This window comes from Lujinxingia litoralis (genome assembly GCF_003260125.1).
Classification (GTDB): Bacteria; Myxococcota_A; Bradymonadia; order Bradymonadales; family Bradymonadaceae; genus Lujinxingia; species Lujinxingia litoralis.
This window is the reverse complement of the sequence record NZ_QHKO01000004.1, coordinates 115,344-173,014: the sequence shown is the minus strand read 5'-3', so window position 1 is coordinate 173,014 and position 57,671 is coordinate 115,344. Positions and strand designations below refer to the sequence as shown.

The following is a 57,671-nucleotide window of genomic DNA, read 5'->3' as shown; positions in this document are numbered from 1 at the left end:
GGCGATGCATCGCGTTGATGACCGGGGACTGTGCTTTGCAGACGCCGCACCAGGTCGCCCAGAAGTAGACCAGGGTGCGTTCGGCGTTGAGCTCATTGAGGCTGAGCTCGCTGCCGTCGGCCAGGTTCACCAGGGTGACCGGAGGCGCCGGCGTGTTGCGCGCGATGAGATTACGGGTCTGGTAGGCGCTGATCCCCCAGAAGAGGGTGGCTAGCAGGAGCAGATCGATGCCCCAGCGCCCCCACCAGGTCGCGCGGATCTTTTGCCAGCGGGTGGGAGGCGATGGGGCATCGGGTGTGGAGGTATCTTTCACGTGTTATCCGCAGCGCCCTGCGATGCATTTGGCGATGCCCGGGCAGGCAGCGTCTTCACCGCAGGGAATGACATTTCGATTCCAGCGCAGGAAGGGGGCGATGACACGCTGGTCGGTCTCCGGGCTGTTGTTCCCGTAGAACATCAGACTGTTATAAGCGGTGTCGAAGTCAAAACCTTCCGCGATGCTGCGAGGAATGGAGCGCTCGAAGACCCCGTCGAGATCGGTGACGTCCACGCGGACCGAGCTGGCGTAGGGATTGCCGACCAGGCGCAGTCCGCTGGTCAGGTCGCGGGTGGCGTGGGCGATGTCGCGGAAGGTCTCGGTGACATCGGGCTGGCAGACCGAGCCGTAGCTGCCGCCGGTTTCGGTGACCACGTGGTGGATGCCGTGGGCGACGCTTCCCTGGTCGGCGGAGTCGCAGGACTGCCCCGGGACCCTGTAGAGTCCGTAGACGATGGCGCCGACATCGGGGCGGGCCAGCCAGCCAAGCCAGGGGTCCAGGAAGTTCTCCATGTCGGTGCGGGTGGAGGAGCTGATGCTATCCGACATGCCCGGGACCATGTGGCCGACGAGTTCTTCGCGTTCGTCGGTCACGGTAACCAGAATAACCTGGGCGTTGGGGCGGATCTTGTCGACGGCGTTTTCGGCGCGGGGCAGTGAGCGGTCAATTGCCGCCATGCCCATCGTCAGGGTGTATTCATGGGACGAAGAGGAGACGTCGTTGAGGCGATCGGCGATGGTTTGGGGATCGCGGGTGAATCCGCCGCCCACCAGTTTGCCGTTGTTGTCCCCGCCGCCGCCGATGCCGCCGACGCCGGAGGGGCTGCGGCAAGGGCCGCCCAGATCCATTTCGCCGGGGAAGGGGATGGGGACGGGGGGCAGCTGACTTTCGTCAGGGCCGGGCCACAGCGATCGAAAGTCATAGCTGAGTTCTTCGTCGTCCTGGATACCTTCGCAGTCCACACCGGTCACCCCGATACGCCAGTCGACGCCGGCTTCATTAAGCAGGGTGGTGAACTCGTTGGCAAAGCCGCTCAGGGCCGCTTGGACGGAGCTCATGGAGCCGGAGGCATCCATCGAGATGATGATGTCAACTTCGGTGGTATCGCGCAGGGTCAGCGAGACGCATTGATCGCTCATGGTCTCCCCGGCCATGGCCAGGGCAGTGCCGCCGGCGAGGTCTTCGACGGCGAAACGAGCGCCGTGATCGGGCTGGTCGTAGCGAGTGGCGGTGGTGAAGGCGCCGACGATGATCACCTGTTGATCACTGCGCATCACCGTTTTGTAGCTCAGGTGCAGGTCGCTGCCATCCGCCGTGGCGGTTTCGGTGAGTTCGTAGGTCAGGTCGGTTTGACTCACGCCAAAGATCGCGGCGACCAGCGCGTCGCGGGCCTCTCCCGGGGTGGCTTGCGTGTTGACGCGCACGTGGTTGAGTACCGAGGCGTTGTACCCGTCGTGGGTGCGGTAGGTGCGGCCGTTGCCCTGGCGTTGGGCATCTTCCACACCCGGAAGTCCGTTGAGGGTATCGCTGAGCCAGTAGGCCATATCGGTGGCCGTGGAGTAGCCCGCGCGGGGGTTGATCGAGACGATAAAGCCGGCGTAGCCCTTGTCCTGATCTTCGAACATGTGGGCGTGAGGGCTGCGATCAAAGAAGGTGAGCGGGGAGACCTCCGCGCCCGGGTCCATGGCCAGCAGGTAGTCACCGGCGCGGTGGAGGAGGAACTGCGGTGCGCTGATCGAGCCGACGTCTTCCGGATCACAGCTGTGGTAGGTCGCGGTGGCCGGGTCCTGGGGCTCGAAAGGATCGTAGGAGCCGTCGGCCGGGGGAATCCAGGGGGCGGGCTCTTCGGAGTCGCAGTCCTGGAAGAAGGGGCAGTCCGGGTCGTAGTCGGGCTCTTCGGTGTCGGGGGTGCCGCCGTCGGGAGTGTCAGGGTTATCGGGGTTATCGCTACCGGGCACGCAGGAGCCATCGATCGGATTGTAGCGTTCCCCCTCGCCACATTGTCGGGCCACACATTCGCCGGTGACCGGATTCTGGATGAGGCCCGGGTCGCATTGACCGTCGACAACATCATCGCCGCAGGCTGCCACAAAGAGCAGTCCGCCCAAAAGCAGGAGGGAGCGTTTCACCATGATCGTTCCATTGCAGTAGCGCATAAGGCGCGCGTCATACGCCTGAAGAGTGGGTATACTCGAAGAGGAGCGAGTATAGCCATGTAGGCGCAGAGATTACAAGTTTCGCGATCATGAGTGTGTTGGTCCTTAGGTTTGAACTGAGCCCGTTGGAGATCCATAAGCCGAGCGCGATGCTCGGGAGGACGTTATGGCGAAGTTCAATCGCAGGGTGTGGACGATGGCGGCGGTGATGCTGGTGCTGGCGCTTTGGGTTGTGTCTGCGCCGGGCGCGCAGGAGGATGCGCCAAAGTTGCCGACGGTGGACGAGGTTAACAGCCATCTGGACCGGCTCTATCGCTCTAAAAGCGCGGAGTCGGAGATGACGATGACGATCAAGCGCGAAGGTCAGGAGCGCCGGCTGAGCGTGCGGGGTTTCAGCGAGGGAGAGGATAAGGGGTTGTTTGTGATCACGGCGCCGGCCCGGGAGGCCGGCACCGCCACGCTGCGCGCCGACGAGGGGTTGTGGAACTACGCCCCGCGCGCCGATCGGCTGATGCGGGTGCCCTCCGGGATGCTCTCGGAGGATTGGATGGGGAGCCATCTGACCAACGACGATTTGGTCCGGGAGTCACGTTACGAGGATGACTTTGATGTGGAGCTTTCCTGGGGCGAGCGCGATGGCGAGCGGGTGTTGGAGGCGTCCATGGTGCCCAAAGAAGGCGTGCCGGTGACGTACTCGCGCATCCTCTACACGCTGGATGCCGAGGAGTGGACGCCGATGGAGGCCGTCTACTTCGATGGCGAGGAGGCGGTGCGCACGATCACCTTCAGCGAGGTCAAGGAGGTCGATGGTCGCCCGATTCCGCATCGTGTGGAGGTGGTGCCGGCCGATGCGCCCGAGGAGTTTACGCGGATGGAGTATGAGGACCTGCGCTTTGATGTGCCCATTGATGATGCGATTTTCACGCAGCAGGGGATGCGCAAGGAAGCGCGTAAGTTGGAAGAGCGCAGCTAAGCCCCAGATACACCTCACCCCCGCAGCGCATCGAGCGCTTTGGGGGTGGCGTGTGTGTTAAGTGATTGTGTTTATTGCGTATCTGTTGCTTTTTCGTTCAGGGCGCGAGAGGCAATGCGGGCCATGCCGGGATCATCACCCAGGGCGATGGCGCTGAGGCGAGCCTCGATTTGAGGGCCATGGCCGTAGGCCAGGGCCCGGACGGCGTCGCGGCGGACCGAGGCGTCGGCATCGCTGAGACGGGCCTCAATGGCGGCAAGGACTTCGGCATCTCCCCCTTTGAGGAAGCGCGCGCCGAGGACCAACAGCGCCATGCCGCGTAGATCTTCGGCGGCATCGGTGGTCAGTGTCAAAAGGGCCGTGCGTACCGCCGGGGTCTCGAAGTTGGAGAGCATCGAGGTGGCCCGCCAGCGGCGGTAGACGCTTTCCTCGGTGTCGCGGGCGACGTTGAGGAGGCGTTGCTCGGCGTCGGGCCATTTTGCAAAGAGTTCGGGCGTGGGCAAGGCGTCAATGGTGTTGAGGAAGTCCTCAAAGTCAGCGTCGACCTCGTGCGGGTGCTGGTGTTGAGCCAGGGCCGGAGAGGCCATGCCCAGAAGCAGGGCTGAGGCGATGAGAAGCTGAATCAGGATGCTGCGCATAGGTGTCTCCAGAAGATGCGGGAGGAACAGGCCGGTGGACGAGACGCGTCTCAGGGTTTCACCCAGGGGTTGTTGCGAATCACAATGCCCTGCCAGGGGGAGAGGGTGTCGCCACCGCCGGTGGCGTGCATCAGGAAGCTCTCGTCGTTGTTCGGGGTGTCGGGCAGCGGGTCATGCATCTGCGGGCCCCCGAAGAGGTTCTGTTCCGAGGTGTGGAAGAGTCCCAGGTAATGTCCCAGCTCGTGAGCGAAGACGTGGGAGATGGGTGGGCCGCCGGGGATTTCGTTGGTGGTCACGGCCACGCCGCTGGCGACGGTGCCCTTGACGTGGACCGGGCCCGGGATGCCTCCGGCGATGCCCAGTACGCCGCCGCCCATGCCATCAAAAGGGCTGCGCAGTCGGTCGACCATAAAGAGGCTTGGTCCGTCGAGGGGGGCGCGCTCGGAGTTGGCCAGGAGGCGAGCCAGCTCACCATCGGTGGCGGTCACATCGCTGACGTCCTGGAACTCTTCCTCCACATCGAGGTAGGCAATTTCGCCGATCTCAATATCAATTTGCGCGTAGATCTCGCGTACCTCATCGAGCATCTGCTGGAAGTCGGCGTCTCCCGGGGCGCTGGCGGCAGTCCAGCCGTTGGAGCCGCTGAAGAAGATGTTCAGATCGAGGGTGCCGCTCTCGGGAACTTCGCCGCCGACGACTTTGGCGTGGACGCTGACCCGGGCGCTACCGCTGATGGGATTGGGCTGGCTGAATGCATTCGCAGCGCGTCCGGCGTCGATCGTAAAGATGTGTCGGCCGGGCTCCACGTGGGAGTCCGGGCTGTTGGGGGCGAGTGCGGCGAAGGCGCCAATATGGGAGGCGATGCGGTTGTTGCAGTCGGTGCAGATCTGTTCGGCGGTGTTCCAGCCCGAGCGCACAATGGGGAAGGAGTCCGGTCCCAGCCAGCTGCCCAGCGTCAGGGTGTCGCGGTTATGTCCTTCGACGGTGATGGCCAGTGAGAGCACATTCTCGGGCACGTTCACGCAGAGTTCCTGGCTCCGACCCTCGGGGTGTTCGACGGCGAAGCTATCGACCAGCGTGATGGTGCCAATCTCACCATCGGGCACCGCGGCCAGCGCGTCGGCATCGATGGGCAACTCGATGTAGCCATCGCAGACCGGGTCGGGTTCTTCGATGACAAAGATCGGTTCTTCGGGCTGGGTATTATTGTTGCATGCCAGAAGCATCGTGGAGCACAGGCCCGTCAGGGCCAGCCCGGCGTAACGAGAGAGCAAGGAAGGGTGTGACATGAACAAACCGGAGGGATCGAGGGCTGTGGAAGTCTCCCGAGGCGCGTGGCCGGGAGACCTGAGCTGTGCCAGAGCAGCAGAGCTGTGGTTGATGACGCGGGAGCATAGTGATCGCTGCAAGAGGGGTCAAGGCGGGGGCCGTGCGCGGGGAAATGATGGGCTGGCGATGGCCGGGGCGAGCGGCGATGTAGCGACGTTGGCGAGCGATGGTCCAAGAGCGGGCGGGGGGGCTTTACTTTACTTTGCAAGGCCGTCGTGCAAAATCTGAAGGTAGCACTCTCTGGCTCGGGATGTTTGCACACCGCGCGGCCAGTTCACCCGCTCCCTGGCGCCTCCGGGCGCCGTTGTTCCAGTGGCCCGCGAGAACGCTCCTGATGACGCACCTTCCAGGGACATCTTCCCCCTCCCTTGTGGGGACCCTTGTTGATGGCAAGTATCTGCTGGAGCGCGAGCTGGGTGCCGGTGGCATGGGCGCGGTGTATCTGGCGCGTCATCAGACCATTGAGCGGGAGGTGGCGGTCAAGCTCCTGCATCGCTCTCTGGCTCAAGACGAGGCGATACGGCGGCGTTTTGAGATCGAAGCACGGGCGATCGGCAGGCTCAGCCATCCCGGCTGCGTGATGCTCTACGAGTTTGGCTACGAGGCGGAGATCGAGGCGCTCTACGCGATCTTTGAGTACGTGCGTGGGCATTCGCTGGAGAAGTGGGCCGGGCAACAGTTGACGCTGGAGGATGTGCTGGAGGTGGCGCGACAGGTGGTCAGCGCGATCGGTCATGCGCATAGCCAGAAGATCATCCACCGCGATTTAAAGCCTGACAACATCATGATCGCCATCACCGAGAGCGGGAAGCTGGAGGTGAAGGTGCTCGACTTTGGCATCGCGCGGATTGCCGAAGACGATGAAGCCGATGAGCAGAGTCGGCTGACCCGGATGGGACAGATGTTCGGCACGCCGCCCTACATGAGTCCGGAGCAGATTCGGGCCAAACTAAATGTGACCTTTGCCTCCGACATCTACTCGATCGGCGTGATTCTCTACGAGCTGATTGAGGGGCGGCTGCCTTTTCTGGCGGATTCACCGATTGAGACGGTGATGTTGCACCTCAATGAGGAGGTGCCGCCGATGGAGCGCAGCGATCTTCCGGATGCGTTGCGCGCGATTGTGATGCGCTGCCTTAAGAAGGAGCCCACGGAGCGCTTTGAGAGTTGTCAGGCGCTGGGCGAGGCGCTGGATCGGGTGGTGCTGCAGACAAGCGACGCGACGGCGTTGACGCAGGTGGTGAGTCTACGTGGGGAGAAGGCCGCTAAGGCGCCGGAGGTGATGGCGAGCGACCCTCAGCATACCGCGCTGGAATTTGGAATTGCGCCTACGCTGGCTGCGGCGCAGACCTGGGAGAAGAAGGACTCGGCCAGGTCCGAGGCGGAGCTGCTGGCGGAGACAAACGAGGGTGCTGGAGCTGCCGCCGATCGCGAGGCGGGCCTGCGTCCGGTCGGTGTCGGTGTGGCTTCGGGACTGAGTTCCGGAGGCGTTGACGAGAGTGTGCCTCAGGCTCCTGATACCTGGCCGGAGATGTCGGATGATGAGCGACGCGCATCGCCGATGGTCTGGATTGTGGGCGTTGCAGTGGTGCTGCTGCTGGGAGTGGGGCTTTTGTGGCAATCAACTGGAGAGAGTGATGACTCGGAGCGGCTCGGCGAGGGGGCGCAGGTGGAAGGGGGGAGCGGGCCGGCATCTGGGGTGGAAGTGACGCAGAAGGCGGCTGGCGAGAAGGCGTCATCGCCAGCGATGAACGTCGAAGATGAGGAGCCCAGCTCCAAGGGCGCCGGTGCGGGAGCACTGGAAGAGCGTGGTCTGAGGGAGGTGGCCGTCGAGGATGAGGCGCCCGGCGAAGAGCCCCCCGAGGCGGCATCGAAACAGGCGAGCAAGGAGGCTGCATCGCGTCTTCAAAGGGACCGGCACACGAGTACGACGTCTTCAAAAAGCGATGGCGTCCAGGAGGCTCTTACCGAGCCTGCGCGTTTGCGTCTGGAGGGGGCGCGACGCCTCAAGAAGAGCGAAGCGCCCGAATCTACCGAAGAACCGGCCCGGTTGACCTTACCCGGTCGCTGAGCAGCTGAACGAGGACGTATGGTGATGCGACATAAGGGGACGAAGCGTGGCGTGTTTGGGATGCTCAGTGCGGCTCTGGTGATGCTTAGCGCGTCGAGTGCTTTTGCCCAGCAGGACGACGCCTATCAGGAGATGTTGCGTCTGAGTGCCCGGGCCCAGGCCCACTATGACGCCGGAGAGCTGGCGGAGGCCGCCGAGACCTACCGTGAGGCGTACCGGGCCTATCCGCAGCCGGTTTTGCTCAAGAACGAGATGATCTCGCGTTATCTGCTCGAAGATTGCGCACGCTCGATGGAGCTGGCCTCGGAGTTTGAGGCCAGCGGTGAGGCGACCGCCGATGATCTGAAAGACGTGAGCGCGGTGTACGCAGATTGCTCCCTGGTGTTGGCCGGCCGGGAGCTGGAGGCCGGGGAACTCGACGCTGCGCGCACCCACCTGGAGGTCGGGGAGCCTCACTGGCAGGAGGATTCCGCGGCGGAGGGGCAGGCTTTGTGGGCTCGCCTGGCTCAGGCGCGGGCGGAGGAAGAAGGGGAAGATGTTGCGCTGGCCGTCGGTGCCTCCCCGGTTGGTGCGGTGGACGGGGGCGGTGGGGCGATCGGCGGCTGGGCGCTTACTTCGGTGGGCGTGGTCGGACTGGTGGGGGCCAGTGTGTGGTATCTGGGCAGCCGCAGTGATTTTGATGAGTTGGAAGAGGTTGCGCAGGCCGGGCGCGATCGGGCGCGTTACGACGAGCTCGTTGCCAGCGTGGAGCGGGCTCGCTGGGGAGTGCCCACGCTCTATGCGCTCAGCGCGGTGGCCACGGCCGGAGGTATTGCCTGGGTCGTGCTCAGCAGCCGTGAGGAGCAAGAGGCGCCGGTGGTGTTCTCCCCGGTGATCGGAGCGCAGCAGGCCGGTGCCCAGGTGCGGGTGCGCTTCTAGTCGGGCGGGTTCTGGCGCGGAGGTCGGGTGTGCCGGGATACGGGTTTGTCCGGTAGTGGAGTAGACCTGCTACGAATCCAGCTCCGTGGTGAACGTGAGATAGGGAGCCGGGCCTTATGGCCCGGCTTTTGCTTTTTAAGCGTGACAGCGGAAGAGCTTGCCGCCGGCGTTCCGATATGCGGGGCGGATGGGCGGAGGAAGGGAGGTCGTATGAACCTATATAAAACAAGGGTTAGATTCCGGGGGAGCGCGCTCCGGACGATGGTGGTGCTGCTCTGCGTCGGGTTGCTGAGCTGCGGCGGGAGCTACGATGAACCGGACCCGGGAGGGTCCGACGATCATACGGGCGCCGGCGAGGACTCCGATATGGGCGGGGAGCCCGGTGCTCCCGACCCGCAGCCCGAACCGGAGCCGGAGATCGAAGAGGCGATCGTGGAGCGGGTGGCCGCGACCGAGCGCTACATCTTTGTGCCGGGCGGGCGCGAGGGCGGAGATCAGATCGCGCTTATCGATGGGGAGACCTTCGCGGTGGAGCCGATTCAGGTCGGGCTCAATCCCCGGGCGGTGGTGGCGGCCGAGGTTGCGGGGGTGGGGGCGGTCGCCTACGTCTGGAGCGAGGGAACGTCGACGGTGGCGGTGGTTCGCGCCGATCTGCGCGATGCCGCGGAGCGCCCGGATGTGCGGGTGCTGCGTGTGCCCCGCGAGGTCAATCAGCTGGCGGTGGCTCCCGGGGGGCGTTACGCCCTGGCCTACATCGATCCGGAGCTGGAGCTGCCGGTGCAGGGCGGGGCGATTTCGCTGCAGGCCATGGCGCTCATCGCGTTGGGCGATGCGCCGGGGGAGGATCAGGTCTACCGACTTTCGGTCACGCGCCAGATCGAGTCGATTCGCTTTAGCGAAGACGGGCGCTTCGGGTTTGTGGTGGGAGAGGAAGGCATCAGCCGGCTGGCGTTTGACGAGATCAAAGCCGATCGCTTCGTGCCCACCCTGGACCTGGGAGCTTCGAACGAGGACTTTCCGCCGCGCGATCAGCAAGCGCTTTTCACCGCCGACGCTTCGGCCATGGTCCTGAGAACGTCGCAGCTCGCCGGGCTGGGCGTCTTTGAACTCTCCGAAGAAGGGCAGGCAGTCCGCCGAGAGCAGCGGGTGCTCTTGCCCGGAGTGCCCACCGATATGGAGCTTCTGGAGCGTGACGTGGAGGGGGGGCTGCGTCGTGAGGTGCTGGTGGCGATGCGTCAGGTGGGCCAGGTGGCGCGCTTTGATCTGGATGCTGTGCTCGCCGCGCAGGATGAGCAGGAGGTCTCGGGGTTGGTCGAGCTGATCGCGCTTGCGGATGAGGTCGACGCCGGCATTGCCCGGTTGACCCCCGATGAGTCGCAGTTGCTGATCTTCTCGACGTTGCCCGCGGAGCCCACCGTCGGGGTGCTGGAGCTGGAGAGCGCCGAGTTGAAGACGGTCAGGTTGCGCCACCAGATTCGCACGCTGGCGTTCTCTCCTGATAGCCGCACGGCGGTCGTGGTGCATCGGCCGAAGTCTGGAGTTCCCCCGGCCGATGCCGACCCCCGGGAGCGCTTTGAGTACGAGGAAGGACTGAGCCTGTGGGATCTGGCCTCGGGCTATGTGCGAGCGGTGGCGCTGGAGGCTCAGCCGCAGACGGTGCTGATGGTGACGACCCGGGCCGGAGCGGGCTGGCTCTACGGGATGCTCGTCGGGGAGGAGGCCGACAACTTTGGGGTGGTGCGCATCTCGTTGGAGACCTTTGGGGTGGAGCGGCTCTCGGTGGCGCAACGCCCTGCCCAGATCGGACGCGTGGCCGATCAGATCTTCGTCACCCAGAACGATGCCCGGGGGCGGGTGACTTTCTTTTCGATCGAAGATGGCACTCAGCGCACGGTGAGTGGGTTTGAACTTAACGCGGAGATCCAGTGATGAGCGCGAGGATGTACAGGGTGTGGAAGTTGCCGCTCCTTTTAGTACTGCTACTTACCTGGGGCTGTGGCGATGCGGGCACTTCGCCGCCGGGGGCCGGCGATGATGGGGGCACCACGCTGGAGCCGCCGGGGGACGGGGATCAGGATCCCTCGGGCCCGGAGGCGCCGGAGCCCGAGGTTCCGGAGACCTTTGAGTTTTCGAGCCCGGCGATTGTGGGAGACCAGGTCTACGTGGCCAATCGCACGCTGGACGCGGTGGCGATCATCGACAGCCAGAGCCTGGCGGTGCGCGCGGTGCCGGTGGGGCGAGAGCCCTCGCAGGTGGTGGCGCCGCCGGATGATGGGGGCGCAGGGGCCCGGGTGATGGTGCTTAACCAGGGTGACAGTACGCTCTCGTTGCTCGACCCGCAGGGCGGTCCGAGTCTGCACCTGCCGATTGTTCCCAACGCCAACCGTCTGGCGATCAGCGCGTCGGGACGCTACGGGGTGGCCTGGTATGACAGCGAGGAAGATGGGCCCATCGGTGACCTCTCGGCGCTCAGCGTGGTCAGCACCCGGGGGAGCTTTGATGTGGCGGTGGGATTTCGGGTGCGGGAGGTGCTCTTTGATGGCCCCGGGGAGCGCGCCGTGGTGGTCAGTGACGACGGGGTGAGTGTGTTGGAGCTCGAGGCGATCGACGCCGATCGCTTTGTGGCTCCGCGCCTCCTGACGCCCGACGAGTTTGCGCAGGTCGAGCCCGAGGAGCTCCGCCTGCACCTTGCTCCCGATGGCGATACGCTGGTGGCCTGGTCGCCTCTGCACCCCTTCTTGTTTGTGAGTGAGCTGGAGGCGGACCGACGCTACGCGATCTACCTGGGAGCGGTACCCACCGGCGCGGCGTTGTCTGCGGATCGACTGGTGGTGGCGCTGCCCGAGGTCGATCAGCTGGTGGTGTTGAGCCTGCCCGACGGCCCGGACGAGGTTCGCCTGGCGCAGGAGGCGCTCGGTCTCTGGGGAGAGGAGGGGTTTGTGCCTCCGCTGCCCGAAGACGCCGCGGAGCCGGACCTGGGCCTGGAGTCGCTGCTTCTGCCGGTCGGAGGACTGGGCTCGGTGGTGCTCAGCGAGGATGCCTCGGCGGGGCTGGTCTTTACCACCCGGCCCGAGGTGCGAGACGCGGTGGTGGTGGATTTTCTGGCCGAAGAGCTGCGGGAGGTTCGCTTTGAAAAAGAGGTGATCGGCGTCTTTCCCGACGTGGACGGCTCGACCTTTCTGGTGGTGCATCCGCGCCGCCCGGGCTCGCGCCAGGGGCTGACGCCCTCGGATCCGGAGTTCATTGAGCGCAGCCACGGCTTCTCGGTGCTCGCGATGGCCAGCGCGCAGACGCGGCTGGTGTTGACCGAGCTTGCGATTGCCCGGGCGGTGCTCTTTGCGCCGTCCATCGGCCCAAGTTCGGTCTATCTCAGCTTTGAGCCGCCGGCGCCCGGTGAGGCGGAGCGTGCGGCGCATCGCGAGGTGGTGCGCGTGAACCTGACCAGCTTCAGCAACGACGTGTTCAGCCTGGCCAGCCTGCCCCAGGGGATGGGGCTGATTCCGCAGACCGGGCGTATTTACATCGATCAGAGTCATCCCCGCGGGCGCATCACCTTTGTGATGGCGAGTACCGGGGAGCGCGAGACGGTGACCGGTTTTCAGCTTAATGCGGGCATTGAATAAGGCGCTGTTCAGGGGCCATGAACCTGCGCGAGGCGCAGCAAAAGGGAACACCATGAGACGTACCATGATGATGAGATGGGTCGGGATGGCCGCCGCGCTGACGCTGACGGCCTGTGGCACAGGAGATCCCGAAGCCTGGATGAATGAGGGCTCTTACCTGGGGCCGGTGCAGGTTGGCGAGGAGCTGGTGTGGGCCGACCGCACTCGCGCCGAGCTGGTGGTGGTGAGCCCGGATCGCGATGCGCTCCGTGGCGAGCTTAAGGTTGCGTATCAGCCCACCCGGGAGAATGTGGTGCTGCTGGAGCCGGTGCCCGGCGGGGCGACGGTGGCCGCGTTGCACGGCGGCTCGGCTCCCGGGGTGAGCCTTCATGACCTGGATGCGGGGACGCGGCGAGATGTCCGGGCGCGCAGTGCTTTTGGGCGTATGACGATCGACCCTGATGGCGCGTACGTGCTCCTGAGTCACGATCCGGCGGCTGTCGGTGGCGAGGCCCGCAACCTCAACGAGGTGGGCCTGGTGGATCTGCGGGATGAGGCGGCTGGCGAGGCCGAAGTTCTGACGCTCTTCAGCCAGCCGGAGCGCCTGGTGTTTGCGCCGCCCTTTGAGCTGGATGGGCAGCCCTATCGGCTGGCGCTGGGGCTCTCGACCAGTGAGATCAACGTGATCGATCTGGAGGCCGAGCACCCCGACGATCGTCTGCGCGCGATTCCGCTGACGGTGAGCCAGTCTGATACGCCCCGCTCGGCGGTGCAGGTGGTCATTGACACGGACGACGCTCCCGGGACGCCGGAGTCCATTAGCATCTTTGTGCTGACCGACGTGGGGAGCGACATTACTCAGATCGTCGTGCAGCCGGCGTCCTCTCCGGAGGGCGGCCGAAGGCTTGCGCTGTCGGTCAACCAGCTTTACGCCGGGCAGCAGCCGGTGCGCTTTGAGGTGGTTGATCTTCCCGGGGTCGGGCGGCGCATCTTTGCCGTGGATGGGGCGAGGCCGCAGATGACGATGGTGGATGTGCTCAGCGGTGAGTCGAGCACGTATGAACTGCCGATGGATGTGGCGCCCACCGGCCTCCAACGTTTTGATGTGCCGGGGAGCCAGGAGGATGACGCGGAGCCGCGTCTGCTGGTGACAAGCACTCGCGACCGCCTGGTCACGCTGGTGCGACCGGAGTTGCTCACGCTGGCCAGTGAGACGCCCACGGTGGGGCGGGGGCTTGAGGCGGTGCGGCTGCAGAGTCCGCCGCTTGTCAGCTGGTTCGAGGGAGCCGCAGGCAAGGTTGTGGTGGGCCATGAGCAGGGCTTCTCATTGATCGATCTGGACACTCGCCGGGCGAGTTATGTGAGCGCGGCGGCCCCGCTGGCGAATGTGGCGAGGTACAGCGGCGGGCTCTTTGCCGTGTATCAGTGGGGCGACAGCGTGGTGCAGCTGGATGTGGCCAGCGGACAGACCGCGACGACGCGTATTGACGGGGGAACCCGGGCGTTGGCGGTAATGCCGGATAAGGGCTTGCTGGTGGTGCTGCACGACTCGCCACACGGGCTTTTGACGCTCTTGCCGCTGGACGAGCTGGTGGCGAGTCGGGCCCGGATGTTTGATTTTGTGTTGCTTGATCGAGTGCTCGAGCGCTGAGGAGTGGTGCCATGATGGCGATGAGAAAAGAGAACGGACGTGGTTCCCTCGGCGGTGCGCTGGTCGTGATGCTGCTGGGTGCGCTGGGAAGTGTGGCCGGGGTGCAGGACGCGCAGGCTCAGGAGCCCGGTCCCCTGCGCATCGGGGCAGAACTCCTGATGGTGTCGATGCCGCCGACGCAGGGGGACTTCAGTGCGGAGCCGGGAATCGGGCCGGGGCTCCGGGTGAACGTGGAGGGCCTGGGGCTGGAAGGGCTGCGTCTGGGGCTGGCGATGCCCATCGATACCCGTGTGCGCACTCGTCTGGACGAGACGCTCGAATACGACTGGACACGCACGGCGCTGCAGGCCGAGGTGGGCTGGGGTGTGCGTCTGGTGAACGAGCGCGTGCACCTGGGGGCGCGCCTGGGGCTGGGCTACGTCCATCACCGGCTGGCGCTTGAGCCGGCCTCCTACAGCTCGCGTATCTATGAGGGCCGTGCTCACGGGCTCATTTTTAGTGCCCAGGCCGTGGGCGATATCGCTCTGCTGGAGACGGCCTCGAAGTCCTGGTCGTTGGGGATGGGGTTTGCCTGGGGACTGACCGGACATACCACGGCGAATTTCGAAGCGATGCAGCCGGTGTATGAAGAAGGCGACCGCGTGGAGCGGGCCCCCTTCAACGCGGGCCGGGCCGCGTCGCTGGGGCCCGGCTGGGAGGTGGTCTGGCGGGTGACCTGGCGCCCCTGAAACACCGGCGATGGCGAGCGCAGCCTTGACACTTCGGGCCGAAGTTTTCAGATTGTGCCGGCCGGACTCGCTGCCTGATGTGGCGGGGAGTGTGGACTCTGAGCGCGGTTACGGCCCGCCGCGCCATCTTTCGTATTGATTTTGCATCCTTCGAGGAGTCCACACCCATGGCGAGCGCAGAAAACGTCCCCACCCCCGAGAAACCCACCAAAGCCCACGCTGCCCCCCCGGCCGAGCGCACCGCTCGCCCGCCGGTTGACGCCTCGGCGTTGGAGCACCGCAATCTCAGGGGCGGTGAATTCTGGCGGGAGATCCCGGCCTTTGCCAATGTCAGCGAGGAGGAGTTCCTCGACTACAAATGGCAGATGAAGAACTCGCTCTACGGCGAGGATAAGCTCCTTGAGCTGATGGACGGGCTGGCACCCAAGGCGTTTGTGGACGATGTGCTGCGCGGGTTTCACCTGGCGCCGATGGCCGTGCGCGTCACGCCCTACCTCTTCAGCCTGATCGACTGGAACGATCCCCTGCATGACCCGATTCGCACCCAGTTCATCCCGGTGGCCTCGCGGCTGACGATGGACCACCCGATGCTCACCCTGGACTCGCTCCACGAGCAGGCCGACGCGCCGGTGGCCGGGTTGACGCACCGCTACCACGATAAGGCGCTCTTTTTGCCGCTGGACACCTGCCCGGTCTACTGCCGTTTCTGCACGCGCAGCTACGCCATCGGCGTGGACACGGATGTGGTGGAGAAGGTCAGCCTCAAGGTCAGCCCCAAGCGCTGGGAAGAGGCCTTTGCCTACATTGAGAGCCGCCCGGAGCTTGAAGATATCGTCATCAGCGGGGGCGACGCCTACAACCTGGCCTTCAAGCATATCGAAGCCATCGGAATGCGCCTGCTGGCGATCCCGCACATCCGTCGCATTCGTTTTGCGACCAAGGGGCTGGCGGTGATGCCGATGAAGATCCTGAGCGACGAGCGCTGGCTCGACGCGGTGACCCGGGTGGCCGAGCACGGTCGCAAGGTGCACAAGCAGGTGTGCATCCATACGCACTTCAACAACCCCAACGAGATCACCGAGATCAGCCGCCGCGCCACCAACACGCTCTTTGAGCGGGGGATCACCGTGCGCAACCAGACGGTGCTCCAGCGCGGGGTCAACGACTCGCAGGAGACGATGCGCCTGCTGGTCAAGCGCCTGGGTGAGGTCAACGTCGAGGCCTACTACGTCTATCAGCACGACATGGTGCAGGGGGTCGAAGACCTGCGTACCTCGCTGCAGACCAACCTCGATATTGAGAAGTTCGTGCGCGGCTCCACGGCCGGGTTCAACACCCCGACCTTCGTGGTTGATGCGCCCGGCGGCGGCGGCAAGCGGGAGGCGCACTCCTACGAGCACTACGATCGTGAGACCGGGGTCAGCGTCTACAGCGCGCCTTCGGTCAAGCCCGGCCAGCTCTTCACGTACTTCGATCCGCTTCACAGCCTCAGTGATGCGGCGCGTGCCGACTGGAAGGATGCCGATAAACGCGAGCAGATGGTGCAGGATGCGCTTTTGGCGGCTCGCAACCATCAGGGCCAGCGCTAAAGCAGCGCGGGCAGCATGATGCTCGGTGGGTCGCTTCTCGGAAGCGACACCACACCTGAGAGCGCGGGGGGGGAAAGGCCCTCCGCGCTCTTTTTTTGTCCCGTGCTACGATGGGAGGCGCGCCCGGGGCGCTGGCCAGTTTGATTAAAAAGCGCTCGGACGCGTCTTAGCTCTGAGGACCGTGGCGCTTATCGGCCGCTCACCCTTGACTCTACAACAGCTCGACTAGCTCGAAGCGAGGACACAATGCGCTGGATTCAGGTGTGGTTGGCGGCGGCGGTGGCCGTGGCCGTGATGATGGGAGCGACTGCCGATGCGCAGGCCGTGGTGCGAGCCGGGGTGGATGTGCGTTGGCTTCCGGTGGCTCTGGAGAGCACGGAACTGGAGGGGGCGGAGCTGGCCGGGGGAGAGCGTCAGCTGGAGAGTCTGGGCGCCGGGGCGCGGCTGATGCTGGGCTTTGAGCGCTTTGCGATCGGCGCGAAAGTTAACTTCGCCCGCCATACCTTTGGCGATCCCGACCTGAGCTATACCCAGGTGGATGCCAACCTCCACGCTCGCCTGATGCTGCCGACGACGCGCCTGGCGATCTGGGCGGAGGCCGGCCCCTCGATTGCGTTGGATCTGGCCACCACGGGCTATAACGCCGGCGCCGGGGTGGAGGTCGATGTGCTGGGCTGGCCGCTGGTCGATCTCAACTTAGGGATCGGTGCTCAGTACGCCCGGGTGCCGGTAAATGCCGGTCCGGGGCTGGAGCGGATCAATGAGGGGTTGAGGGCTATCGTCTACGTGGGCTTTGATTTTTCGATATAAACGCGCCTGTCACCCTCGTCTGGCTGGGGCGTGGGTGGCGACTTTCCGTGCTAATTTCTTGCGGAGCTTCGGGGGCCGATCCAAGCTCGTGCGTCCAGAGCCAGGAGACAGGGAAGTCTCCGTGACCGCAGCACGTGACACGGACGCGTTGAATGCAGCGAGAGTGGTATTTGATCGACGATGAGGGGATTCACCGCATCGATCTTGGAGTCCAGAACTCCACGGAGTTCTGGGATGATCAGACCGAGGAGCAGGGGCGTCCCGGGCAATGGCCGGGCTTCTCTCAGCTGGTGGTCGATGCTTCGGCCTCCAGGGTTGTGGAAGCGCTCAAACGCACGGCCCCGCTGATGGACGTGGGCGTACGCGATGTGACCGCCAGCCCCGAGCATTGGGAGGGTGGGGTGCTGGTGGCTCAGGAGGGGGAGATCTCCCTGGTGACCGAGCCCGGCGTCGACCTCGATGAGCGCGTTTTGGGCGCGGAGTGGGCCGAGGAGTTGATGAGCGAGCTACGCTGCGCCGGGGCCTTCGTTGGCTATGAGCCTCATCTGGGTAGCCTGCACCTGACGATGTATCAGGGAGGGCGGCCGACCTTTGCCTGGTGCGACTCGTTGCTGCCCGGTCCCAGTTATGCGATGGTTTTCGAGTCCGATGGTCGGTGCACGCATGAGGACCCGCGCCGTTTTGCGTTGCGGATGCTCGACTTGCCCCTGACCAGTCCCCTGCTGGATCGCTACCACTTTGTGCGGGCGAACCTGCGCAGCCTGGGCCTGGAGGAACTCCGCCCGGAGCTGGAGACCTTGCCGATCGCTGCTGCCATGCAGATTCGAGAGGCTGACGAGGAGAGCGCATGACGAAGCGATGGATAGCTCTGATGGCCCTGATGGTGAGCCTGACCTTTTTGAGCAGCTGCGGGAACTTCGGCGGGGATATCGTCGGCGGGGAGTGCCGCGACGACATCGATTGCGACCCGGGGAGCACCTGCAAGCGCGGCGACGATTATCCCTACGGGATGTGTGTGCGCGCCTGCGATCGTCACGAGGACTGCCCGATGAACACGGCCTGCGTGGACCGCAGCGGGGGCATCTGCCTGCCCACCTGCATGGATCGCTACGACTGCCGTGAGGGATATGTCTGTGACGATCAGCGTAACCGCAGCGGTGGCGGCCGAAGCTACGTGTGCATGGGGGACTGAGTCGCGCGTGAACGGTTGAAAAAAGAGCCGGCTCCCGGATGGGAGCCGGCTTTTTTGTGGGACGCTCCCTTGTCGCAAGCCGAACTGAGAGTAAGGTGTCCGACGTGAGCCCGCCGGGCGCACTCCCCCCCGGACGCCCCTCGTTGCACAGTGGTCTTTGCCTTAAGAGGAAGCGATGCATCTGTATATCAGCCCGCGCATTCAGCAGCTTATCGATCTGGCGATCGATGAGGATGAGATTGGCTTCGACGTCACCTCCCAGGCCTTTTTTGCTGGCGAGCATGGTCGGGCCGAGCTGGTGGCCAAGGAGAGTTTTGTGCTGGCCGGCCAGCCGGTGGTCAACGCGGTGTTTGCCCGTGTGGACCCGCAGGTGAAGGTCCACTTTGCGCGTTCCGAGGGTGCGAGATTTGAAGCCGGCGAGGTCGTGGCCAGCCTGGAGGGGCCGACCGTGTCGCTGTTGCGTGGGGAGCGTATCGCGCTGAACTTCATGCAGCGCATGAGTGGGGTGGCCACGTTGACCGCGGCGTTTGTGGCCGCGCTGGGCGAGTCGCCGACCCGGGTGGTGGACACGCGCAAGACCCTGCCCGGGTGGCGTGCTCTCGATAAGTATGCGGTGGTCTGCGGCGGGGGAGCGAATCATCGCTACAACCTGGCCAGCGGGGTGATGATCAAGGACAACCACATCGCCGCGGCCGGTTCGATTCGGGAGGCCTTGGCGCGGGTGCGCCGTCAGGCCCCCCATTCGGTGCGCGTGGAGGTCGAGATCACCGAGCTGGCTCAGGTCGAAGAGGCGCTGGATGCCGGCGCGGAGATCGTGATGCTCGACAATATGAATCGTGACCAGATGATCGAAGCCGTGGCGCAGATTCGCGGTCATCGCCGCGGCAACGACGTGGTGATCGAGGGCAGCGGCAACATGACGCGCGCGCGTCTGGAGCACCTGGGTGATGTGGGGCTGGACATCATCTCGGTGGGAGCGTTGACGCATTCGGCCACGGCGGTCGATGTGTCGATGAAACTTCGCTCAAGCACCGGAGCTGTGTGATGGACGAACAATCATCCTCGCCGATACTGGTCTACCGCCGCCTGGGCTCCACCAACGATGAGGCCCTGCGTCTGCTCAAGGAGCAGGCGCCCCATGGCACGACCGTGGTCGCTCAGGAGCAGAGCGCCGGTCGCGGGCGCCGGGAGTCGGATGGTCAGCGCCGCCCCTGGCACTCGCCAGGCGGGAGCAATGTGTACCTCTCGATGGTCCTGCGGCCGGCGCTGGAGTTGGCCAAAGTTGCCGGGGTCACGCTGGCCTGCGGCGTGGAGATCGCCGGGATGTTGCGAGAGATCTCCGGGGTGGACGTGTGGCTGAAGTGGCCCAACGATCTTTACGCTGGCGAGCGTAAGCTCGGGGGCATCCTCACCGAGGCGGCCACCGGCCCAACAGGGCTGGAGGGAGTGGTGGTAGGGGTGGGGCTCAACGTGAATATCGGGCGCTGGGAGCTCCCCGAGGAGCTTCATCCCGTGGCGACGAGCTTGTTAAGCGAAGGGGGGCAAGTCTACGATCGGATGCTCCTGGTGGACGCACTGCAGCAGGCGATTCTGCGGGCCTGCACCCGTCTGGAGACGAAGGGGCTGGAGGATTTTGGGGCCGACTTCGCGGCTCTGGACCGGGTGAAAGGGCGTGAGGTGCGCTATGAGCAGGGCGGCAGCGCGATGCGGGGAATCGCCGACGGGCTCTCACCGTCGGGCGGCCTGCGGGTGAAAGACGTCGACGGGCGCATCGTCGAGGTGGTCGCCGGGGAGGTCACAATCTGCGGTCTGGGGCGGGGGCACCGCTCCTCGGAGCGCGAGAGAGCACCGCGGCCGCAGGCCGAGGTGGAGGCGCATGTCGAGCGCCTGCTCACCGCTCAGCCCGGGTCGCCTCCGGAGGCTCGGCGCGTGCGCCGGCGCTTTGCGGTGCAGGAGGTTGCCCCTGAAGGCTCGCGTTACGTGCGCCTGGCGGTGGAGGTCGATGAAGAGTTCGCCGCCTCATTGCAGCGCCCGGGACAGTACACCACGCTGGGCGCGGCCGGCCTGCCGCCGAGCTTCTACGTGGTGGCCCGGGCCCGCCAGCGACGCTGGGAGTTTCTGGTCGAGGCCGAGGGCGATCTGGCACAGGCCCTGGCCGGGCTTAAGCCCGGCGACGAGGTCGAGGTAAGCCTGGCAGAGGGGCGAGGGTTTGAGGCCCGGGAGGCGGTCGGCGCCAGCGCGCTGCTCTTTGCCACCGGTAGCGGTCTGGCCGCGCTCTTGCCGCTGGTGGAGCGTTGGCTGGAAGCGCCGGCTCGACCCGCCCGGATCGCGCTCTTTTATGGAGAGCGCCACGACGACGATCTGGCCTGTCGAGCGCTGCTTAGTGCGTTGGAGGCGCGGGGCGTGCAGGTATGCATGGCTCTGGAAGAGGGCGGCGAACACACCTACGTGCAGGACGCGTTTGCGGCGCTGGCCCCACCGCTTGACGGCGCGTTTGCCTACCTGAGCGGCGCGCCCGTGATGGTCAAAGCGGTCACCGAAACCTTGATGAAGGCGGGTGTTCCTGCCGGGCGCATTCAGGTCAATATTTAGGGGCCCGGGGTGGGGTGGTGCCCATCTTGTCGAGGTTCGATGCCTGGGCTATGCTGGCGCGCCCTTTGAGGGGATAAGAAATTTTGCAACTGCGCCTGATGCACACTTTGCTGAAGTGAGGAGAAGTCATGTCGACGCCCGTATACCGTTTGATGGGTCATGCCTTAGTGGCGACGCACACCTGGGAGGAGATGCCGGATGTGCGCGAGGCGATGAGCAAGGCCGGTCTTAACAAAGACGGCGTGGATCGCGGGAAGGCGCTGCTGGCCGAGGCCGAGAAGCTGGTGGCGGCCCGTAAAGAAGAAGCCCCCGAAGATCGCATCAGCGAGCACGCGATTCACATGGCGGTGGCCGAACTGGAAATGTGGCTGCAGACGTTGCGTGTCGTGCTCCAGCAGAAGGTCGGCGACGCGCAAGTCATCAAGGCGGCGTTGGATCATCATCTTCACGGCAGTGAGCATACGCTGAGTGCGGTGGCCGGTGCGATGCGCACCCTGGCGGTGCTTCGCACCGATGCGCGCGTGGCTCAGGGGCTGGGCTCGGAGCGCGCGCTGCACGATCTCTTGATTTACGGACAAACGCTGCTGACCAAGGTCTTGACGCTGACTCGCCAGCGTCTGGAACCGGGGCTGACCACAACGTCGGCGCCGGCCTACGATGCGCTGGAAGCCCACGCCGCCCGCTTGCTCGCCTGGACGGCCGAGCTTGATCGGGCGGTGGCTCAGGTTGGCGACAACCTCCAGGTTGTGGGGCTGATTGGGTATGTGCCTCAGGGCGTGGGATTGCCGCTGGGTGGGGCGTCTTTCGCGGTGCCCTTGCACCTGCGGGCGCAGCAGGCCCCGCCCGATCCGGCCGACTCCGGTTGTACCGCCGGGTGGTCGGTAGGTCGCCAGGGGCGCAACCGCGAGAACCTTGGAAAGGGCTTTGTGGAGCCGACCTTCGAGTGAGCACGCTGGCCCGTGGCGCCGGCCCCGGTGGGGCTGGCGCCCTTCATACATGAATCAACCTTGATCTGTGGTGGCGGCAATGAAACGCGATCTCTACGACATCTTAGGGGTCTCTAAGACCGCCGACGCGGACACCATTAAAAAAGCGTATCGGAAGCTGGCCCGGGCGAGCCATCCGGATGTGAACCCGGGGGATGCTCAGGCTGAGGAGCGCTTTAAACGGGTGTCGGCGGCCTTTGATGTGCTCAGTAACCCCAAGAAGCGCAAGCTCTACGATGAGTTTGGCTACGACGGGTTACGCGAGGGGTTTGACGCGCAGCGGGCGCGAGCCTATCGGCAGGCCGGGGGGCGTCGGGGAGCCCGAGCGACTGGATTTGAAGGGGGGGCGACCTTTGAAGATATCTTCGGCAGCATGTTTGGCGGTGGTGGGGCCGGGTTTGGCCAGGGCTTTGGCATGCCGATGAAGGGACGCGACTTGAGTGCGAAGGTCGTGTTGAGCTTTATGGAGTCGCTCAAAGGCAAGGAGCTCGAGTTTAGCGTAAACGGGAAACCCTTAAAGGTGCGGGTGCCCGGTGGGGTCACCGATGGTGAGCGCCTCAAGCTCAAGGGGAAAGGGGGCGAAGCACCGCGCACCCAGCGCGGCACCGGCGAGCCGGGGGATCTCTACCTGGAGCTGAGCGTGCGCCCGCATGAGAGGTTGCGTCGTGAGGGCCTCCATCTTTACCTGGAGGTGCCCATCACCATGGCCGAGGCGTTGCTGGGGGCCTCCATCGCCGTGCCTACCCCCTGGGGCAAGTACACCGTCAAGGTGCCGGCCGGGGTGAACGCCGGCGCCAGGCTGCGACTTAAGGGGCAGGGGGTGCATCGGGGAAAAGAAAAGGGGAACTTTTACGCGGTGTTGCAGATTCAGTCCCCCGATCGCATTGACGCCTCCGTGCGTAAGGCTGCGCAGACGCTGGCGAAAGCCTACAAAAAAGGCGTACGGGCCGACCTGCGCCTGTGAGTCCGGCCGGGGGGAGCGCTGTCGGAGGGCCGGGCGGGGATTAGCTTTAGGTAAGCCAGGCCGACAACCGGGGAAAAGGGGGGGAGATGAGACGCTTGCTTGTGGCATGCGCGCTGTGGGCGTGTGTGTTCAGCCTGACGAGCTGTCAGGCCGGGACTGCCTGCGGGAGCTTTCCGCTCGACGATGATACCCGACGCTGCATGGTGTCGACGATCGATGAGCTGGTGCACACGCACTATCCCTTTGCGGCTCAAAAAGATGTGGACCTGGAGCTCTTCTCCAAGACGCTCTGGTCGGCCGTCGACGATTCCGAGCTCGATGATGAGACCTTTTTGACCCGTCTGGCCAACGCGCTGGCGCTCCTCTCCGACGGGCATACCCGCCTGGAGCGCTATCAACTTCGGGAGGCCGGGGTGCCACCAGTGCGACTGGCGCTGCGAGGCGGGCAGGTGGTGGTGCGACAGGCCTCCGGGGAGGCCGGGCTGCGTGCCGGAGCGGTGGTAGACACCATCGACGGGGAGCCGGCCGCCGAGGTGATGCGTCGCGCGGTGACCCTGGTGCGGCGAGGAGAGGCCGGCGAGGTGATGTTGCGGGGCTCGGAGTCGGCGCTGGCCGGTGAGGTGGGCACCCGCGTGCGGGTGACGACGGCCAGTGGAGAGAGCGTGGAGCTTCGTCGGGAAGCGGTCCTCCACGAGCCCTTCGCTCGCCGCCTGGGCGATGTGGGATACCTGCGTATCAAGACCTTTGGTTTTATTGACGACCTCGATCGCCTCGACGTGCTGGTCAATGAGTTGCTCGATACCCGGGCGTTGATCATCGATCTTCGGGATAACGGTGGGGGCTTTCCGTCGGTGAGCGACGGGCTCTTCGGACGCCTGGTGGGGGAAGATGCCAGAGCGTTTGAACTTGTGGATCGCCAGGGGCGGGTGTACCGGCGCATGGAAGCGCCCGCGCGCGGTCGCACCTACCAGGGACCGGTCGTGGTGTTGGTGAACGAGGGGACCTTCTCGGCGTCGAACTACTTCGCGCATCGCATGGTCGAGGAAGGGCGCGGAGTGTTGATCGGGGGACGTACCGGAGGGGGGGCGGCCTCCCCGGATCGGGGATTGATGCTGGTAGACGGTCTCTGGTTTCAGGTCTCCACCTACGTGGTGCAGACCCTCACCGGTGAAAACACTGAGGATGGGCTGGAACCGACGATAGTGCTCCCGGTGGAGCGAGAGACGCTTGAGGCAGGGGACGGAGCGCGAAGGTTTTCGGTGGAGGGCGATCCGCAGCTGGAGCGGGCCCGTCGCTATCTGGAGGGGCTGCGATGAGGAAGGGAGGAGCCTGGTGGGTTGCGCTGACGCTGATGGTAGTTGCGAGCTTGCTGATGCCGCGGGAGGTGCGTTCGGAGGAGGTTGCCTGGGAGCCTACCTCCCGGGAGCAGCAGGGCAAAGAGGAGCGCGCCGAGGTTCGGGAGAGCCCCCGGCCCCTGGGGCTGGGAGTGCTGGTGCGCGGAGGCATGGCCGCCTATCGCTCGCAGGGATGCGCCTGTTTTGATCGCTCGACCTGGCAGGCTGGGCTGGGAGTGCGCGGGTATCTGGGGGCGCACTTCTCGGTCGAACTCAGCCTGCACTACGGGATGATGTTGCTCGGTGGCAATTTTCCGCTCAATGGCTGGGAGGCGGCCGCGCGCTGGGAGTTTTTGCCCGAGGCGGCCGTCTGGTACCGAGGGCTCTACGCCCGGGCGGGTTACACCTCGATGTCGGTGATGGGGATGCGCCAGGCGTCACTCCCGGGGGCGGCGGGGGCGGTGGGGCTGGGATTTGAACTCACCCCGATGCTTCGTGTGGAGACTGAGTTCGGAGCACGACGCCTCTTTGGAGATATGGGCCACTGGCAGTTCGGGGCGCAGCTGGGGCTGGCGACGCGTTTTTGAACGAGAGGTCGAGCCAGCAAAGGCGTCGCTAAAGTTAAAAGCCAGCCCCGTGCCGGGGCTGGCTTTTAACGTGTTAACGATGATGGGTTCAGGTGAGGTTTAGAGTGCCTCGCACTCGTCCACACCGGTGATGCCATAAAAGTCAGTGTCAACGCTCTCGGAGATACTCAGGCCGCTGCAGCCTACCAACGTGGAACGGTTGACGGTGATGCCATGATGACCGCTACCACTGATCGTGACATCTTCCACGAACACACGTGCTGACGAGGTCAGATAGAGGCCGGTTTGAGAAGGGTAGGTGACATCCCACCGGGCTGAGCCCGGATTGATGAGCTGAACGTTGATAAGCTTATTGTCATTCGAGAGGCTTCCTTCGAAGTGGACGCCTTTCCAGTAGCCCGTAACGTCTTCCAGGCCTTCCATGATGATGGGATCAGCGTCGGTGGCGTCGGCAGCGAGCTTGCCAGTTTCGCTGATCAGAAGGCCAACATCCTTGGCATAGCGAATGCGAAGACCGGGGCTCAGGGTAAGGAGCGCCTCCACGTCGGTCTGGGTCTCCATCTGTACGGGAACGGCAAAGGCCGGCCAGATGGCATCTTCCGTGACGGCGATGGCGCTATATCCGCTACCGTTCTTGACCACAATGGCCTGAGGGTCGTTGCCCTCAAAACTTAAATCTTCGCTAAGTTGGGCAATCGTGTTGGCGTGGGTGCGAATCGGCTCTTCGTTATTTTCAAAATGCGAGCTTTCGACGACAACCCGAGTGCTATCGCTCGCGATACTGAGGGCAGCGAAGCTGTTGTTTCTAAAGGTGGAGTTCTTGATGTTCAGAGTCGCGTTGTCGCCCACTACAAAGAGTCCGCCACGGTGCGAGCTTACAACGGAGTAGGCCTTGCCGCCGGCGTCGGCCAGGGTCAGGTAGGAGATTTGGTTGCTAGCGGAGGTCGAGTTTCCGTAAGAGATCCCACGCCAGTCGCCAGGCTGGCCGTTGGCGGAGCCAAAGACGATCGGAGCCTCTTCGGTGCCCTGCATGGCCAGGAAGCTCTCGCTGCCGGCGACCTCGACCTTGCTATCCTGCTTCATCGTAAAGGTCGCACCGGCAGCAATGGTGACTCCAGCGTTGATCTCCATATTGGTCTGAACGTTGTAGGCGTATCCGGGAATTGTTCCGTTTCGGACGAGGACGGTGGAGTTGGTGTTGAGGCTTGAGAGCACCTCAATGGCGTCTTGATCATTACCCTCAAACTTCAGGTCGTCTCCCATGTTGACAAGGTGATTGCCAGTTACACGGAGGCCGAGTTCATTGCCCGAAAAGACAGTATCGTTGATAGTCACCTGGCTTGCGTCACGTGCGACGTGAATGGCGGCGAAGCTGTTGTTTTCAAAGCGGCAGGACTCAACGCTTAATTGGACGTCACGTGCACCGACAAACACGCCTCCCATAGAATCACTATGAGCGTTGAAGCGTGCGCCGCCGGCATCACGGAGGGTCACGAATTTCAGGGTGTTCGATGCACCTCCCGTGTTAACAAAGTAGAGCCCGTCCCAGTATCCGCGTTCCTCCTGATCGCCGCGCAGCACGATGGTGTTGTCTTCCTCACTGCGGGCGTCCAGGTTGCCATCGCCCGAAAAGACAAGCGAGGCGTCGCGCTCGAAGAAGATCGTGACGCCCGGTTCGATGACGAGCGTGCCGCCTTCTACGCTCAGGTCATCGCTGACCTGGAGCAGGTGTTTCGCACCAGGGTTCCCCCGGCCGAGATGTCCGCGTTGAATAGAGTTTCGCAGCTGGCCGGATCCTGATGGCGATCGTTATCGCCGGATTCCCCGGTGATACAGCCCACGCCCAGGCTCAAGCAGAGGCCGCCGACGAGAGTGAAATTGCTTGCACGTTTCCAGAGAAGATTTATTGGACCCTCCCTAGTTTTTAGTGTGTGTAGCTTCACCAAATTATTTTATGTGAAGCAGATAAATACGAGAACGTTGCGCCCTGTTAGACGCTGAGTGCTCTCGTGTATTTAGTCATGTTTCGGATCTGTCAAGAGATAGGGGGGAAGTCAAAACGCAAATGTCGATGCTATAGTGCATTCGCGCTGGCAGGGGATAAAGCTGCGTTGTGACTCCTGACAATGTAGGGTGAGCATGCGACTCATGACGGTGGCGAAAGTCTGTTTCGACTAATGTCAGGATGTGCGCTCTTTTTTGTGCGATGGTTTAAATGCTACCCGGGACCGGATTTTGTCGATTGAGGTGTATTTAGGGCAGGGTTGCCATTTTGGGCAAAGAGCTCGGGTGTCGGGTGCCGTTGTGTTGACGTAAAAAAAGCCACCCCAGTTGAGGGGCGGCTTTTTTACGCTCGCGTCAGCGGCCATTAGCCACCGACGCGTCTTTCACAGGTGACTTAGAGGGGCAGGCAGGCCGTGGCGTCGGCCACCGCGCCAAAGAAGTCTTCGCCGGCGCTGCCGCTGATGTTCAGGCCGGTGCAGCCCACCAGCTCACCCTCGGTAAGGACCACAATGCCGTGCTGACCGCTGCCGGTGATAGTCAGATCTTCGACGGTCACCCGTGAGTCGCCGTCGATGTAGAGCGAGGCCTGGTGATCCGAGTTGCCGGTCCAGCGCTTCGAGCCGGCGTTGATCAGCTCGACGTTAATCAGCTGGTTGTCGGCGGTGTAGGAGCCGTTGAAGCCAATGCCCATCCAGAAGCCGCTGAGAGCTTCTTCTCCGCGCATCACGATCGGGTCGGCGTCGGCAGCGTTGGCCGTGAGGCTGCCACCGTCAACGTCTAAGCCAACGTCGGTGGCGAAGATAAGCTCGGTGCCCGGGCTCAAGGTGAGGTGACCCTGAATATAGATGAACGTGCTGACGAAAAGGGGCACTTCAAAGGCGGGCCAGGTGGCGTCAGCGACTAACTCTACCGTGTTACTGCTGACATCCTTGACCTCAATGACGTTGCTCTCGTTCTCGCTGAAGGTCAGGTCGGCGGCAAGGTTACCGATGGTGTCGGGGTGAACGATGATCGGCACTTCATTGTTCTCAAAGTGCGAGGCGCTGACCGAGACTTTGGTCGTGAAGGACTCGACGTGAATTGCTGCGAAGGCATTGTTGACGAAGGTCGAGTTGGCGATCGTCAGGCGCGTGTCGTCGCCAACGACGTAGATGCCACCGAGCGAGACGGAGGAGCCGGTATTTTGGGCGCCGCCAGCGTCTTCGAGCGAAGCGTAGGTGATGGCGTTGCTCGAGGAGACGGCGTTGTTGAAGTAGAGCCCGCCCCAGCCACCGCGCTCGCCATTGGCGGAGCGTAGGGTGACCATCGCGTCTTCGGTGCCGGCGATGTTGAGCGAGCCGGCGTCATTGTTCACCGCCAGGCGAGTGTCCTGGGCGAACTCCAGGGTGGCGCCGGCGGCGATGGTGACGTCGGCCTCGAGAGTCACATCCTTGGGAAGGCGGTAGGTGTAGGCCTGCCAGGTACCCGAGTTGGTAGCGGTCGCATTGCCGCCGGTCATGAGAATATGGTCGGCGTCGTTCCCGCTGATGTTCAGATCGCCACCGAGCGCCGCGAAGTGGTTGGGCCGCAGGCGCAGCGGAAGCTCGTTGCCGGTAAACGAGGTGGTTTCAATGGTGACGGTGCTTCCGTCGTCGTCGGCGTGAATGCCGGCAAAGGCGTTCTGTTCAAACGCGCAATTCGAGACGCTCAGACGCGACTCGCCACGCACATAGACCGCACCTTTGGAGTCGCTGGAGCCTGTGAACTGATCGCCACCGGCGTGGCGGATCGTCACGTACTCCAGCACGTGGTTGGAGGTGCCCGTCTCGTTGATGTAGATGCCGGCCCAGTAGCCGCGCTCCTCGTCGACGCCACGGATAAGGATCTCGTTGTCTTCTTCGCCCAAGGCCTCCAGGGTGCCGGTACCGCTCAAGGTGATGGAGCTGCCTGCACCCATAAATACGGTGGTGCCGGCCTCAATGACCAGGGTGCCCGAGGAGACATTGATCCCACCGTTGATCTCGTAGCAGCTGTCGTTGGAAAGGGTGGCGCCGGAGGAGACGTCGTCGTTGGTCAGATTTTCGCAGCCTGAGGGGTCATCTGGATTGCTATTATTGTCGGTGACGCAGCCGACGCCGATGCTCAGGCACAGGCCGCCGAAGAGAGTGAGATTGCTGGCACGTTTCCAGAGAACATTCATTTTACCCTCCCTGCCTTTTCAGGATGTGTAGCTTCACCAAACCATTCCATGCGAAGCAGACAAATACGAGAACGTTGCGCGCTCTTAGACGCCGCGGGCTCTCGTGTATTCAACGATGGGGAGGTGTGTATCAAGGGTTGGGAGGGAAATCAAAAGCCAATGCGGGTTGCGCTCACACCGGGCCTATCGCCTGCGATGGCGAGCACAGACCGCGATCGCCTCGCTCAATGTGGCCGGGGGATGCACCAGCGTGGCGAGCTCGTCGACCGGGAGCCCGTAGCGCACGGCCAGGGCCAGTTCCATGATGGCATCAGCGGCGCCGGGGGCCGCCAGGCGAGCGCCCAGAAGATGGTTGGAGCGGCGATCGCAGATGAGTTCGATTAAGCCTTGAGGGGCGCCGGTGGGAGGGCCAAGAGGGTGGGTGCTCAGGTCCAGCGAGAGGCACTCGGCGTCGAAGCCGGCCGCCTGAGCCTGGGCCTGATTCCAGCCCACGCCGGCGAAGGAGGGGTCGGTGGGGATGACAAAGGGGGCGGTGTGGGTGTGACCGGCAGTGCGGGTCGGGAGGACCGCATTGTGGGCAGCCAGGATGGCGTCTTGAACGGCGGCGTGGGTGTGCCGGCCTGGTCCGACGACGTCGCCCGCGGCGTAAATCAGGGGGTGGGAGGTGCGGAAGGACTCGTCGACCTGAATAAAGCCCTGAGCATCGGTTTCCACGTCGGCGGCGTGGAGGGCCAGGCGATCGGTGGAGGGGTGTCGGTGGTCAACCACGACCACCTGGGCGGCGCTCCAGTGGGTGGGGGCGCCGCGGCGGGTGCCCAGCGCGCGCGCCTGGCCATTCTTGCGTTCCAGGTGGGTCACGGTGCAATCTGGCTCCAGGATAACCTGATCGTCGCGGAGCGCGTCGCGGAGCAGCGCCTCCCAGCGCTCGCCATGTTCGGGATCCAGAAAACGCTCCCGTTCGCTGAGCAGAGTGACTTTGCTCCCCAGGCGAGCAAAGGCCTGGGCGTAGGTCAGCCCCAGGTCGCTGGTTCCGAGCATCAGGATGGATTCGGGGAGTTCGTTGCAGTTGACCAGGTCCTGGAGGCGCCAGACCCCGGCGCCTTCAATGCCGTCGATCTCCGGGGGGGAGGAACTCGCGCCACAGGTCAGGAGCGTACGATCGCACTGCCAGCGTTTGCCGTCGACCTCCAGGGTGTGGGCATCGATAAATCGGGCGTATCCGTCAATGAGTTCGAGCCCGGGCCGTCGTTGCAGGCTCTGGACCAGCGCGCGGCGCGCAACCTCGATGGAGTGGGTCACGTGGTGACTTAAGGCGTTGAGGTCGACTTCGGTACACACCCCTGTTTGTCCGGGCGTAAAGGGGGGCGCGGTGCGCCGGCGGGCGGTGGCGGCTTGCATGAAGATGCGGGCCGGAAAGACGCCAACATTGATGGCGTTGCCGCCCAGAGGGAGTCCGGCGTTAACCAGCGTGACCCGGGCACCGTGATCGGCGGCCCACAGGGCCGCCGCGCAGCCGGCCGAGCCTCCGCCGATGATGGTCAGGTGAATGGGTGCTTCTTCCTGCGTCGTCTGCGCCATCGTCTGCCCTGGAGAGGGGGGCCATGCCCGGGCAGAGGTCGATGCGTCCGGCCTGTGGGCGGCTCCCCCGAAACCTGTCTGGTTGAGCGATGGGCCGCCCCCGGCGAGCCCGTTGCCCCCCAAAGAAGGGCACCGGCGGGCGTCTTTCAAGGCACGCGCAGCAAGATTCGATCGATGCTCGCGGCCTGATCCTGGCGCGCCATACTCAGCCACTGGCTGCGCGCGATGAGCAGCGCGTGGCGCGCGCGCGCGGGCTGGCCGGCCAGCAGCGCTCGTTCGCCGGCATCGCGGGTGATCACGGCCAGATCGGCGTCGACAAATCCGGTGCTCTCCAGCAACTCCATGCCCTGACTCAGGTGGTGATCCCATTCGTCCCAGCGGCCATGGTGAGCGGCTGCCGGGAGGTTGGCCAGATGCGCGAAGGCCAGATACCCGTCGCGTTGCGAGCCCTGAAGGAGGCTGAGGACTTTGCGAAAGAGCGGGGCGGCATCGTCGACATGGTTCTGCACCAGGCGCACCATTCCCAGATTGACCAGAATGACCAGGTCGTCGGTGATGCCGATGCGCTCGAGCATGGCCAGGGATTCCAGGTAGGCGCGCTCGGCCTGGTAGAAGTTCCCTCCCTGCCGATGCACCTCCCCCAGGTTATTGAGCGCGCTGGCGACCTCGCCGACGTCGCCATGACGCTCAAATACCTCGCGGGCGTGCAGGAGCATGGCTGTGGCGCGTTCGGAGTTGCCCAGTGTGGTGTAGAGCGCCCCCAGGGCCATCTCCACCCGGGCCAGCTCCAGCTCTTCGCCGGCACGTCGAAAAAGTTGCCGTGCGCGGCGGAAATGCTGCTCGGCCTCGTAATACTCACCGGCCCAGTAGCGTAGCTCGGCCCGGGTCTGGGTGGTGCGGGCCTGGCCCAGGAGGTCGTCGTCGGCATCAAAGATCGCTTCGGCCCGCTCCAAAAAGGTTAGCCCCTCGGGGATCTGGCCCCGGCGGTTGGCCACATCGGCGCGCAGCTGCATGGCCCAGCCCACCAGGCGGACCTCCTGCCGGGCTTCACCGACCTCGGCGGCTCGCTGGAGGACCTCGTCGGCGTCGGAGAGTTCGTCCTGGCGGATCAGGAGCTTGGCACGCTCCAGCCACCCCTGGGCGCGGCGCAGGTCGTCGGCCGGAGCGCTGAGCTCATCGAGCAGACGCTGGTAGCGCTGGCAGTGGCTATGCGCGAGTTCAAACTCGCAGCGGACCCGGGCCTGGGCGGTCGCCTGGAGCAGGGGCTGGAGCGCGGCCTCGCGTTCGCCAGCGGCGATCAGGTGGCGGGCGCGTCGCAGCGCGATGCCCGGATGCTCCGGGGAGTAGAGTTCGGCGAGCGCGCGGGCGCAGTGGGCATGATGGCGGGCCAGGCGGCCTTGTTCCCGGGCCAGGCGAACCAGCGTTTCGCGCAGGGCCTCGTGGGTGAAGCTCCAGCTACCGCCCTGCAGTGTGGCCAGATCGGTGGAGACCATCTGATCGACGGCCAGAAGCGGCAGCGCCACTCCTTCTTTACGGCAGACGGCCTTCCACTCTCGGCGGTGGACCTCGGTGCCGAGCACTGCGGCCAGCTCCAGGCCGAGAAGGGCGTCGTTGGGAGCTTCGCCCGGCTCTTGATGCACGAGCAGGCGCAAACGCTCCCGAAAGACCTGGTGAAGATCGGTGGGGATGGCGCCCGATTCCCCTTCGACCAGGCGAAATCCGCCCGGTCCCAGCTCCAGCACCCCGCGCTCAACCCAGTCGCCGACGAGCTGCACCGCGTAGAGGGGGTTGCCGCCGGTGCGGGCGGTGACCTGGTTGACCAGGCCCGGGTTCAGGCCGAGCAGCCGGGTGACCAGCTCCCGCTGGTGCTCCTCGCTGAGCGGTCCGACCTCCAGGGTAGAGACCGGCTCCTGACGAGCGAGCGCGCGCAGACGTTGCAGAGCCAGCGGGCGCTCCAAAAGGGCGTCGGTCTGCACCGTGCCCACCACCAGCAGGGGCAGCGCCTGAGACTCGGCGGAGTGGAGCAGGTGCTCCAGCCAGGCCAGCGTGTCGTTGCCCCACTGCAGATCGTCGAGCACCATCAGCAGGGGGCGGTGGGCGGCAAAGCGCCGTAAAAAGCGCTCGACCACCACGTAGCGCTCCGAGGGGGTGCGGAAACGGATGCGCGCATCTTCCTCGCGGTAGTCGGCGTGGGTGGCGGCGCAGATGATCTCGGTCAGGGCCAGGCAGTCGTGCAGATCGTCGGGGCTCAACGAGGCGTCGGCCACGCTGTGGCGCACCCGCTCCAGGATGCGTTCGCGGGAGAGCCCCACGCAGCGCAGGTGGTTGGCCAGCATGCCGCCCAGGCCATCGGCCTTGCCCTCCTGGGGGCTGTGGGTGGCGGTGAGCGGGGTGGCCGCGCCCAGCTCGTGGGCGCGCTCGGCCATCCAGCTGGCCAGGCGGCTTTTGCCGGTGCCGGTGCCCCCGCGCAACAGGGTCAACCGAGGGCTGGAGCGGTAGGCCACCTGACGTAGGGTCTCCCAGATCTGATCGCGTTCGGCCTGACGGTCCACCAGGGGGATCTGACGCAGGCCGAAGAGTCCCAGGCCCACCCCGACCAGATCCAGCGAGAGCGGAGGCGCCTCTTTGCGATGCCAGGTCCGGGGCACGGAAAAGGACGCTCCCACTGCTCGGTGGCGTGGCGAGGAGGGCGGGCGCTCCAGGGCGCGGAGCTCCGGTACCGAGGGCGGGGCGTGAATCACGTCGCTGATGATCTCGGTCATGCCGAGATCCTCACTCAGGGAGGAGGGCACCACCGTCGGGCTCAGCGGCGCCACAAAGCCCAGGGGCGCGGGCTGGCCGGGACGCTCCTGGCCCGGGGGCTCGCCAAGGGCAAAGAGGGCCTGGGCGGCGTCGGTGGCACGCTCAAAGCGGTCTTCGGGGCGTTTGGCCAGCAGCCTCCCCAGCCACATCCCGAAGTGGGGGGGCACGGCAAAGGGCGCGCGCAGCGGGGGGAGCTCCCCGTGTAAATGCCCCTGCAGGATCGCGTCGGTGTCGCCGTCCCGAAATGGGGGCTCGCCGTCGACCAGCCAGTAGGACAGGCAGCCCAGGGCGTAGAGATCGGTCCAGGGTCCCTGCGCGCGCCATTGCCCGGTGATCTGCTCGGGAGACATAAAGCGCGGGGTGCCCGAGACGCGTCGGGGCTCTTCGTCTTCGGCGGTGGGCTCATCGTCCAGGGCGTGGGCCAGGCCAAAGTCCGAGAGTTTGAGCTGGCGGCCGTGGGCGCCCTCAACAAAGAGGACGTTGGCCGGCTTTAAGTCGCGGTGGATCACCCCGCGGGCGTGCGAATGGGCCAGGGCATCGAGGATGCGCACCAGGATGTTTCGCACATGCCACCAGTCCAGCCGGGAGCGGTCGAGGTCCTGAAGGCTGTAACTGGCCAGCTCCATGGCCAGCCAGGAGGAGCCGGCCACAAAGCGCCCGCCGGTGTTACGCTCGACCGCGGCGCTGACCTCTCCGCAGTCGAAGACCATAATGATACCCGGGTGGTGCAGTCGGGCGACCGCGCGCACCTCGGCGCGCAGTGCCGAGCTAAAATGGGGGTCCCGGGCGCGGCGAGCCGACATCACCTTGATGGCCACCTCGATATCGCGGGCTTCATGCACCGCGCGGAAGACCTCGCCCATGCCTCCTTTGCCGGCGCTGGCCAAGAGGCGAAAAGGTCCAAATCGTGTGGGAGGGGTGGCAAGGGCCAACATCGTTTGTCCGCGGGCCAGAGGCGCAGGTCTTCACCGGTAGGTGAGGCGTGAGTGTAGAACACCGGCGCGGAATCAGGAACACAAAGCCTGCTTCCGTGAGGGCGCAAATGTGCAATATGCCCGGATCCTGATGCGAAGATTGTGCCAGCAGGGTGACAACTCTTGCTGGCCATCCGGTGCCGGGCGGGCCGAGGGGGCGTTTCGGGCCGGCTCAGGAGGTCGGTGCGCCGCCTGGTCAGGCGCAGATCGCGATGGAGACGCCAGTGTAGGGTATCCGGCGCGGGCACTCGATGCCCCGGATGGGGGATAGGGGCCCCGTCGTCGGGCCGGTGGTCGCCGGCATGGCCGAGACGCGCCCTGAGGCAACAGGGGCGAGGGCGGGGAAGGGAGCATCACGCGAAAACGCGCCGGCCAAGAGGTGGCGGGCGCGTTTCATCGGGGCGATACGAGAGAGGGAGGTGCTTGTCAGGGCAGGAAGTCGCGGCCGGAAAAACGCATCGGCAACAACTCATCCAGGGTGGTGAAGCGGCGGGTGCCGGAGGTGTTGAGCATCAGGATGGGGAGGTCGTCGCAGAACTCGGCCAGGACCTGGCGGCAGATGCCGCAGGGAGCCGAGGGCTCGTCGACATCGGTGACCACGGCCAGGGCGACAAAGCGTTGCTGACCGCTGGCCACCGCGGTGCCGATGGCGTTGCGCTCGGCGCAGACGGTGGCGCCGATGGTGGCGTTTTCCACGTTGCAGCCCACCACCACCTCGCCATCCTCGGTCAGGAGGGCGGCGCCCACCGGAAAGTTGGAGTAGGGGACATGCGCATGCTCGCGCACCTGGAGCGCGGCGCGCTCCAGGCGAGCCCAGTCCTCGTCAGAGATCTCGGCGAAGCGTTCATCGTTCTGCGTCATCGGTGCCTCCTGGAGGTGGGGCCTGCAGGCCTCAGAGGGTGTGAGCGATGGCCTGGACGAGTCCGCGCACCAGGCCGGTGAAGGTTTCCCGGACGCGGTCGGCGGTCTCTTTGACCTCGTCGTGGTGGAGCTTGGTGTCACTTAAGCCGGCGGCATAGTTGGTGATGCAGCTGATGCCGGCGACCTTCATGCCGCAATGGCTGGCGACGATGACCTCGGGCACCGTGGACATACCCACGGCGTCGCCGCCCAGGGTGCGCAGCATACGCACCTCGGCCGGGGTCTCGTAGCTGGGGCCGGCGACACCGGCGTAGACCCCTTCTTTGACGGCGATATCCCGGCTGTGGGCGACCTGGTGAAGGAGCTGGCGCAGCTCGGCGCTGTAGGGATCGCTCATATCGGGGAAGCGCGGTCCGAAGGCGTCTTCGTTGGGGCCGTGCAGGGGGTTCTGCCCGGTGAAGTTGATATGATCGTTGATGATCATCAGGTCGCCGGGTTTGTAGTCGGCGTTGATGCCCCCGGCGGAGTTGGTGACCACCAGGTGATCGATGCCCAGCAGATGGAAGGCGCGCACCGGGAAGGTGACCTCCTGCATCGACCAGCCCTCGTAGAAGTGCGAGCGGCCCTGCATCACGACGACCGGGACGCCTTCGAGGCGCCCGAAGACCAGGCGGCCTTTGTGGCCTTCGACGCCGGAGACCGGGAAGTTGGGGATCTCGGCGTAGTCAATGGCGGTGGCGTCGTCGAGCTGATCGCCGATGGCGCCCAGGCCGCTGCCCAGGATCATGGCGATGCGGGGGGCGTCGGTGATGCGGGCTTTGAGGAAGTCGGCGCTGGCCTGGGCACGGCCGGCCAGATCGGAGGTGGGGTGGGCCATCATATACTCCAGCAAAGGTATCGGGTTCGTCGCCCTGTTGAGTGGGGCTTTGCAGAGCCCGGGGCGAAGAAGAGGGGCCCGCGCCTGGCGGGGCCCCTCCAGAGGTCGGGGTCAGCTAAGGTAATCAGATCAGGATGCCGGCGATGGTGGCGGTCATAAACGCCGCCAGGGTGCCGCCGAACATCGCGCGCAGTGCGATGCGAGCCAGGTCCTGCTTGCGCTCCGGAGCGATGCCGCCGATGCCGCCGAGCTGAATGCCGATGGACCCGAAGTTGGCAAAGCCGCACAGGGCGTAGGTGGCGATGATGATCGAGCGATCCGAGAGCACGACGTTGGGGTCGAGCAGGAGCTGCTGCAGGCTGCCGTAGGCGACGAGCTCATTGATCACCATCTTTTCGCCCAAAAGGCGCGCGATGGTGTAGCAGTCTTCCACCGGCACGCCCATCACCCAGGCAAAGGGCCAGAAGACGTAGCCGAAGATGTCCTGCATGGTCACGACCGGGGCGATCCAGGAGGAGGTCATGCCCGGGGCGGCCTGCATGGTCTCAATGCAGCCCACCATCGCGGCGTCGGCGACGGTGGCCGGGTCGCAGCCCTGGGGAATCGTCATGCTGGCCGCGGCGTAGGCCTCGGCCAGCGAGCCCAGGGTGGAGGCGTTGATCATCAGGCTGGGCCAGGTGATCAGGTAGTTGATCAGACCGATCAGCGCGATGAAAGCCAGGAGCATCGCCGCGACGTTGAGGGCGAGTTTCATGCCTTCGGCGGCGCCGCGGCTGGCGGCGTCGAGCACGTTGACGTCCTCGCGCAGGTCTTCCATCTCGAGTTTGCCGGCGGTGGCCGGGTGGCCGGTCTCCGGGTAGATGATCTTGGCGATGACCAGAGCGGCCGGGGCGCTCATCACCGAGGCCGCCAGCAGGTGGCCGGCGATGTCGGGGAAGGAGGGCTCCATCATGCCCACGTAGATGGCCAGCACCCCGCCGGCCACGGTGGCGAAGCCGCCGGTCATCACGACCATCAGCTCGGAGACGGTCATGTTTTTCACAAAGGGTTTGACCACCAGGGGGGCTTCGGTCTGGCCCACGAAGATGTTGGCCGCAGCCGACATGCTCTCGGCGCCGCTGATGCCCATGGTGCGCTGCATGACCCAGGCAAACATGTGCACCAGCTTCTGCATGATGCCCAGGTGGTAGAGCACGGTCATCAGCGCGCTGAAGAAGATGATGGTCGGGAGCACGGCGAAGGCGAAGTTGATTAAGCCCCCTTCGACCGAGCCGGTGACGTAGCTGGCGAAGATGAACTCGGCGCCGGAGTTGGTGAACTCCAGGAGTTTGCTCACCGCGACGGTGGCGATCTCAAAGACCTTCTGGCCGCCGGGGACGTAGAAAATAAAGAGCGCAAAGCCCAGCTGCAGGCCGGTGCCGATGGCGACCAGGCGCCAGTTGATGGCGCGGCGGTTGGTCGAGAGGAGCCAGGCCACGCCCAGCAGGGCGAAGATGCCAAAGAAGCTCACAAACTTCTCACCCAGCGAGGAGTCCTCTCCCTCCATCTCGCCGAGCTTAAACTGCCCGGCTTCGGCGTTCTGAGCGGCGACGTTTTCGCCGGCCTCGCCGGCCTCGGCGGGCTTGGCTTCCTCCGTGGGCGCGGCCGTCGGGGCGGGCTCGGTGACCTCCTCGGCGGGCGCCGGGGCCTCGGCCTCAGGTGAGCCCTCGCCGGCTGAGGCGTCGGGCAGCGCGGCGTCATCGCCCTGGGGGGCGGTGTCGGGAGATTCGACCGCTTCCTGTGCCACCGATGGCGAGGACTGGCCGACGATCATGCCGGTGACGATCACCGACGAGCAGAAGAGGAAGACAAACCAGGCCATCGCGTACAGAACGCGACGCTGAGCCTTCTGGCGGGGGCTGTGCATAGGGACTGCTCCACGAGGGGGGGGCCGAGAGACGCGCCACTCTATGCCCAAAGTCTTCCCGCTGACAAGGCAGCCTGTGCCGGTGGGAATGTTGGCAAAGAAGGGCTCGTTGGCTATACCCGAAGCCGCGCGTTTCCAGGAGTTGAACGCGGCCAGACCTGACTTTTAGCGCGGAGCGCGATGATGCGACGACAGATTCAGAAGTTGATCGACGATGAAATCAACCCTTTTGTGGCCGGCCACGGCGGTAAGATCGAGCTGGTGGACTACCTGGACCGCAACGTTTACATCCAGATGATGGGCGGCTGCCAGGGGTGTGCGGCCTCTTCGGCCACGTTGAAGCAGGGCGTGGAGCGCCTGCTTCGCGAGGCCTTTGCCGAGGATATCGCGCAGATCATCGACGTGACCGATCACGGCTCCGGCGATAACCCCTACTACACCGAGAGCCCCTTTGATTAGGGGCCCCGGGGCCTGCGGCCCCGGACGCGGGATGGAGTGAGGCGCGCGACCGCTGCGGTCCGCGCCTCTTTTTTGTGGTGTGAACGTCGCGCCGGGCGGGCTTCCGGAGGCGGCATCAAGGGGTGTCTCAGGCACCCGGAGCAAGGAGCAGGGCGATGGAAAAGGGGCGAACCCCGGCGAAAGAGGCGATTGAAGCAGCGCTCCGGGAGCGGATTCTGGTGCTCGACGGGGCGATGGGCACGATGATTCAGCGCCACAAGCTCGGCGAGGAAGACTTCCGTGGCGAGCGTTTTGCCGACCATCCGAGCCCGCTCCAGGGGAATAATGATCTGCTGGTGTTGACCCGTCCGGAGGTCATCGCCGGGATCCACCGGGAGTATCTGGAGGCCGGGGCCGACATCATTGAGACCAACACGTTTAACGCGCAGCGCATCTCGATGGCCGACTACGCGCTGGAGGACGTGTGCTACGAGCTCAACGTGGCCGCCGCGCGCCTGGCGCGGCAGGTGGCCGACGAGGTCAGCGCACGTCCCGGGGAGCGGCGTCGTTTTGTGGCCGGGGCGGTGGGGCCGACCAACCGCGCGCTCTCAATGTCGCCGGATGTGAACCGGCCGATGTACCGGGCGGTGAGTTTTGATGCGATCCGCCAGGCCTACGCCGAGCAGATTGAGGGCCTTTTGGAAGGGGGCGTCGACCTGCTGCTGGCCGAGACGGTCTTTGATACGCTCAACCTCAAGGCCTTCATCGTGGCGATGGAAGAGGTCTTTGCCGAGCGCGGGGAGCGGGTGCCGCTGATGATCTCGGTGACGATCACCGATCGGAGCGGGCGGACGCTCTCCGGGCAGACGATCGAGGCCTTCTGGACCTCGGTGGAGCACGCCCGGCCGCTGAGCGTGGGCATCAACTGCGCGCTGGGCGCCGAGGAAATGCGCCCCTTTATGGGGGAGCTGGCGCGCCAGGCGCCGGTGTACACCAGCTCCTATCCCAACGCCGGGCTGCCCAATGAATTCGGGGAGTATGAGCAGTCGGCCGCGCAGATGGCGGCGATCATTGAGGAGTTTGCTCAGCAGGGCTGGCTCAACGTGGTGGGGGGCTGCTGCGGGACGACCCCGGAGCATATCCGGGCTATCGCCGAGAAGGTCGCCCCCTACCCGGCGCGGGTGCCGGTGGCGGTCAGCCCCCTGACGCGATTCTCGGGGCTGGAGCCCTGCGTGCTGCGGCCGGATGCGAACTTCACCATGGTTGGCGAGCGCACCAACGTGACCGGCTCGCGCAAATTCGCGCGGCTGATTAGGGCTCAGGACTATGAAGAGGCGCTCTCGGTGGCTCGCCATCAGGTGGAGGGGGGCGCGAACATCCTGGATGTGAACGTCGATGACGGGATGCTCGACTCGGTGCAGGTGATGACCGACTTTTTGAATCTGGTGGCGACCGAGCCCGAGATCAGCCGGCTGCCGATCATGATCGACTCCTCGCGCTTTGAGGTGATTGAGGCCGGGCTCAAATGCGTGCAGGGCAAGGCCATCGTCAACTCCATCAGCCTCAAAGAGGGCGAGGAGGTCTTCCGTCGCCAGGCCGAGACGATCCGGCGCTTTGGGGCGGCGGTGGTCGTGATGCTCTTTGATGAGGAGGGCCAGGCGGTGACGCTGGCGCACCGCCGGCGCATTGCCCACCGGGCCTACGCGATCCTGCGCGAGGTGGGCTTTGAGGGGCGCGACATCATCTTCGACGCCAACGTGCTCACGGTGGGCACGGGGATGGCCGAGCATGATGACTACGCGGTGGGGTTCATCGAGGGGGTGCGCGCGGTTAAGGCTGAGCTCGAGGGGGTCAAGACCGTCGGCGGGGTGAGCAACGTCTCGTTTTCCTTTCGCGGTCAGAATGCGGTTCGCGAGGCGATCAACGCGGCCTTTCTCTACCACGCCATCGCCGCCGGGCTGGACATGGGCATCGTCAACGCCGCGCAGATCGAGGTCTACGACGAGATCGACCCGGAGCTGCTGGAGCTGGTCGAAGACATGTTGCTCAACCGGCGTCCCGATGCCACCGAGCGCCTGGTGGACTTTGCCGAGAACTACAGCGCCGACCCCCGGCGCCAGGTGGCCGAGGCGCAGTGGCGCGAGGGGAGCGTGGAGGAGCGCCTCAAGCACGCGCTGATCAAGGGCATCGTCGACTACGTGGAAGAGGATGTGGCCGAGGCCCTCCAGCACTACCCGCGGGCGCTCGATATCATCGAGGGGCCGCTGATGGCCGGGATGGGGGTGGTCGGCGACCTCTTTGGGGAGGGCAAGATGTTCTTGCCCCAGGTGGTCAAGAGCGCGCGGGCGATGAAGAAAGCCGTGGCCTATTTGCTCCCGCAGATGGAGGCCGAAAAAGAGGAGGGCCAGGCCCAGGGCCGGGGCACCATCGTGATGGCCACGGTGAAGGGCGATGTGCACGATATCGGCAAAAACATCGTGGGGGTGGTGCTGGGCTGCAACAACTACGAGGTGATCGATCTGGGGGTGATGGTGCCCGCCGAGCAGATTCTGGACGCGGTGGTGGAGCATCAGGCTGACATGCTGGGCTTAAGCGGGCTGATCACGCCCTCGCTCGACGAGATGGTGCACGTGGCCCGGGAGATGGAGCGGCGCCAGATGAGCACGCCCCTGTTGATCGGCGGGGCGACGACCAGTCGGCGCCACACCTCGATTAAAATCGCCCCGGAGTACAGTGGTGAGGTGGTGCACGTGGTCGACGCCTCCCGGGTGGGCGCGGCGGTGGGCGGGTTGCTTGGCGAGGAGCGCGAGAGCTACGTGGCCGAGGTCCGCGCGCAGCAGGTCCGCGACCGCGAGATCTACCAGCAGCGGGGCCAACGCCCGATGCTCCCGCTGGCCGAGGCCCGGGCCCGGCGCATCCCGATTGCGTTTGAAGCCGCAGACATCGCCGAGCCGAGCTTTCTGGGCGTGCGTCAGATCGATGACCTCTCGCTGGAGGCGCTGGTGCCCTACATCGACTGGACGCCCTTCTTTGTGGCCTGGGAGATCCGGGGCGCCTACCCGCAGGTGCTCGACGATGAGCGCTACCGGGAGATCGCCCGGGAGACCTTTGATCAGGGGCGGCGGATGCTCGATGAGATCATCGCCGATCGTTCGCTGCGGGCCAGCGCCGCCTGGGGCTTCTTTCCGGCGGGGGCCGAGGGCGACGATATTTTGCTCTTTGAAGACGAGGCGCGCACCCGGGTGCGGGAGCGTCTGTGCATGTTGCGCCAGCAGCGTGAGCGCCCGGGTAAGGAGCAGGCCAACCGCTGCCTGGCCGACTACATCGCCCCGGTGGAGAGCGGGTTGCCCGACTATCTGGGGGCCTTTGCCGTCTGCGCCGGTCACGGGATCGAGGAGCTGGTGGCGCGCTACCAGCGCGACCATGACGACTATCGCGCGATCATGGTCAAGGTTCTGGCTGACCGGCTGGCCGAGGCCTTTGCCGAGTACCTGCACCGTCAGGCGCGGGAGGCCTGGGGCTACGGGCAGGGGGAGGCGCTGAGCAACGAGGCGCTCATCGCCGAGCAGTATCGAGGGATTCGTCCGGCGCCGGGGTATCCGGCCTGTCCGGACCACACCGAGAAGGCCAAACTCTGGGAGCTGCTGGATGTGGAGCGGCGCATCGGGCTCCAGCTCACCGAGAGCTTTGCGATGTGGCCCACCGCGGCGGTCTCCGGCTGGTACTTTGCGCACCCGTCGGCCCGCTACTTAAGGGTGGGCGATGTGGGCAAAGACCAGATCCAGGATTACGCCCGTCGCAAGGGGATGAGCGTCGCCGAGGTCGAGCGCTGGCTGGCGCCCAACCTCGGTTACTGACCCCGGCGCAGCGCGCCCCGTAGGGCAGAGGGGCGCGCTGCGGGAGGGGGATCACTCCCCGGCGTCGACCGGGACGTCGAGGGTCTCGGCGGCCTCTAAGTTCAGGCCGACGCTGAGGCGATCATCGCGCTCCCCATGCACCTCCAGCTGCGGGTCACCGATGCGGGCCCACTCCAGCTCGGCGGCGCCACCGACGCTGAGGTTATTGGCCGCCAGGGTGGGGACGAGCTCAATGAGGTCGGTGATCAGGTTGACCACGCGCTTGGGCTCCAGGTCCAGCACCGGGGAGTCGGCCAGGTCGCCCTCGGCCTGCACATCGAGGTCAAAACGCAGCTCTTCGGTGTCGACGTCGAGGGCCACGTTCACGTCGAGAAAGAGGGCGACGGTGAGCACGAGCTCCCGCTCGCGATCGGCGTGGAGGAGGTAGATGTCGATCAAAAAGTCTCCCATGCCCACGTTAATGGCCGTGTTGTTGGCCTCGGTGGCCGGGGAGAGGCCGGCCACCGGCGGCAGGAGCGGGCGCAGTCCCAGGCCCACCGGGGTGCCCGGTTCGGCCAGGTCGCGGATGCGCTGGTCGAGCAGGCCGGCCAACCCGTCGACGGTCAGCTCAAAGGGCAGGGCGACGGCATCCAGCGAGTCGCCGCCGATGACCTGGTGGAAGAGCCCGCTGCGCCAGACGCCGTGCAGCGCACGATCGAGCGCGCTGCGGTTGGTGTGCATGCGCACCGGGCTGCTCACGCTGGCCCCGCCGGTCTCTCCCAGCGCGCGCTGCAGCGCGCCGGCCACATCGACCACATCCGGGTGGGCGAGCTCGGGGAAGATCATCGTGAGCTCCAGGGTCATGCCCTGCGGCGTGACCAGCAGTTGCTGGATGCCCAGGGTCAACTCCACGGCCCGCCCCAGAAACTCAAAGCGCTGGGTCAGGATGCCCGGATCGTAGAGCTGATCGACGATCAGGTCGCCAATGAACTCGGTGAAGGTCACCTGGAGGATGTTGCCCACCAGGTTGCGCAGCGTGTCGCTGTCTCCGAAGAGGTTGCTGGTGATGTCCTCGTTGTCCAGGGTCAGCTCGGAGTCGCGGATGCGCAGCTCCAGGGAGTTATCCTCCCGCGGCTCCAGCTCCACTTCGAGGTAGACACCGACGGTGGCGATGTTGATGTAGCCCTCGATGGGGTCGTTGCCGTCGATCGCGAAGCTCCCCTCCAGCGCGAGCCCGTTGAGGGTCAGGTCGATGGCGATGAAGCCCTCCTGCGGGGAGAGCGCCAGGTCGATGCTCTCAAAGGTGATATCGTGGATCTCCAGGTTCTGGGGGAGCTCGGCATTGGCAACAAAGGCCATGATGCGCTCCGGGGTGACGAAGGCTTCGATCACCTCGCTGATGCGCTCAAAGCCCTCGCGGGTGATCTCGGCGCGCAGCGCGTCATCGATGCGCTCGGCCGGGGAGACCAGAGGGCCGAAATGGACGCCGCGCCGGGTGGTGGTTTCGTTGCCCGCGCGGTCGATCGCGGTCACCGCCACGTGATTCAACCCGGGCGTCAGGCTCAGCTCATAGGTAAAGCTCCCGTCGTCCTCGACGTCGATGATCTGTTCGCCGATCTTGACCAGAAAGAGCCCGGTGCCCGGGTCGGCGGCGGAGCCGGTGACGCTGACCGAGGTGGTCACCTCGGCATCCAGCACGGTGGCGCGCTCGGGGCTGGTCAGGGAGAGCTCGGGGGGGAGCGAGTCGACGATAAAGTCCACCGAGCTCTGTTCGCCGCCGCCGGTGACCGTGGCTGTGACTTCGCCCTCGGCAAAGGAGACCAGCGCCTCCCACTGCCCGTCGGTCACGTCGGCGCTGGTGCCGTTGACCTCCACCTGATCGATGTTTTCGGCGGTGCCGGTGACACGCACGCGGCTCTTCGACACGATCTCGGCGGGCGCCGGAGAGGTGATCGTCAGCGAGCGCTGGGTCGTTTCGGCCGGCTCGGCAGGGTCGGAGCAGGCCAGCGAGGTGGTGGAGAGCGCGCCCAGAAGCGCGAGGAATGCGACAAGACGCAGGGAAGAAAGGGGCATGGGGGCTCCGGGGTAGCCGTCGTACGGAGAAGAGGAAGCGTACTGCCGATGCGTGATAGCGAGTTTAATGAGGCGAATCAACGCTGCTGCGGGCCAGGACGGCTGTGCCACTCTGGCGCAGAGCTTGGGTCCACAGGCCTCAGGCAGGCCCCGCGCTGGAGCAAGGGCCCGCCCGAAGACATTTCCATAAGGCCCGAGACCCCCAACCTCGGAAAAAGTGGTGTCGAGGGTGCCAAAATATCCCGGGTGGGCATCGGCAGGGGGTATCGACTGTGCCAGATTGTCCCAGGTGGGCATCGGCAGGGGGTATCGATTGTGCCAGATTGGCGCAGGTGGGCATCGGCAGGGGGGATCGACTGTGCCAGATTGGCGCAGGTGGGCATCGGTAGAGGGTATCGACTGTGCCAGATTGTCCCAGGTGGGTATCGGCAGGGGGTGTCGAGGGCGCCAGAATGTCCCGGGAGGGCCTGAGTCGGGGGTGTCGAGGGCGCCAGAATGTCCCGGGAGGGTCTGAGTCGGGGGTGTCGAGGGTGCCAAAATGTCCCGGGAGGGTCTGAGTCGGGGGGGGCGAAGGCGCCAAACTATCCCGGGAGGGTCTGAGTCGGGGGTGTCGAAGGCGCCAAACTATCCCGGGAGGGTCTGAGTCGGGGGTGTCGAGGGCGCCAAACTATCCCGGGAGGGTCTGAGTCGGGGGTGTCGAGGGCGCCAGAATGTCCCGGGAGGGCCTTAGTCGGGGGGTGTCGAGGGCGCCAGAATGTCCCGGGAGGGTCTGAGTCGGGGGTGTCGAGGTCTCCCAGGCGTCGGGTTTTTGGGGAGCTGGGGACCTGCAGCGCCCCTGGCAAGGCTCCGGGGCGCGGGCAAGAGGCGTGGCGTAAATCTTGAAGAGCTGCACCGCCGAGTTCGCTACCGGCGCTCCGGGATAAAGCTGGCGTGATCGTGGTGGCGAGGCCATACTTCGAGGCCTGATGGCGGGAATGGCAAACGGGCACAGCCTTTGACTGGTGAGGCAGATGATGAAGCGCGTGGCGGCAGGTTGGATGATGGGAGCGATGGTGGCGATGCTGGGAGCCGGGGCCTGCGCCCCGGAGCCCGAGTCAGCCCCGGGCGGCGAGTTTCAGGAGGCTCAGGCGCTCGAAGGTGGCGTCGGTGGGGAGGTGGAGGGGCTGGAGGAGGATCACAGCAATCACAGCTCGATCGTGTTCTCCACCCCCGAGGCCATCGCTCGCGTCTTTGACCAGGATCGCAACCGGGCTCGCCTGGAGTATCCGGACGCGTTTCGCCAGGTGGGCTGGATGGTGGATGCCGACGAGCTGGCCGGCATGGAGTACCGCGTGGAGCGGGCCGACGGCAGCACCTCGGCCTGGGAGCCGGTGGAGGTCTACTGGAACGAGGGGCGGATGTTCAACGCCCGGGTACGTCTGGCGGAGGCGGTCCACGTCATTGAGCTGCGCGGCTTTGAAGGCATCAGCTTTGCCGAGGTTGAGTTTTTTGAGGAGGTCGTGGCGCCCGACGAGATTCAGCGGGCCGAGCGCCCGGACGCTCCCGGTGAGATCGGGACCACCCGTCAGGCGGTGGCCCCGCGCAGCCTGGTGATTCCCCGCTCAGAGTGGGGCGCGATTAACCCTGATAAGATCTGCGGCGACGTGGTGGCGCCCTATCGCGCGAGCATTCACCACACCTATTTGCCCGCCAACGATGGCGGCGACGCTGGCGCGCGCATGCGCCAGATGCAGAGCTATCACATCAACACCCAGGGGTGGTGCGACATCGGCTACCACTTTGTCATCAGCCAGGCGGGCAACATCTACCAGGGGCGCTCGCGCTCCGATCGCCCCGGGGCCCATGTGGGGTATCAGAACTCCGGTAACGTGGGCATCAGCTACATCGCGGATTTCACCACCCAGATCCCCTCGCAGACCCAGCTTCAGGCCGGCGCGAGCATCTTGCGCTGGGTGCACGAGACGCACGGGGTGCCCTTGAACCGCACCGCCGTTAAGGGGCATCGCGAGTGGCCCGGCCAGAGCACGAGCTGCCCGGGCGACAACATGATGAATCGACTCGACACCCTGCTGCAGATGACGCTGGATCTGATCGACCCGCCGGCTCCCGACAACCTGAAGGTCGCGCTGAGCGCGAAGATGCAGGGGGGCGATAATTTTGTGGCGCAGGGCTCCAGCGCCGGCGTCGACGACGCGCTGCCCGGTGACCGCGTCTCGGCCGAGATCCTGCTGAGTAACGATGCCGACCGGGTCTTGCGCGGGGTGCGCCTGGGGTACGCCTTTGATGAGCAGGGGCTGACGCCGGTGAGTTACGTCATCGAGAGCGATCATCCCGCCGGCGATCAGAGCAGCTGGTCGGTCAACGATGCCACCGACGCCGCGGGCAACCCGGCCCGCGATCAGATGGGGACTTCCGGAGAGCTGATCATGAACGCGTTCTCCAGCGGGGAGTCCAAGCGGGTGGTCGTGGAGTTTGAGGTCAGCGACTACAGCTTTGGACTGGTGCCCTTTGGCGGCGTGCGGGCCTGGGTGAGCGAGATCGAAGACGTGTACGCCCAGAGCTCCTTTGGGGCGGCTCCCACCCTGAATCGCACCGCGGGCATCCTGGAGGCCGCCGAGGGGCTCGATCTCTTTGATCATGATGCCTGGTTCTTCGAAGGCCCCCAGGGCGAAGATGTCGAGGGGTGGTCGGCCTCCGGGATCGAGGCGTTTGATAGCTTTCAACTCAATACCTCCCACGGCCTGCTGGCGCAGCATCTGACCGGGGAAGGGGCGTCCATTACCTCGCCAGGCTGGACGACGATCGATGCCGATCGCTTCGGGGAGGTGGTCATTCGCGCCCGCTCTCACGACGGGGCGCATCTCAAGGCGTTGGGGTGGATCCGCGATGGCGAGTCCTACGCGGCGGCGCGTCAGGTGCTCTTTGAGGCGCCCGGTGATGGGGAGTACCACGATCTGGTGGTCGATCTGAGCGGGCATCCGCAGTGGTCCGGGGAGGTCCGCGGACTGCGCGTGGAGCTGCTCCATGGGGAGTCTCCCGTGGACGGAGAGAGCGGCTGGTACGATGTGGACCACATCTACGTGCAGGATCGCGCCAGCGGGACGACGTCCACGGCCTATGCGCCGGTGGTGGATGTGGCGCCGGTGGTGATCGTGTCGGGAGGAGAGGGGGAGGCTGGCGAGGATGGTACGCCGGACGAGCAGACGCCGGGGCTGGGAGCCAACGATGGTGATGGGCGCAATGTGCGCACGGCCTCCGGGTGTGCGACCACGGGACGGTCCGGTGGAGAGGCGCCGCTGGCCGCGCTGGTCGCGCTCGTTGGCTGGGTGTTTGCCCGGCGTCGGCGGCACCTGGTCTGAGCGGAACGTCTCGGTGCGCCGCAGGCCGGTGAACGTTGGCCGGCCTCGGGGGTAAGAGGTTGAAAAACACCACAAAAAAGCGCTCCCTCGTGTACGAGGGAGCGCTTTTTTGTGGACTTAAGCGAGCACGGTCGCGGCGCTATATGGGACTATTCGGCGTTGGCCGCGGCGATCGAGGCCACCCGCGCGGCGTCTTCCGGCGCCAGGTTTTCAAAGCGGGTGTAGGGCCCGAAGAAGCGCATGTGCACGGTGCCGATCGAGCCGTTACGGTGCTTGCCGATGATAAACTCCGCCAGCCCCTTGGCTTCGGACTCCGGGTAATAGACTTCGTCGCGGTAGATGAACCCGATGAGGTCGGCGTCCTGCTCGATGGCGCCGGATTCACGGAGGTCGCTCATCATGGGGCGTTTATCGGCGCGCTGCTCCACGCCGCGGTTGAGCTGGGCCAGGGCGATGATGGGGACGTTGAGTTCTTTGGCCACGCCCTTGAGTCCACGCGAGATCTCACTGATCTCCTGTTCGCGGGAGGCGGACTTACTGCGCTGGGAACCGGACATCAGCTGGAGGTAGTCGACGAAGATCATGCCGATGTCATGCTCGGCTTTGAGCCGGCGGCATTTGGAGCGGAACTCCATGATCGAGAGGCCCGGGGTGTCATCGAGGAAGATCTTCGATTCGGAGAGGGTCCCGGCGGCCTTGATCAGTCGGGCCCACTCCTGCTCGGTCATGGAGCCGCGGCGCAGGTTGGACTGGTTGATGCGCGCCTCACTACAGAGCATACGAATGGCGAGCTGCTCGTTGCTCATCTCCAGGCTGAAGAAGACCGTGGGGACCTTGCGCATGATCGAGGCATGGGCGGTCATGTTGAGCGTGAAACTGGTCTTACCCATGGCCGGACGAGCGGCCACGATGATCAGGTCGGAGGGCTGCCAGCCGGCGGTGATCTCATCGAGGTCGATAAAGCCGCTGGGCACCCCGGTGATGGTCTCGCTTTTCTGGTAGAGGGCCTCGATCTGGGAGAACGCGCTTTTGACCACCTCGCGCATGGAGGTGTAGCCGCGCTTCTGACCGGACTGGGTGATGGAGAAGAGGCGCTGCTCGGCATCATCCATGAAGGCTTCAACGTCGTTGACGTCGTTGTAGCAGTCGCCGACGAGTTCATCGGCCGTGGAGATGAACTGACGCAGGGCAGACTTGCGCCGCACGATCGCCGAGTACTGGCCGACGTTGGCCGCCGAGGGGACCTCGCCGGAGAGGCGCGTCAGGTAGGTCGCGCCCCCGGCGGGCTCCAGGTTATCCTCGGCGCTTAAGAAGTCGGCGAGGGTGAGCACATCAATGGGCTCAGATCGCTGGTGGAGCGCGGCCATCGCGCGGAAGATGTGGCGGTGCGACTCCCGATAGAAGTCCTCCGACTTGAGGGTGCCGGAGAGCTCATCGAGGACGCGGTTATCGAGCAGAATCGCGCCGAGCACGCTACGCTCAGCGTCCTCGTTGTGGGGAGGCACCCTTAAGGGGCCCTGGCTCATCTGTCGGCGCTCACATAATCGTTACGGATCAGGTGCAGGAGTCCCTGCATCGTTTCGAGATCGCCGTGCGCGCTCTTGTTGAGCACCATGGAGACCGAGCGGTTATTGAGCACCAGTTGGAAGGTGTCGAGCTGCTCGGGGCTCAGCTCACGCAGGGGAGCAATAAGCGGGGTGGGGATGGAGAGGCCGGCGTGAATGTCGGGGACGTCGGGACCCAGGTTCTGGATCTCGTCGAGGATGCGCATCCCCTCCATCATCAGCGATTCGATCGACTCATCGACTTCGTTTTCGAAGCTCTCGTCGGTGGGTTGTTCCAACGAGAAGGTGCCCTCGCGCCAGGCGATCAGGCGGTAGAAGGCTTTGTAGGGATCGAGGTCGTGATCGTCGTTGATGGTCGCGAAGTAGACGCGGCCCTGGCGCAGGTAGATCTTGCCGATGTCCTGGCCCATGATCACCAGCACGCCGGATTTGCGGCTGGTGCTGAAGAGCTGGAGCAGGTCGGGAAGGGGGACTTCTTCGATAAGCCCGGAGATCGAGCCGGTGAGGGAGCCTCCCATGGTGCGGTTGACCGCCGGACTGGCCATGGTGCGGTTGGGCTGGACCGGGGGCACGGTCGGGGAGTGATGATCGTCGCCGGCCACCGGCGAGTGCAACTCAGGACCGGTATCGTCGGTGCCGCTGTCGCGATGGACCAGTTTGATGATGTTGGTGCCGATGAGGATGCGATCACCCTCTTTGATGCGGGACTTCGCGACTTTCTCACCATTGACAAAGGTGCCATTGGTGGAGCCGAAGTCCTCGATCATCAGCTCACCACCATAACTGGTAATGCGCGCGTGGCGACGCGAGACCATATCCTCGACCAGGACCATGTCGAGCTCGCTGCCGCGTCCGATCTCGATCTCGGAGTCCAGTTCGAGCGGAAATTCACCACCCTGGTACTTGCCAGAGATGAACTTCAGGACGTAGCCGCCTGTTTGGGAACGATTCAAGATGACCTCTCCTCAATCACCAGCAATCGAGGCGCGGGGAGTGCGTGAAGTTGGGGACCGGAACTCTCGGTCAACGAGTGCGCCTACGTTACGAAACGTTATAAGCGACCGTCAACTGCGGGGCTGACCTCATCAAGCACCCGCGCTCCTGTTCTATCAGAGGGCTGTTTAGGGGCGCAACGCCCAAGGTGGGGTAGGGAGACCACAATTACTGAGGTCTTGAGACCCGACCTGATCCTTCCTCAGGCAGGAGGGATGTTAGTTCAGCTTTATAAAGGAGCAAAATATTTCGCCTCTCCGTCCCGAAAAGCAGCGACCCCGCGTGCCGTGGCACGCGGGGTCGCAGGAGCGCGGGAGGTGGGGAGAGGGCTCAGAAGAAGAAGGTGGCGTTGAGGCCGATGGACTCCGAGCGGGCACGCAGTCCATCGGCAAAGGAGAGGTCGTTGCCAAAGCCGTAGATGTTGTACAGGTAGCGCAGGCCCACGCCGAAGGAGTTGAAGCGCAGATCCAGGCCGCCGCCCAGGCGCACGGCGCCGCCGACGGCGCTCTCCTGAAGGTGGGCGTCCTGGAAGAGGTAGCCGCCCAGGCCGGCCATCACGTAGGGCTCGAGGATGCCGAGCTTGGGCTGCAGCTTGAGATCGCCGCTTAAGCCCATCACGGCGATGTCGAGTTCGGCGGCGTGACGGTCAAACTTGTAGCCGCCGCCGTGGAAGCCCAGCTCGAAGCCCAGGAGATCGCCGCGTACGCCCAGGCCCAGGTTGAATTCGCTGCCGGGCAGGGCGCTGTTGAGGATCCGCGGGGCATCAAAGCCACCGGCGCCCAGCCCCAGGGTCAGGTACCCGTCCAGGGGATTGGTCTGAGGGGCGGCGCGGGGAGGCGCGGGCTCGTTGGTGTAGTGATGGGTCTGGCTGGTGTGATGCACATGGGTGGTGGTGTGCGTGTGCACGTGCTGATGGTGCGTGCGGGAGCGCGAGCGGGTGGCTCGCGTCGTTCGCCGGCCGCGCGGAGCGCTGTTGACTACTCGCGGCGGTCCGACCGGGCGTGCATCCGTGCGACGCGGTCGCGAGGAGCGGGTGGTGCGGGTGGTGCGGCGTTCGTCGCGCGAGGAGCGGCGTTCGTCGTTGGAGGAGCGGCGCCCGCGACGCTCGCGGCGTTCCATTTTGTGGCCGCGCGAGCGACTCTCATCCCTGGACTCTCTCAGAATCCCGCCGGGACCGGCTTCGGCAAGTCCGACATGAGTCAGGTGCGCTACCGGCAGCGAGAAGAGCAGGGCTGCGGCGAAGGTCATCAGACGGGAGGTTGGGGCGTTCATAAGTGGCTCCGGAAGGGGGTGTTTCGAGAGGAGCTGAGTCAGGAGAGCCCTGAGCAGGCTTCGTGGGGAGAGACGGGGAGGGGATGCCCTTTATTCAAGGGCTTGATTTAGGCCTGTTTTGGCAGATCCTCGCGCCTCTTGAAGACGATTATTTCGGACGCCTTGCTTGCGTTGTGCCCGGGGTGAGTGTAGGGGGACGGCCCCGACGGACGCAAATCGGCCCGTCGGTCAGAAAGGTTTTCTTGGCACATGGCTCATCGCGTTCACAATGGCGATGAATCTTTTGTAGGCGGCGAAAGTCACCTTCTTGACGGTGATTAAGTGATGTGCCATACCACCGCAGTTTCAAGCGGGCCCTGCTGGCCTGCCTGGTTGCTGGTTGAATGAGAAGTTACCAGCGATGGTTGAGGAACGTATGTCGAATGCCCATTTGGACTTGCGCATGGTGGACGTAGCGGACAACACGAGTGATGGCGAGGCGCAGCGGTTGAGAGCAGTGGTGCAGCCTGCGTCCCGTATTGATGTCGCTCCCACCATTCAGGCACTGACCCCTTATGAGGCGGTCAGCAGCCAGGCGGCGATTGAGGCGCAACCGGACCATCGCACGGTATTTAAGCTCGACTGGAACGAGTCGACCATTGAGCCGAGCCCCCGGGTCACCGCGGCCATCGCTCAGTACCTGACCCATGGTCGGGGACTGAACTGGTACCCGCGTCTGGGGAGCGTGGAGCTGCTTGATGCGCTCTCGGGCTACACCGGCGTGAGTACCGATTCGTTGCTGGTGACCAACGGAAGCGACGACGCGCTGCACCTGATCTGCTCGACCTACCTGGATCGGGGCGACGATGTGGTCATTCCGGTGCCGACCTACAATCACTTTATGGTGTTCGCGCAGAGTCGCGGCGCCAATGTGATTACCGTGCGCGGGGAAACGGCCTTTGACACCAACCTCGAAGGCATCCGGGCGCAGATGACTCGCCGCACCCGTTTGCTTTATCTGGTCAGCCCCAACAACCCCACCGGGATGGTGTTTGACCCGGAAGTGGTGGCCGCGTTCTGCCGGGATTTCCCCGAAACGCTGGTGGTGCTCGATGAAGCCTATTTTGAGTTCAGTCAGGTCACCGGTGTGGAGCTGGTGCGTCAGTTCGACAACCTGATTGTGACGCGCACCTTCTCCAAAGCTTTTGGTCTGGCCGGGCTGCGGGTGGGTTATCTGGCGGCGTCGCCGGAGCTGGTCGATGGCTTGCGCCGAATCTACAACCCCAAGAGCGTGAACTCGCTGGGGCAGATCGGGGCGATCGCGGCGCTGGGAGACCTCGACTACCTCAACCGCTTCCTGGCGCAGGTGCGCGAGTCCAAAGAGATGCTCGGGCGCTTCTTTGAGGAGCGCGGGGTCGAGGCTTACATCACGTCGGCTAACTTCGTGGTGGTACGGGTCGACGATATCGTCAAAACCCTCGACGAGCTGGAGTCACGCGGGGTCTACGTGCGTGATCGCTCCAGCTACCCGGGCCTGGAAGGCTGCCTGCGCATGTCGGTGGGGACTGTGGAGCAGACCGGACGCCTGCTGGAGCGCATCAGCGACGTGTTCTAAGCTGTTTGAAGGTTTAAAAAAAGCGCGGCCCGCATGAAGCGGCCGCGCTTTTTTTATGCCCGCAGGCTTCTGGTATGGCGCGTCGGCGCGGCCGCCCGGCTGGCGAGGCGGCCGCGCCGGAGGATCAGCGCTTGAGCAGGTCGGGGCTCACCGGCGTCTGCGAGGGGTGGGTGATGGCCACGACCATGGTGTCGGGGTTGAGGTAGGTGTCGATCACCTGTTGGAGATCCCTGGCGCTGAGCGCGCTGATGCGATCGCCGTAGCCCAGTGAGCGCTGGTACCCGAGGCGGTAGAGCTCATCGAGGCCAAAGGTCATGGCCCGGGCGTTGTTGCGCTGCAGGCCGATGTCGTGGTTGCCGATGAGGTAGCGTTTGGCGCGGGCGATCTCGTCGGCGGTGGGCGGCTCGCTGTGCAGGCGTTCGATCTGCTGGCGGATGCCGCCGACGGCCTGGGCGATCTTCTCGGGGCTGGTGCCGATGCGTACGGTAAAGGCGCTGGCGTCCAGGCCCACGATCGCGCTGGCGTAGACCGAGTAGGCCAGGCTCTGGCGGTCGCGCAGCTCGTAGAAGAGGCGGCCGCCCTGGCCGGAGAGCACCGCGTCGATCAGCTCCAGGGCGTCGGCCTCGGCGCTGCCCAGCAGGGGCGCGGCGAAGCCGGCGGTGATATGGGCCTGCTCTTTGTCCAGGGCCTGGGTGACGAGCAGAGATTCGCTGAAGGTGGGGGCCGGGGCGATCGCCGGCATGGCCATCGACGCGGCGCGCGGACGCACGAAGTAGCGCTCGACCTGGGCGATGGTGGCTTCGACATCGACGTCGCCCACCACCGAGAGCACCATCTCGGCCGGGTTGCGTCGCTGGGCCAGGTAGTCGCGAAGCATCTGCGGGGTCAGCGCCTGGAGGCTCTCTTCGGTGCCCAGGATCGGGTAGGCGTAGGGATGCTCGCCAAAGAAGGTGCGGGCGAAGAGCTCGTAGTTGACCGCGCCGGGTTGATCGTGGCGAGCGCGCAGCTTCTGGAGCTGGAGCTTGCGCACCCGCTCAAACTCTTCCTCGGGCAGTGTGGCGCCGGTGAGCACGTCGGCAAAGACGTCGAAGCACTGATCGAAGAAGCGGGTAAGCCCGGTCATCCCCAGCCCAAAGGAGTTGCGCCCGGCGATGCCGCCGATGGAGGCCGCCATCGACTCGACCTCCCGGGCCAGCGCCAGCGAGGAGCGCTGCTCGGTGCCTTCGGTCATCAGCTCGGCCAAAATCTGGTTGAGGCCCACCGTCTGGGGCGTTTCGTAGCGCAGTCCGCCCAGGGTGAGCGCGCGCATGGAGAAGGTCTCCACGCTGCGATCGACCTGCACGATCAGGGTGGGGCCGTCGGGGATCTCCACGCGTACGAAGTCGTCTTCGGGGGCCGTGCTTACGCCGGCATCCACCGCCTCGACCTGCACCTGCTCAAAGGCGCGCTGCGCCTGGGCGATCAGCTCTTCTTCGCCGGGCGCCTCCTCGCCGGCTGGCGAGAGCAGGGCGATGGAGGTGTTGTCCAGACGCAGGTAGGCGCGGGCCACACGCTGCACGTCGGCCGGTGATACCTGGCGAAGCTGGCGGTAGTAGGTCTGCTCAAAGGCCGGGTCGCCGGCGACCATCTGGTAGTGGCCGATCTTCATGGCCAGCCCCTCAATGGTCTGCTTGCCGTAGACGGCCTGGCTCTCCAGCAGGGTCCGGGCGCGCTCCACGTCGAGGTGGTTGGGGGCGATCTCGGCGAAGCGGTAGGTCTCTTCAAGCACCCGGCGCAGGACATGATCGGGGGCGGTCTCCGGGCGCTGGGGATCGCGCTGGAAGTCGGCTCCGATGAAGAAGAGACCGGCCTCGCGCGGGCTGTAGGCGCTGGCGTAGATGGCGTTGACCAGCTCTTCCTCGCGTTCGATCACGCGGTGGAGATGCGCGGCGTCGCCGTAGCCCAGGATGATGCTCAGGACGTCGAGCGCCGGCATGTCCTCGTGGCAGGCGTCGGGGATATGAAAGGCCAGGCGCAGGTGGTTTTGCTGAATGTCGCGCTGGCTCACGCTGGCGCGTACCCGGGTCTGGGGCGGCTCGGCCGGGCGTTGCACCGCCTGGTAGTCCGCGCCTGCAAAGTCGCCAAAGTAGCGCTCGACCAGCGTCCGGGCCTCGTCGAGCTCGAAGTCGCCGGCCAGGATCACGGCCATGTTCGAGGGGACGTAGTGCTTTTTGAAGAAGGCGTGCACCGCCGGGCGGTCGAAGGAGTCGACCGACTCCGAGGTGCCGATGACCGGCAGGCGGTAGGGATGGGTGCGGTACGCCGTCTCAAAGAGCTGCTGGGTGGCCATGCGCGAGGGGTTGTCCTCGCCACGCTTGATCTCCTCCTGGATCACCTCCAGCTCCCGGGTCAGCTCCTCGGCGTCGAAGGAGGAGTGGCGGATGGCGTCGGAGAGGATGTCCAGGCCGGTCTCAAAGAAGCGGCTGCTCATGACCACGTAGTAGCAGGTCTGATCAAAGGAGGTGAACGCATTGATATGACCACCGGCCGACTCGATCTCGCGGGCCAGCTCGCCGACGCCCCGGCGCTCGGTGCCCTTAAAGAGCATATGCTCGTGGACGTGAGCCAGGCCCGCTTCAAAGGGCTCCTCATCGGCGCTGCCCACGCCCACCCACACGTTGCAGGCGACCACCGGCGCGGTCGTGGTGGGCTGGAGGATGACGGTCAGGCCGTTGTCGAGGGTATATCGGGTAAATTCCACCGGGTTCTCCTGAAATAAGGACGCAGCAATAAGAAGTGGAGTCAGAGGTGCCCAGTTCTAACCACCGAGCCCCCCGGTGGCAATCCGGACCCGTGGGCGCCGGGCCGGGTTCAGCGTTGTTGGCGTTGGAGCGCCCGGCGCAGCTCGATTGCGCGGCGGCGCTCGGCCTCTTTTTCGGCGCGGTAGCGCTCGCGCTCCAGCTCCATCCGGGCCTGTGACCAGGTGATCACGTAGGGGGCCATCGCCGCGGCCTGGGCCGGGGTGAGGTAGTTGTAGTCGACCAGGCGCTGGCCGATCTCGGCGGTGCGCTCAATCCACCAGCCTCCCTCCGGGGTGCGGCCGCGGCGCACCAGGCGCGGGCCCTCCCAGGGGGCGGGCTTGAGGTTGGCCAGGAAGATGGCCTCCAGTGGCGAGAGCTCCCGGGCGTCTTTATCAAAGTAGAAGCGGGCCGCCGGGCCGATGCCGTAGATGTCGGGACCAAACTCAATGACGTTGAGGTAGAGCTCGAGCACGCGCTCTTTGGGCACGATCTCGTCGATGCGCCAGCCGATGATCACCTCCTGGATCTTGCGGGCCAGGGATTTCTGGCGGGTCAGAAAGAGGTTTTTGACCAGCTGCTGGGTGAGCGTGGAGCCGCCATAGACGTAGCGCGAGCGCGAGATGTTCATGCGGAGCGCGCGGTTGAGCAGGCCGGTGGCCAGGGCGCGGTTGGAGTAAAAGCGCATGTCTTCGCTCAAAAACATCGCGCCGCCCACGTAGCCCGGGAGCTCGTCGAGGGGGACGTAGCTGGAGAGGCCCGGACCGACGCGCACGGTGGCCTCGGGGCTGACCCCCTCGTGGACGCGCTTGCTGAAGGGGCCGTTGAGCCAGCCCACGTCGCGCAGGTAGCGGTGGAAGTCGGGCATGGCCGCCGCCGGCGCCTCGGGAGCCGGCCCAAAGAGCAGGAAGTCCTCGACGACCTGGTGCTGGGCCGGGGGGATGCTCTCGGGGAGGGACTCGCCAGGGGGCTGGGCCACCAGCGTGCGGCGGCGCGGGTAGATATGGGCGCGATCCATGTTGAAGTGCACCTTGGCGCGCGAGGCGTAGGGCACGCGCAGGCCGGTGAAACGGCAGGGCGTGTCCTCGAAGCCGCGGATGCGCACCCGCACTTTTTCGAGCTCCTCGGAGAGGACCAGGTTGATGGCCGGGGTGACTTTGCCGTCGACTCGGGCGTGGGCCACCGCGCCCAGGAGCGCCTCGGGGACGGCGCCGAGCAGGCTCTGGCAGCGGATTTCGCCGGGGGATGCGGCGTCCAGGCGCAGGGTGCGGCTGCCCGGGCGCAGGTCGAGCTCGGCCTTGAGGCGCGCGTCCACGCCGCGGAAGCTCACCCGGGCGTCGTCGCTGCGCAACGAGGGGCGACTCAGATCGAGCTCGGCGGTGCCGTGGGCACTTAAATCCAGGCCTTCGAGGCGCTCGTTGGCCAGGGCCTCGGTATCCACCCAGGCGTGATGCACCTCAACGGCGGCGCGCAGCGCGTAGGGGCGCCGGCTCTCCAGGGTGTCGGGCAGGGTGCCAAAGCCGGCGATGGCCTCGACAAAGAGGTCGATCTCCCCGCCGAACTCCCCGCGGAAGCCGCGGCGCGGCAGCGTGCGCTCGGTGGTCAGCCCGGGCAGGGCGTCCAGGCTCACGCCTTCGAGGTGCACGCGCAGGTAGCGCGGGAGCAGGGAGGCCGGGCTGAGCACGATGTGGGCCAGGGCCCGGCCCCGCTCGGTATCGGCGAAGGCGTTGAGGTGGCCCTGCTCCCAGCGCAGCGTGGCGTCCTGAAGCAGGGGCTGGGGCCCGTCTTCGGGGCGTTCGATGGCGGGAGGCAAAAAGATCGCGCCGTGGTTGGCCTCCAGCTCGGTGGACCAGGCCAGGGTTTTGAGGTGCGTCACAAGGTCGGAGCCTGGCGAGGAGGCCGCGGCTTGGGCGGAGGCCGGGGGGGCGGCATCGTCTTCGTCGGTCGGGCGCAAGAGTTCGACCACCGGGCGATCGAGCTCGGCGCGCAGCGGGGCGCTTTCCCCGGCGCTCAGGCGCACCAGGGGCAGGTGTGCCCGGGCCTTGAGCGGCCCCCGCGAGAGCGTGGCGCTGACCTCGCTTAAGCTGATCTGGCGCGCGGCGCCCTGCACCCGGAGCTCACCAACGATCACCTCGGAGCCGCCCGG

Annotated in this window: 39 protein-coding genes (2 of these 39 cut by a window edge); 22 read left to right on the top strand and 17 right to left on the bottom strand. The window is 65.3% G+C overall.

The genetic code is table 11. The features are described 5' to 3' along the window. Both DL240_RS10275 and DL240_RS10270 read right to left on the bottom strand, forming a co-directional pair. Positions 1-313: the 5' portion of a TlpA family protein disulfide reductase gene (locus DL240_RS10275; RefSeq protein WP_111729804.1), read on the bottom strand. The gene continues 254 nt to the left of window position 1, outside the view; the window shows 313 of its 567 coding nt (coding positions 1-313); the start codon lies at positions 311-313; the stop codon falls past the left edge of the window. 3 nt (positions 314-316) lie between these two features. Next, positions 317-2,449, bottom strand: a complete 2,133-nt coding sequence (locus DL240_RS10270; RefSeq protein WP_146618231.1) for a hypothetical protein — start codon at positions 2,447-2,449, stop codon at positions 317-319. Between the two features lie 190 nt (positions 2,450-2,639). Here DL240_RS10270 and DL240_RS10265 point away from each other — a divergent pair, with 190 nt between their 5' ends. Continuing rightward, on the top strand, positions 2,640-3,446 hold the full coding sequence (locus DL240_RS10265; protein WP_111729802.1) for an outer membrane lipoprotein-sorting protein: 807 nt from the start codon (positions 2,640-2,642) through the stop codon (positions 3,444-3,446). A gap of 71 nt (positions 3,447-3,517) precedes the next feature. On the opposite strand, the gene DL240_RS10260 is transcribed toward DL240_RS10265, so the two are convergent. Together DL240_RS10260 and DL240_RS10255 are read right to left on the bottom strand one after the other, a co-directional pair. After that, positions 3,518-4,084, bottom strand: a complete 567-nt coding sequence (locus tag DL240_RS10260; RefSeq protein ID WP_111729801.1) for a HEAT repeat domain-containing protein — start codon at positions 4,082-4,084, stop codon at positions 3,518-3,520. A 50-nt stretch (positions 4,085-4,134) separates the two neighbouring features. Next, positions 4,135-5,373, bottom strand: coding sequence for a hypothetical protein (locus DL240_RS10255; RefSeq protein WP_111729800.1), 1,239 nt, complete (start codon positions 5,371-5,373; stop codon positions 4,135-4,137). 374 nt (positions 5,374-5,747) lie between these two features. On the opposite strand from DL240_RS10255, the gene DL240_RS10250 reads away from it, so the two are divergent. The 16 genes from DL240_RS10250 to DL240_RS10175 all read left to right on the top strand — a co-directional run bounded on the left by DL240_RS10250 (position 5,748) and on the right by DL240_RS10175 (position 24,437). Continuing rightward, a complete protein-coding gene (locus DL240_RS10250) occupies positions 5,748-7,484 on the top strand; it encodes a serine/threonine-protein kinase (protein WP_158542474.1) in 1,737 nt (578 codons plus the stop codon). 18 nt (positions 7,485-7,502) lie between these two features. After that, positions 7,503-8,402, top strand: a complete 900-nt coding sequence (locus DL240_RS10245; protein ID WP_111729798.1) for a hypothetical protein — start codon at positions 7,503-7,505, stop codon at positions 8,400-8,402. A 210-nt stretch (positions 8,403-8,612) separates the two neighbouring features. Further along, positions 8,613-10,331: a hypothetical protein gene (locus DL240_RS10240; protein WP_146618230.1), complete on the top strand. Its 1,719-nt coding sequence runs from the start codon at positions 8,613-8,615 to the stop codon at positions 10,329-10,331. Then, entirely contained in the window at positions 10,331-12,025 is a 1,695-nt protein-coding gene (locus DL240_RS10235; protein ID WP_146618229.1) for a YncE family protein, read from the top strand. Before DL240_RS10240 ends, DL240_RS10235 begins: the two co-directional genes overlap by 1 nt. A gap of 64 nt (positions 12,026-12,089) precedes the next feature. Then, positions 12,090-13,655, top strand: a complete 1,566-nt coding sequence (locus DL240_RS10230; protein WP_111729795.1) for a hypothetical protein — start codon at positions 12,090-12,092, stop codon at positions 13,653-13,655. A gap of 11 nt (positions 13,656-13,666) precedes the next feature. After that, a complete protein-coding gene (locus tag DL240_RS10225) occupies positions 13,667-14,383 on the top strand; it encodes a hypothetical protein (RefSeq protein WP_111729794.1) in 717 nt (238 codons plus the stop codon). Between the two features lie 167 nt (positions 14,384-14,550). Continuing rightward, positions 14,551-15,972 carry a KamA family radical SAM protein gene (locus DL240_RS10220; RefSeq protein WP_111729793.1) on the top strand — a complete coding sequence of 474 codons (1,422 nt, stop codon included), beginning with the start codon at positions 14,551-14,553 and terminating at the stop codon, positions 15,970-15,972. Positions 15,973-16,218: 246 nt separating this feature from the next. After that, positions 16,219-16,782, top strand: coding sequence for a hypothetical protein (locus DL240_RS10215; RefSeq protein WP_111729792.1), 564 nt, complete (start codon positions 16,219-16,221; stop codon positions 16,780-16,782). A gap of 152 nt (positions 16,783-16,934) precedes the next feature. Continuing rightward, positions 16,935-17,633 carry a hypothetical protein gene (locus DL240_RS10210; protein ID WP_111729791.1) on the top strand — a complete coding sequence of 233 codons (699 nt, stop codon included), beginning with the start codon at positions 16,935-16,937 and terminating at the stop codon, positions 17,631-17,633. Next, positions 17,630-17,974: a hypothetical protein gene (locus tag DL240_RS10205; RefSeq protein WP_146618228.1), complete on the top strand. Its 345-nt coding sequence runs from the start codon at positions 17,630-17,632 to the stop codon at positions 17,972-17,974. Before DL240_RS10210 ends, DL240_RS10205 begins: the two co-directional genes overlap by 4 nt. Positions 17,975-18,149: 175 nt before the next feature. Then, positions 18,150-19,019, top strand: coding sequence for a carboxylating nicotinate-nucleotide diphosphorylase (gene nadC / locus DL240_RS10200; protein ID WP_111729789.1), 870 nt, complete (start codon positions 18,150-18,152; stop codon positions 19,017-19,019). Next, positions 19,019-20,566 carry a biotin--[acetyl-CoA-carboxylase] ligase gene (locus DL240_RS10195; protein ID WP_111729788.1) on the top strand — a complete coding sequence of 516 codons (1,548 nt, stop codon included), beginning with the start codon at positions 19,019-19,021 and terminating at the stop codon, positions 20,564-20,566. The genes nadC and DL240_RS10195 overlap by 1 nt, the downstream gene beginning before the upstream one ends. 128 nt (positions 20,567-20,694) lie before the next feature. Beyond that, the gene (locus DL240_RS10190) at positions 20,695-21,513 is read left to right on the top strand and encodes a hypothetical protein (RefSeq protein ID WP_146618227.1); all 819 of its coding nucleotides are present in this window, start codon (positions 20,695-20,697) and stop codon (positions 21,511-21,513) included. Positions 21,514-21,592: 79 nt separating this feature from the next. Then, entirely contained in the window at positions 21,593-22,516 is a 924-nt protein-coding gene (locus DL240_RS10185) for a DnaJ C-terminal domain-containing protein (protein ID WP_111729786.1), read from the top strand. Between the two features lie 86 nt (positions 22,517-22,602). Further along, on the top strand, positions 22,603-23,832 hold the full coding sequence (locus DL240_RS10180) for a S41 family peptidase (RefSeq protein WP_146618226.1): 1,230 nt from the start codon (positions 22,603-22,605) through the stop codon (positions 23,830-23,832). Then, positions 23,829-24,437 carry a hypothetical protein gene (locus tag DL240_RS10175; RefSeq protein ID WP_111729784.1) on the top strand — a complete coding sequence of 203 codons (609 nt, stop codon included), beginning with the start codon at positions 23,829-23,831 and terminating at the stop codon, positions 24,435-24,437. The genes DL240_RS10180 and DL240_RS10175 overlap by 4 nt, the downstream gene beginning before the upstream one ends. Before the next feature lie 99 nt (positions 24,438-24,536). Here the strand turns inward: DL240_RS10175 and DL240_RS10170 are convergent, their stop codons facing one another. Next, the gene (locus DL240_RS10170; RefSeq protein WP_146618225.1) at positions 24,537-25,700 is read right to left on the bottom strand and encodes a hypothetical protein; all 1,164 of its coding nucleotides are present in this window, start codon (positions 25,698-25,700) and stop codon (positions 24,537-24,539) included. A gap of 189 nt (positions 25,701-25,889) precedes the next feature. On the opposite strand from DL240_RS10170, the gene DL240_RS10165 reads away from it, so the two are divergent. After that, positions 25,890-26,237 (top strand): hypothetical protein, encoded by a 348-nt coding sequence (locus tag DL240_RS10165; RefSeq protein WP_111729782.1) that lies wholly within the window; start codon positions 25,890-25,892, stop codon positions 26,235-26,237. Between the two features lie 598 nt (positions 26,238-26,835). On the opposite strand, the gene DL240_RS10160 is transcribed toward DL240_RS10165, so the two are convergent. From DL240_RS10160 to DL240_RS10130, 6 genes are all read right to left on the bottom strand, one after another. Further along, on the bottom strand, positions 26,836-28,620 hold the full coding sequence (locus DL240_RS10160; RefSeq protein ID WP_111729781.1) for a right-handed parallel beta-helix repeat-containing protein: 1,785 nt from the start codon (positions 28,618-28,620) through the stop codon (positions 26,836-26,838). A gap of 183 nt (positions 28,621-28,803) precedes the next feature. After that, positions 28,804-30,198, bottom strand: coding sequence for an FAD-dependent oxidoreductase (locus DL240_RS10150; RefSeq protein ID WP_158542473.1), 1,395 nt, complete (start codon positions 30,196-30,198; stop codon positions 28,804-28,806). A 146-nt stretch (positions 30,199-30,344) separates the two neighbouring features. After that, positions 30,345-33,935, bottom strand: coding sequence for a serine/threonine-protein kinase (locus tag DL240_RS10145; protein WP_111729779.1), 3,591 nt, complete (start codon positions 33,933-33,935; stop codon positions 30,345-30,347). 465 nt (positions 33,936-34,400) lie between these two features. Continuing rightward, positions 34,401-34,835 (bottom strand): cytidine deaminase, encoded by a 435-nt coding sequence (locus DL240_RS10140; RefSeq protein ID WP_111729778.1) that lies wholly within the window; start codon positions 34,833-34,835, stop codon positions 34,401-34,403. Positions 34,836-34,866: 31 nt separating this feature from the next. Next, on the bottom strand, positions 34,867-35,712 hold the full coding sequence (locus DL240_RS10135) for a purine-nucleoside phosphorylase (protein ID WP_111729777.1): 846 nt from the start codon (positions 35,710-35,712) through the stop codon (positions 34,867-34,869). A gap of 124 nt (positions 35,713-35,836) precedes the next feature. Beyond that, a complete protein-coding gene (locus DL240_RS10130; RefSeq protein WP_199589787.1) occupies positions 35,837-37,618 on the bottom strand; it encodes a NupC/NupG family nucleoside CNT transporter in 1,782 nt (593 codons plus the stop codon). 183 nt (positions 37,619-37,801) lie between these two features. Here DL240_RS10130 and DL240_RS10125 point away from each other — a divergent pair, with 183 nt between their 5' ends. Next, entirely contained in the window at positions 37,802-38,077 is a 276-nt protein-coding gene (locus DL240_RS10125) for a NifU family protein (protein WP_158542472.1), read from the top strand. Between the two features lie 155 nt (positions 38,078-38,232). Then, a complete protein-coding gene (gene metH, locus DL240_RS10120) occupies positions 38,233-41,913 on the top strand; it encodes a methionine synthase (protein WP_111729775.1) in 3,681 nt (1,226 codons plus the stop codon). Positions 41,914-41,964: 51 nt separating this feature from the next. On the opposite strand, the gene DL240_RS10115 is transcribed toward metH, so the two are convergent. Next, on the bottom strand, positions 41,965-43,965 hold the full coding sequence (locus DL240_RS10115; protein WP_111729774.1) for a hypothetical protein: 2,001 nt from the start codon (positions 43,963-43,965) through the stop codon (positions 41,965-41,967). Positions 43,966-44,975: 1,010 nt separating this feature from the next. Between DL240_RS10115 and DL240_RS10110 the strand changes: the two genes are divergently transcribed. Beyond that, positions 44,976-47,324, top strand: a complete 2,349-nt coding sequence (locus DL240_RS10110) for a peptidoglycan recognition protein family protein (RefSeq protein WP_111730056.1) — start codon at positions 44,976-44,978, stop codon at positions 47,322-47,324. 149 nt (positions 47,325-47,473) lie between these two features. Here DL240_RS10110 and dnaB read toward each other — a convergent pair whose 3' ends face one another. The 3 genes from dnaB to DL240_RS10095 form a co-directional block, all read right to left on the bottom strand. Further along, positions 47,474-48,850: a replicative DNA helicase gene (gene dnaB / locus DL240_RS10105; protein WP_111729773.1), complete on the bottom strand. Its 1,377-nt coding sequence runs from the start codon at positions 48,848-48,850 to the stop codon at positions 47,474-47,476. Next, entirely contained in the window at positions 48,847-49,842 is a 996-nt protein-coding gene (locus tag DL240_RS10100) for a DUF4388 domain-containing protein (protein ID WP_111729772.1), read from the bottom strand. The genes dnaB and DL240_RS10100 overlap by 4 nt, the downstream gene beginning before the upstream one ends. 370 nt (positions 49,843-50,212) lie before the next feature. Further along, complete coding sequence (locus DL240_RS10095; RefSeq protein ID WP_111729771.1) at positions 50,213-51,154, bottom strand: porin family protein; 942 nt, start codon at positions 51,152-51,154, stop codon at positions 50,213-50,215. A 415-nt stretch (positions 51,155-51,569) separates the two neighbouring features. Here DL240_RS10095 and hisC point away from each other — a divergent pair, with 415 nt between their 5' ends. Beyond that, positions 51,570-52,748 carry a histidinol-phosphate transaminase gene (gene hisC / locus DL240_RS10090; RefSeq protein ID WP_158542471.1) on the top strand — a complete coding sequence of 393 codons (1,179 nt, stop codon included), beginning with the start codon at positions 51,570-51,572 and terminating at the stop codon, positions 52,746-52,748. Positions 52,749-52,872: 124 nt separating this feature from the next. Here hisC and DL240_RS10085 read toward each other — a convergent pair whose 3' ends face one another. After that, the gene (locus DL240_RS10085; protein ID WP_111729769.1) at positions 52,873-55,488 is read right to left on the bottom strand and encodes a M16 family metallopeptidase; all 2,616 of its coding nucleotides are present in this window, start codon (positions 55,486-55,488) and stop codon (positions 52,873-52,875) included. A 110-nt stretch (positions 55,489-55,598) separates the two neighbouring features. Beyond that, on the bottom strand, positions 55,599-57,671 hold the 3' portion of the coding sequence (locus DL240_RS10080) for a biosynthetic peptidoglycan transglycosylase (protein ID WP_111729768.1). The gene runs 720 nt beyond the window's last position; 2,073 of the gene's 2,793 nt are visible here — the last part of the coding sequence; the start codon falls outside the window, past its right edge — the gene reads right to left on this strand; it ends in the stop codon at positions 55,599-55,601.

Bases quoted from the DNA above. Each gene is read 5' to 3' on its own strand.
- DL240_RS10270 (WP_146618231.1), bottom strand. From the start codon at position 2,449: ATGGTGAAACGCTCCCTCCTGCTTTTGGGCGGACTGCTCTTTGTGGCA.
- DL240_RS10265 (WP_111729802.1), top strand. From the start codon at position 2,640: ATGGCGAAGTTCAATCGCAGGGTGTGGACGATGGCGGCGGTGATGCTG.
- DL240_RS10260 (WP_111729801.1), bottom strand. From the start codon at position 4,084: ATGCGCAGCATCCTGATTCAGCTTCTCATCGCCTCAGCCCTGCTTCTG.
- DL240_RS10255 (WP_111729800.1), bottom strand. From the start codon at position 5,373: ATGTCACACCCTTCCTTGCTCTCTCGTTACGCCGGGCTGGCCCTGACG.
- DL240_RS10250 (WP_158542474.1), top strand. From the start codon at position 5,748: ATGACGCACCTTCCAGGGACATCTTCCCCCTCCCTTGTGGGGACCCTT.
- DL240_RS10245 (WP_111729798.1), top strand. From the start codon at position 7,503: ATGGTGATGCGACATAAGGGGACGAAGCGTGGCGTGTTTGGGATGCTC.
- DL240_RS10240 (WP_146618230.1), top strand. From the start codon at position 8,613: ATGAACCTATATAAAACAAGGGTTAGATTCCGGGGGAGCGCGCTCCGG.
- DL240_RS10235 (WP_146618229.1), top strand. From the start codon at position 10,331: ATGAGCGCGAGGATGTACAGGGTGTGGAAGTTGCCGCTCCTTTTAGTA.
- DL240_RS10230 (WP_111729795.1), top strand. From the start codon at position 12,090: ATGATGATGAGATGGGTCGGGATGGCCGCCGCGCTGACGCTGACGGCC.
- DL240_RS10225 (WP_111729794.1), top strand. From the start codon at position 13,667: ATGATGGCGATGAGAAAAGAGAACGGACGTGGTTCCCTCGGCGGTGCG.
- DL240_RS10220 (WP_111729793.1), top strand. From the start codon at position 14,551: ATGGCGAGCGCAGAAAACGTCCCCACCCCCGAGAAACCCACCAAAGCC.
- DL240_RS10215 (WP_111729792.1), top strand. From the start codon at position 16,219: ATGCGCTGGATTCAGGTGTGGTTGGCGGCGGCGGTGGCCGTGGCCGTG.
- DL240_RS10210 (WP_111729791.1), top strand. From the start codon at position 16,935: ATGCAGCGAGAGTGGTATTTGATCGACGATGAGGGGATTCACCGCATC.
- DL240_RS10205 (WP_146618228.1), top strand. From the start codon at position 17,630: ATGACGAAGCGATGGATAGCTCTGATGGCCCTGATGGTGAGCCTGACC.
- nadC (WP_111729789.1), top strand. From the start codon at position 18,150: ATGCATCTGTATATCAGCCCGCGCATTCAGCAGCTTATCGATCTGGCG.
- DL240_RS10195 (WP_111729788.1), top strand. From the start codon at position 19,019: ATGGACGAACAATCATCCTCGCCGATACTGGTCTACCGCCGCCTGGGC.
- DL240_RS10190 (WP_146618227.1), top strand. From the start codon at position 20,695: ATGTCGACGCCCGTATACCGTTTGATGGGTCATGCCTTAGTGGCGACG.
- DL240_RS10185 (WP_111729786.1), top strand. From the start codon at position 21,593: ATGAAACGCGATCTCTACGACATCTTAGGGGTCTCTAAGACCGCCGAC.
- DL240_RS10180 (WP_146618226.1), top strand. From the start codon at position 22,603: ATGAGACGCTTGCTTGTGGCATGCGCGCTGTGGGCGTGTGTGTTCAGC.
- DL240_RS10175 (WP_111729784.1), top strand. From the start codon at position 23,829: ATGAGGAAGGGAGGAGCCTGGTGGGTTGCGCTGACGCTGATGGTAGTT.
- DL240_RS10170 (WP_146618225.1), bottom strand. From the start codon at position 25,700: ATGGGAGACGACCTGAAGTTTGAGGGTAATGATCAAGACGCCATTGAG.
- DL240_RS10165 (WP_111729782.1), top strand. From the start codon at position 25,890: ATGAGCGTTGAAGCGTGCGCCGCCGGCATCACGGAGGGTCACGAATTT.
- DL240_RS10160 (WP_111729781.1), bottom strand. From the start codon at position 28,620: ATGAATGTTCTCTGGAAACGTGCCAGCAATCTCACTCTCTTCGGCGGC.
- DL240_RS10150 (WP_158542473.1), bottom strand. From the start codon at position 30,198: ATGGCGCAGACGACGCAGGAAGAAGCACCCATTCACCTGACCATCATC.
- DL240_RS10145 (WP_111729779.1), bottom strand. From the start codon at position 33,935: ATGTTGGCCCTTGCCACCCCTCCCACACGATTTGGACCTTTTCGCCTC.
- DL240_RS10140 (WP_111729778.1), bottom strand. From the start codon at position 34,835: ATGACGCAGAACGATGAACGCTTCGCCGAGATCTCTGACGAGGACTGG.
- DL240_RS10135 (WP_111729777.1), bottom strand. From the start codon at position 35,712: ATGGCCCACCCCACCTCCGATCTGGCCGGCCGTGCCCAGGCCAGCGCC.
- DL240_RS10130 (WP_199589787.1), bottom strand. From the start codon at position 37,618: ATGCACAGCCCCCGCCAGAAGGCTCAGCGTCGCGTTCTGTACGCGATG.
- DL240_RS10125 (WP_158542472.1), top strand. From the start codon at position 37,802: ATGCGACGACAGATTCAGAAGTTGATCGACGATGAAATCAACCCTTTT.
- metH (WP_111729775.1), top strand. From the start codon at position 38,233: ATGGAAAAGGGGCGAACCCCGGCGAAAGAGGCGATTGAAGCAGCGCTC.
- DL240_RS10115 (WP_111729774.1), bottom strand. From the start codon at position 43,965: ATGCCCCTTTCTTCCCTGCGTCTTGTCGCATTCCTCGCGCTTCTGGGC.
- DL240_RS10110 (WP_111730056.1), top strand. From the start codon at position 44,976: ATGATGAAGCGCGTGGCGGCAGGTTGGATGATGGGAGCGATGGTGGCG.
- dnaB (WP_111729773.1), bottom strand. From the start codon at position 48,850: ATGAGCCAGGGCCCCTTAAGGGTGCCTCCCCACAACGAGGACGCTGAG.
- DL240_RS10095 (WP_111729771.1), bottom strand. From the start codon at position 51,154: ATGAACGCCCCAACCTCCCGTCTGATGACCTTCGCCGCAGCCCTGCTC.
- hisC (WP_158542471.1), top strand. From the start codon at position 51,570: ATGTCGAATGCCCATTTGGACTTGCGCATGGTGGACGTAGCGGACAAC.